This is a genomic window from uncultured Exiguobacterium sp., assembly GCF_964277885.1.
Lineage (GTDB): Bacteria > Bacillota > Bacilli > Exiguobacteriales > Exiguobacteriaceae > Exiguobacterium_A.
This window is the reverse complement of sequence record NZ_CAXYJR010000002.1, coordinates 173,015-223,209: the sequence shown is the minus strand read 5'-3', so window position 1 is coordinate 223,209 and position 50,195 is coordinate 173,015. Positions and strand designations below refer to the sequence as shown.

The window sequence follows — 50,195 nt, the reverse complement described above, 5'->3', positions numbered from 1 at the left end:
TCTCCATAAAGTGTTTGACTTGCTCGTTGTGTGACCGAAGTCACGATTGACGAAGCTTGCGCTTCATTCATGTTTGTATTCCGTAGAATACGATTTTTGCCTCATCGTTCAGTTTTCAAAGTTCGTCATGTCGTTTTCAGCGACTTTAATAAGATATCACGGAATAACTTAAGCGTCAATCCCTTTTCGAAATCTTTTTTCTTTCTCGTCACCATCCAGTGCGTGTTGCCCTGTCGACATGTATTAATATACTATCTCGATATAATACCGTCAATAGTTTTTCTAAAAAAACTTTTAAAATCTTTTTCCTTCTATATAGCGAAAACAACACATAAAAAAAATAAAGCCGATCGTCATACGACCGGCTCATACGTTACGAGTTCGACCCCTGCTCCCTTAGTTGTTTGATACGAAATCCTGATCAGACCTTTTCGCATGAAGAAGTCAATCAGACTACTTAAATCCACTTTGACTTCTTGCAGTCGCTCTTCTTCCATCAATTCATACATCGTCCAAGGACTCGTCCGCTCACGCATGATTTCAAATAAATAACGTCCTCCCGATAAGACCTTCGACTGCAGAAGATGCTCAAGTCCAATCAAGGCAAGGTGAATACGTTGATCTAAAGTCTCTTCACTCATCAATAATTGTTCATACAGTTTATAGACATCCGGATCATCGAGTCGCGCTTGTTCCCATACGACTGTCTCGGGATGCTTTCCTTTTTCCAGAACAGATAATCGCGCGAGATGATGCAATGCATGATGGACGTGTGTATAGGCATCATAATGATGTCCGCGACTGAACAAGTTCCTTCCGTCTTGGAAACGACGCAAAAGTTTAGCGAACGAAATCGTCATCTGTAAACATCTTTCCTCATCAGGAAAGTTTAATAGCTGCCGTTTTAAATCAACTAAGTAATCATTTCGTTCAAAAACGATCGTTCCTTCTGCAATCCAGTGGATCGCGCGTCGATTCGCATTTAACAAAATCCAGCGTGATAACACATCTTCATGTACGAGGTGTAACGACACCTTTAGTGTATTCAGTCGATAATGTTTAATCGTCCACTCGACTTCTGGGTCTCTCGTGATGACGACAAGAAGTGTATCAAATTGATCCGTCAGGGAATCCCGTGGTTGCCGTTTCTCAACAGCAATGATCCCTTGTGTTTCGCGATAAGCCGCGTACTCCGAATAAATCGTTCGTGTTGCTTGTTCCATGTACTTCTCACCCTTCTATACGAACTCGTCGTTACCATTTTCGACAAAAAAACAAGCTTTCCTTCTTCAGGCAATCCCACTTCTTATGCTAGACTGACAACAGGGGGAATTCACTTGAAAAAACAACGTAAAAATAAAATAAACCGCGCACGAAACTTAGCAATGTTTCTTGTCTTCGGTGGAATGCTCGTCATGTATGGCGGTCTATTACTCAAACAATTTGAAATCATCATGGTCTTACTCATGCTTCTCGGTTTCATCATGGTTCTCGCCAGTACGGCACTCTATTTCTTGATTGGTCTGACATCAACGAAGGCAGCTGTCGTCACTTGTCCGAACTGTGGAAAAGAAACAAAAGTCCTTGGTCGCGTCGACTTATGTATGCATTGCGATGAACCACTAACGATGGACCCATCTCTTGAAGGAAAAGAATTCGATGAAAAATATAATAAACACAATAAACGAGCTCCCCGCTAAGGCAGCTCGTTTTTTTATTGGACATTCGATTGACAGTCCGGACAAGTTCCGTACACTTCTAATCGATGACGATCGACTTTAAAGCCCGTTAAGTGCGCCGCAACCGTTTCGACATCATCGAGCACAGGATAGTTGAAATCCACAATCTTTCCACAATTCTCGCAAATCATGTGGTAATGGCGTGTCGTAACGAAATCGAAGCGACTTGAAGCGTCTCCGTAATTCATTTCCTCAACGATTCCCTTTTCTCGGAACACGCGTAAGTTATTATATACAGTCGCCACACTCATGTTTGGAAAACGATGTTCAAGTGCACGGTAAATCTCATCCGCTGTCGGATGCGTGTGTCCCGTCGTTAAATATTCCAAAATCGCGTGACGTTGTGGTGTCATTCGAACGCCTGATTCCCGAAGTGACTTCACGGCGTCATCCAGCATTTCGTTAGCCACGTCCATCCCCTCATTTCTATCTTTCATTGATTATCAGATTGTAATCTTTATAATTAGTCTACCTACAAATAGGCATTCCGTCAACGGCTCTGCACCGGATTTGACGTCCATGATACAATCATATCGTGATATTTTTCACGAATTATCGATTGGAGGAATCCTCATGTCTACCCACACTACACGTCCTACTTCAGAGGCGTTATATGAAATCGCACAAGAGTGTATCGTTGGTGGCGTCAACAGCCCATCCCGTTCATTCAAAGCCGTCGGTGGCGGCGCACCTGTCTATATGGAACGCGGAGAAGGTGCTTACTTTTATGATGTCGATGGCAATCGCTATATCGATTACTTAGCAGCCTACGGTCCGATCATTACAGGACACGGTCACCCTCACATTACGGAAGCGATCACACATGCTGCCCAAAATGGTCTTCTTTACGGCACACCACACCGTCTAGAAATTGACTTTGCACATAAACTACAAAAAGCGATCCCATCGCTTGAAAAAGTACGCTTTACGAACTCGGGAACCGAAGCCGTCATGACGACGATTCGTGTCGCACGAGCGTATACAGGTCGTGAGCTTGTCGTGAAGTTCAGTGGTTGTTACCACGGTCACTCGGATCTAATGCTGATTGCAGCAGGTAGCGGACCGGCGACACTTGGTTCTCCCGATTCAGCTGGTGTCACGAAAGCGACGGCAAAAGAAGTCATCACGACACCGTTCAATGATATCGAATCGTACCGTCAAATCATGGAACAATGGGGCGATCAAGTCGCTTGTGTACTCGTTGAACCGATCGTCGGAAACTTCGGTATCGTCGAACCGCAACCTGGATTCCTTGCTGCAGTCAACGAAATCACGCATGCTCACGGCGCACTCGTCATCTATGATGAAGTCATCACAGCCTTCCGCTTCACGTACGGCAGTGCACAAGAGTTACTCGATATCCGTCCCGATATGACGGCACTCGGCAAAATCATCGGTGGTGGTTTACCAATCGGTGCTTATGGTGGTCGTAAAGAAATCATGGAACACGTCGCGCCACTCGGTCCGGCTTATCAAGCGGGAACGATGGCAGGTAACCCGGCATCCATGGCTGCCGGTATCGCTTGTCTTGAATTACTTGAGCAGCCTGGTGTCTATGAAAAACTTGATCACCTCGGCGCCTTACTCGAACAAGGTGTGCTAGAAGCAGCAAAACGTCATGACGTCACGATTACGATCAACCGTCTAAAAGGTGCCATGACGGTCTACTTCACGGATGAAACAGTCATCGATTACGATGGTGCAGAACGTGCAGATAGCGAGATGTTCGGACGTTTCTTCAAGTTGATGTTAGAAGAAGGCGTCAACCTTGCCCCTTCGAAATACGAAGCGTGGTTCTTGACGACGGAACATACGGAAGCCGACATCACAGAGACGATCGCAGCAGTCGATCGTGCCTTTGCTCGACTCTAAGTCTCCCACTAAAAAAGCAGCGACCCTCATGAGGGTCGCTGCTTTTGTGTTATTCGACGAGTTCCAGATTTTGAATGGCATACAGTTCAAAGTAAGCACCCCGTTTTTGCATGAGGACTTCGTGTGTTCCGATTTCCGTAATTTGACCATTTTCGATGACGACGATCTTATCGGCATCAGTGATCGTTGATAAACGGTGCGCGACAGTAAATGTCGTCCGCCCTTTCGCGAGACGCGCTAACGAATCTTGAATCATCGCTTCACTCTCCAAATCAAGCGCACTCGTCGCTTCATCCAAGATCAGAATCGGTGGATTTTTCAAGAAGACCCGCGCAATCGCAAGACGTTGTTTTTGACCACCCGATAGCTTAACGCCGCGTTCTCCAACCGGCGTATGATAACCGTTTGGTAATCGTTCGATGAATTCATGGGCATTTGCTGCTTTTGCTGCCGCGATGACTTCCTCGTCCGTCGCCTCCGGATTCCCCATCTTGATGTTCATCTGGACCGACTCACTGAAGAGGATCGACTCCTGCATGACCATCCCGATCTGATCGCGAAGACCTCGCAACTTCAAGTCACGAATGTCAACACCGTCAAGCGTGATCCGGCCGGCAGATACATCATAGAAACGCGGAATCAAACTGACGAGCGTCGATTTCCCGCCACCTGACATCCCGACGAAAGCAATCCGTTCACCTGCCTGAACGTCAAGCGTCAATCGATCGATCGCTAGCTCGCCGCCTTCTTCATAAGCGAAACTGATGTTTTCGAATTGAACGTTTCCGCGGACATCTTTCGGTTCGCGAGCATTCGGTTTTTCCGTGATGTCATACGGCTCATCTAAAAACTCGAACATCCGGTCCATTGAAGCGATCGACTGTGTCAACGTCGTTGAGGAGTTGACGAGACGACCGAGCGGCGCATACAGACGGTCGATATAACCAATGAACGCAACCATCGTCCCGAGCGAGACTTGTCCGTTCAAGACGAAGAAGGCTGCCGTTCCGAAGATCAGAATCGGTGCGAAGTCCGTAATCGTCGAGACGACGACATACGTCCGTGCATTCCAGTTCGTTTGACGAAGCGCGGCTTTTAAGAAGCCATCATTTTGATGTTTGAACGCCTTGTTCTCATGCGGTTCGAGTGCAAAACTACGAATGACTGCCATGCCGTTGACACGTTCCGTCAAATGACCTTGTAGTTCCGCAAGCGCTGCCGAACGTTCCCGTGTCAATCCACGTAAACGACCGTAAAAGAACTTAACGGCGAGAGCATAGAATGGTAATGGGATAATCGCGACGAGCGTCAACTTCGGATCAATCGTCCACATGATCGCGATCGCGATGAAAATCGTAATCATATCAAGCCACAAGTTCATTAGTCCTGTGACGACAAAATCTTTCGTCTGCTCGACATCATTAATGATTCGCGAGATGACTTCTCCGGTTTTCGTATTCGAATAAAAACGAAGCGATAATTTCTGAACATGATCAAACAATCGATTCCGTACGTCAAATAAAATCTTCGACGCGGACCATTGCGCGAGGTACTGGCGAACGTACTCGAGCGGCGGTTTGACGATCAAGAAGATGAAGACACCTGCTCCAATCAAATACGCCAATTGTTTACTTTTTTCCGCCATCGGCATCGTGTTTCCCGTTAGGATATTGTCGATGATGTACTTATACAACAACGGAAGTCCGAGTGGGATCGAGAACTTGATGATACCGACAAAGACCGTCAGGAGAATCTGTTTTTGATACGGCTTGACGAACGCCATGTAGCGGCGGATCGAGCCTTGTTTCTTACGTTTTACTTGTGTTGCCACGTGTTTCACTTCCTTCAATTAAAAAAAGACGATGGCGAACCATCATCTCCGATATCTTGTTTCATATTCACGATACCACATATCCACGAAAGCCGGGTTAAATGGACCCTTGCGACTCCGAATCCACTGAATCAGGATTTGGACATTGTCTTTCAAAATACGATCAATCGCCTTAGGATAGTTCATCTCGCGGCGATGCTTCTCATACTCGTCCTCATCGAGGATCATGTAGGACATGTCCGGATACACTTTAATATCTAAATCGTAATCAATGTACTTGACTGCTCGATCTTTCTCATCGAACGTAGAAGGTGATCCAAGATTGCAGTAATAATAAATGCCGTCCTCCCGAATCATACAAATGACATTGAACCAGAGTTCTGTTGAAAAGTAACAGATTGCAGGCTCTCGTGTTCGCCACTGACGACCATCCGATTCACTGACCATGATGCGATCATTGAACCCAATCAATTCTTCTTCCGTCGATTTCAGCACGAGCGTTTCTTCCCAAACTCTGTGTAAGCTCCCGTTATGTTTGAAACTTTGAATCTCAATCTTGCTACTTTCTTTTGGGAATCGACTCATGTGCTACTCCTTTCTAAAGCGTTATTCTTCCATTCTGTTATACTCTCGTGCTTATTATACCCATTTTCAGAACGCATGAAAAACGAAAGGGTATTTTTTCAGAAAAATGACGGAATTTAGGCTTGAAAGTGATTCAAAATCGCATTTTTTCGTTGTTTGAACATCGGTTTCAAGATGAATGCTTCAATGACGAAGGCGGGTAAGAAGGATGCGTATGTCACTTCATCCACGAAATAGACGCCAGATTCACGTTCTTCGACTCGGTGCACATGGCACCATGCCCGGAATGGATACGGCACTTTTGTACCGACATCGACGAAGACATATTCTTCTACGAAAGGAATCCAAGACGTCCATGAGACAAATAGTGGAGGAAAACCAACGCGCAGACGAATCATATTCCCTGCGCGTGTCCGCGTATCGCCTGACGTCTTCACTTGTGGAAATACCGTCAATCGGCTTAAGGCCTTGGCGTCACTTAAAAAATCCCACGCTTGCTCCTTTGATGTATCGACACGTGTCTCAAAACGAAAAGTATGCATTAGATCTCCCCCTTTAATAGTCGATCAATCTTCATTTGCGCAACAGATACTGGATGCGTCGCATACGTTTCCTGATCGACAAGCACTGTCTGGTCCGGCTGTTCCGTCACGCGATAGACGGCAATTTCCCAAATCCGGTGCGAGAAGATATGTCGGACGTGCCCGACAAGCGTCCCATTACGATCTTCTTCTGCTTCTCGAAGTGGGTATTGCCACATTCCTGCGAGCAAACCCGTTTCTGCGCGTTGTTCGATTGCGATTTTTCCGTCTGCTTCATAAACGAGAGCATCATACGGAATAATTTGCGTCTTCCCTTTCTTCGTCTTCACAGGCAATTCTTCCTGTGCATTTCGATCATATGCGAAACAAACGTCTTGAACAGGACAAAGTCCACACATCGGAGACTTCGGCGTACAGACCATCGCACCGAGTTCCATCAAGCCTTGATTGAAACTGGACGGATCAGCTGGATCAATTAATTGATGTACCGCCGCTTCAAACAATTTCCGTGTCTTCGGTGCAGCGATATCTTCATAAATTCCAAGCACACGCGAGAGGACGCGCATCACGTTTCCGTCTACTGCTGGTTCTGCTTGTCCATAAGCAATCGATAGAACCGCTCCTGTCGTGTATGGACCAACGCCCTTCAGCTGACTGAACAATTCCTTTTCGTCCGGAACGATTCCATCATATTTTTCAACAACTTCCTGAACTGCGATTTGAAGATTCTTGACACGGGAATAGTACCCTAAGCCCTCCCAGTGCTTCAGGACTTCACTTTGATCCGCTTCTGCTAAATCATGCGGTGTCGGAAAACGTTTCGTGAAGCGTTCATAATACGGAATGACTGTATCGACGCGTGTTTGTTGAAGCATGATTTCACTAATCCAGATATGGTATGGGTTTTTAGTTCTTCGCCACGGGAGATCTCGCTGTTCACGAAGGAACCAGGCAATCAGTTCTGTGGTAAATTGTGTTTTATTAAAGTTTGTGAAATATTCTTGAACGACAGTCAAAAGGTTACCTCTTTTCTCTTGGATACGATATATTTATTAAAAATTACTCGGCAGAACCACGATGGATTCACCATCACGATTTTATAGAAGGAGCGAATTGGCATTGGATACTGGTACGCATATTGGCATGGGACTTTGTCTCGCCGCCATCTCGACGCTACACCCTGACGTCGCAGCGAGCACGACGATGTTTGCTGCCGTGACGACGACGGCGCTCGTCGGCTCACACGCCCCGGACTTCGATACTGTCTTTAAGTTTAAAGGAAACAGCGCCTACTTACGTCAACACCGTGGAAAATCACATGGGTTGATTGCCTTGCTCGCCTGGCCGTTATTACTTTCAATCGTCATCGGCACATTATTCGGTGTACCTCCGACTTCATTATGGCTGATGGCGCAGATCGCTGTCGCTCTTCATGTCTTTGTCGATCTGTTTAACGCTTACGGTACACAAGCCTTACACCCGTTCAAAAAATCCTGGATCGGTTGGGGTGTCATCAATACATTTGATCCATATCTGTTCACGATGTATTATGCCGCGTTCGGGATTTGGCTACTAACGAGAGCGACGATCGTCATCTTCCCGATTTTAATCGCCATCGTCATCATCTACTACGCTGTTCAATTCAAGTTACGAAACGATGCTCTCGCGACCGCAGCACGCTATTATCGCGGTGCGCACAAGCTTTTCATCTCACCTGGCATGAAATGGGATGAGTGGCATGTCGCGGCACGTTTACGCGATGAGTATTCCGTCGTTAAGATCAACAGTGGAACCGTCGTCGAATGCGGTAACTTCCGGATCAAGGACGAACCCCACGGTGACGACTTGTACGAAATCGTCAAGCAAAACGCGGACTTACAAGCGTTTCTTGAGTTCTCGAAGATTCATACGTATACGGTCTCACGAAAGGATGGCATTGTCGAATACCGCTTTACCAATTTGCGTTACTTCACGAAGGAAGTCTACCCATTCGTTGCCGTCGTCAGAATCGACGCTGCCACACAAGAAATCGTCAGCTCCTATACGGGTTGGGTATTTAGCGAACGAACCTTGCAGAAAAAACTGTTCATCCCTGCATTATAAAGACAAAGCTCCGCGCAACGGAAATCCCGATGTGCGGAGCTTTTTTCATTCGACGTTTCGACCTGTCATCAAATGCTTGAATTTTTCGTTCGTCGTATTAAACCGGTGTAACATCGCCCCGTGCTGTTTAATCTGCTGTTCGACGAAATGAACCGCGACGGCTTCACCTTGATATTTTTCACCCGCGCGCGCGAGCGTCGCTTCGAAATCCTCCCACAGCACTTCCACCCACGTCAGTGCTTCTTCCGGGGTTAATACTTCATTCACTTGCAATAATTCTTCAGCCAGTTGCTGAAGGGCTTGTTCTCGATTCGTCATGTCTGTTCTCCCTCTCCTGTGAATAACGCGAGTGGAATCGCAACTTCCTGAGCGGTTCCTTCAAAATGTCCCCAGCCCATGACGCCATTGACGAAGTGTAACTCAAATCGTGCCTCTTCTCCTTCGATTCGGTAAAAGGCTCCCCGTTCGAATCGTGCCGGATCGATCAAATAACTTTTCGCAATGGCGATTTTTCGCGTCACGACTTCCACTTCACTGACGTTCCCGTGCTGCTCCGCTTTTCGTTTTTGTTCACTTAATTTCGTGATCAACATCTCAAGCTCGTATTTCGATAATTGACTCATCCGTGTCTCCATTACAAAAACTCCCCCTCTTCGTTTTTCAGTATAAACGAAAAGGAGGAGAAACTGGATGGATTAGCTTGATTTCAATTCAAGATTCCGTTTACTTTGTAACGCATACATTTTCGCATAAATCCCGGACGTTGCAAGGAGCACATCATGGGATCCTCGCTCGACGATACGACCATGATCGAGAACAAGAATCTCATCCGCATCCTTGATCGTCGATAAGCGGTGGGCGATGATGAACGTCGTTCGTCCTTTCGTTAACGTTAACAAGGCATCTTGTATGACCGCTTCCGTTTCCGAGTCAACGCTCGCTGTCGCTTCGTCAAGAACTAGGATCGCAGGGTCAAACGCTAACGCCCGGGCAAAACTGATCAACTGTCGTTCCCCCGCTGATAACGTGGCACCTTTTTCGATGACTGGTTCATCGAGCCCGTTCGGTAAACGATCAATGAACCGATCCGCACCGACAGCTTCGATCGCTTGGCGAACACGTTCTTCGGAAATGTCAGGATTGCCGAGTGTGATGTTCGAGCGAATCGTTCCTGTGAAGAGGAACGGATCCTGTAGGACGATGCCCATATGCTCACGGACCGCTTGTTTCGGTAAAGTCGTCACGTCCTGTCCGTCAATCAACAACTGTCCTTTTGACGGATCATAAAAACGCATCAATAAATTCATGATTGAACTTTTCCCGCTACCCGTGTGACCGACGAGGGCAATCGTCGCGCCAGGACGAGCATCGATTTGAATCTCACGTAATACGGGATTTCCCGCTTCGTAACTGAATTCGACGTCCTTAAAGGACACCGCTCCTTTAAACCGAGCAACGCGACCTTGTTCAACCGGCTCTCCCTTTTCGTCGAGCAACTGGAACATTCGGTCCGCTGACACGAGTGCTTGTTGTAGCGGTGACAGCTGATTCATGATTTGGGTGACGGGTTCGAATAAACGGGACACGTAATCGATATACGCATATAAGATCCCGAGCGATAAAAACGAGCCGTTCGTCAGGCTTTTCCCACCGACGACCCAAATCAACAAGGCGAGCGTTAAGTTTTTCAAAAAGTAGGATAAGTTGTGTGACATCAGGGCATCAAGTCGTAACAACTTTGCCCGTGTCTGATAGTTCTCTTCGTTCTTTTGTTCGAATTCGGCAAGGACTTCCTTCTCACGTGCATAAGCCTGAATGATCGGCATCGTCTGGATGTTCTCATTCAGTTGACCATTCATGTCGGCAACGAGGGAGCGGACCTTGAAGTTATTCTTCGTCGCGAGTTTCTGGAACAGCTGAATCCAGAAATAGACGATCGGAATGATGATTAGTGAGACTAATCCTAAGCGATAATCGAGGAAGAACATCGCGACGAGAATCCCTGCCATCGTGATGATTCCTGAGAAGACTCGAGCGAGCACACCGAGATATAAATCGCGAATCGTTTCCGTATCATTCGTGACGCGACTGACGATTTTTCCGATCGGTGTCTGGTCGAAATAACGGACCGGTAATCGTTGCAGATGCGTAAAGACATCAAGCCGCATCCGTTTGATGATTTTATGAGCAGATCGCTGGAGCAAAATTTGCTGAATCCAGTTCAAACCAGCTGCTGCAAGTAGCAAAAGAACATAGATCAAGGACAACCAGCCGATTGCTTTTAAGTCCTTTGAATAAAAATCATAGACCTGTCCTTGTGTCAGTTTTTGAATATTATCATACGTGTACACATTGTCTCCACGCGTGACCGTCATCGTATTTCCACTGACTTTCCGCTCTCCCCCACTGACGACTTGTTTTGGTACGAAAAAGTAGCCGTTGGTCGTTTGGACGATTGAGACGGATTGAACGATCTGACTTTTCGAGACATCCTGTGCTTTGGCGAACTGACGACCGTCATACGTGACCGCACCGTCTGTTTTAACTTCGACCCAGTCCTTTTCAATCGCTACGATATGTTCATCGATGATGACTTTGGCGATATACGGACCTGTCAATTCCGCACCGACTGCCAGTACGAGTAGAAACAATCCTAAGAAGATCGCTTGTTTCTCATGCATCGCATAGCGGATCAACGAACGGATCGTCGTCTTACGACGTGCCGGATCGAGTTGATATAATTCCAATTCATTCATGCAAAGGCACCTCCTTACATCTCTTCACTTTGTCGCTCAAATTGTTGAGCGTACCAGCCATTTTGTGCCATCAGGCTGTCATGTGTTCCTCGTTCAGAAATCATTCCGTCTTGTAAGACGATGATTTCATCCGCATGTGCCACTGCCGATAATCGATGGGCAACAATTAATGTCGTGGATTGGTGGCGATTCGATCGAATTGAATCAATGATATGTGATTCCGTTTTCGCATCTACCGCTGATAATGAATCATCCAGCAACAGCAACTCTGGTTTTTTTAACATCGCCCGCGCGATTGACAGACGTTGCTTTTGTCCTCCCGACAACGTGACGCCACGTTCACCAACCATCGTCTCAAGTCCTTGTTCCAGCGTTTCGATATCTTTTTCGAATGATGCGAGACGAATCGCTTCCTGCAATTCTTCTTCTGTCGCTTCACCTGCACCGAATAGAATATTGTCCCGGACGGATTTTGAGAACAGTAAATGTTCTTGTGAGACGTAACCCGTCCAACCGCGAACCGTCTCTAGCGCAACATCTTCATACGGTATGCCGTTGACTGTCAACATGTCCCGTCCGATTGGATACTCACGTAAGAATTGACGCAAGAACGTCGTTTTCCCGGATCCGGTTGGTCCGACGATCCCGATCGTTGATCCTTGTTCGATCGTCATATTCAAATCTCGTAATACCGGATGCGCTGTCTCTGGATACGTAAACGTCAAACCCATCATCTCGATCCGTTCAGGGCGATCGACGTGTTCCCGTGGTGTCGAAGCAATCAACGGTTTGACACGCATCGTTGCCTCTAAGCGGTCAAGACTTGCTGTTCCGCGCTGGATGACATTGATCAATTCACCAAATGCATACATCGGCCAGATCAGCATCCCGAGATAGATGTTAAAGGCGACTAATTGTCCGAGCGTGATGTCGTTCGTAAAGACGAGATATGTCCCGAACGATAAGCCGATCAAGTAACTGAAGCCGACGAGCAGCTTGATGATCGGTTCAAATAAGACATCGATTTTTGCGACGTGCATATTTTTCTCAAAAACATCCGTCGTGACATCGTCGAACCGTTTGACATCGACTGGTTCTTGTACGAACGAACGGATGACACGCAGTCCGGAAATCGACTCGACGACCTGGTCATTCATCGTTCCGAATGAATCCTGGGCAGTGATGAAACGCCCGTGAATTTGACTTCCGAGCTTATTCATCGCGTAGGCGAGAAGCGGCATCGGTAACAAGGCAGCAAGCGTCAGCTTCCAATCGATCGCGACACCCATGACGACAAGCGTGATCGCTGTCATGTTCAGCGAATCGACGAGCGTCAAGACACCAAATCCGGCTGTCCGCTCGACCGCCTTTAAATCGTTCGTCGCGAGCGCCATCAAGTCTCCCGTCCGATTCTTTTGATAGAATGTCGGCGTCAGTTTTAATAAGTGCGTAAAGAAGCGGCTCCGCAGCGTCCGTTCTAATAAAAAGGCCGTTCCAAATAATTTCGCTAACCATTGATACGTCAAAATGAAGGACACAATGGAGATGACCGTTAATCCGCCGACATACTGCAAAAGTGTCGTCCGGTCCATCGATCCTGATCGTAAACCGTCGATGACCTTACCAATCAGCCACGGTGGCGTTAAATCGATGAAGCCGGTGATGATCAACAAGACGACTGCTACGAGGTACGATGATTTGTGTTCTTTAAGAAACCAACTCAATTGCTTAAATAAACGCATGAGGGTCCCCCCTTTACTGTAAAATGAAGTACTTTTTCCGAGCACGCAAAAAGGCATACGGATTTCCGGATGCAGTCCGAGAATCAGTATGCCTTGAAATGGGCATGATCCATTCTTGTTCGTCTGCGCGCTCGGGAGACGAATCCCCTTGCTCGCACATGAAATGAATTACTTATACGTGCTCAAGAGTCTCCGTCGTATTCAGCTGTTGGATATGAGTGAAACCAATTGGCTTTTTCATAAGACGGTTCCTCCTTTTCTTAGTCTGTGCGTAGAATAGCACAATTGTCGGATAATTGTCAATTTTTCGTCTTGCTTTTATTATTCTGCCTCTTCTTCTTTGACTTGTTCGAGGACTTGAGCCGCTAGACCGTATGGAAATCCTTTTCGGACGAGCGCTTGCTTCACTTTCTGTTCGCGTTCGAACGGTTCAAGTTGCCGGTATTTTGGATAATACTTGCGTGCTTGATAAAGGGCCGCTTGTTCTTCTTCGTCCCCTTCTTCAGCTCGGAACACCTCTTCGATACCCGCCTTGATCAAGTCGGACGAGAAACCGCGTTGCATGAGTGTCATCTGTAGCTTTTGCGTCAGTTCCCGCACGGAACGCCGTTGCAGCTCTTTTTGCTTTTGCCGCAAAAACTTCAGGACTTTTTCGTATTCTTCTTCATCCGTAAACGTCACGATCGCTTCATCAATCGCTGTCTTCGATATCTTCAATGCCTCAAGGTCGCGGCGAATCCGTCCAGGTCCTTGTGGTGTCGTCGCTTTTTTCGTTGCCGTATAAGCAAGTGCGAACTGTTGATCATCCAGATAGCGTTGCTCTGTCAAGCGCTCGATCGCATGTTTGATCGCATGCTCCGGTGTCTCTTTCTCTGTTAAATAGGCGACGACTTCACTCGTCGCCCGCATGCGGTACGATAGATGATTTAACGAGAGACGATACGCTTTTTGCTGTTCTTCAGCCGTCAACACTTCCTTGACGAAGTCGTCATCGAGTTCCTTATCGCGTTGCAGATTGTATTTAATTAAGATATCAACGTCTACGGCAAAGGCATATTCCTCTTTACCATCACGCTCAACATAGATATTGAATCGTTCGCTGTTCTTTTTCTGCGTCGAGATTCGTTTGATCTTCATGTCGTTCCCTCCCCTAACCTGATTCGGTAGTTCTACGATATCATGAACAGGCAGGTCTATGTTTGAGTGAAACCATGGAACGGGAACAAATGGAAAGAAGCTACTTTTACTTATCTCAGGGAGGATGGATTACATGAACATTGCGATTACCGGTGGAACCGGTATGATTGGTCAAGCCTTGACGAAGCGTTTGCTAGAGCAAGGACATCACATCTTTATCTTAACGCGTCATCCGAAAGCGAATGATGCGCATGTCACATATATCAAGTGGATGACTGAAGACGCAAAACCTGAACAGCACTTAGAGGGCGTTGATGCCTTCATTCATCTGGCTGGTGCTTCGATCAACGACGGACGTTGGACGGATGAACGTAAACGCGTCATTCTCGACAGTCGCGTCAGCACGACGAAGGAGCTCGTTCGGATCGTTGAAGCACTCGATCAAAAGCCAAATGTCGTATTGTCTGCTTCTGCGGTTGGCATTTACGGACAAGATCGGCATCAAACATTCTCCGAAGATCAACCACTTCCACCGACCGCTGACTTCTTAAGTCATGTCTGTGTCGCGTGGGAAGACCTTGCCCGTCCGATTGCTGACGCTGGCATTCGACTCGTCCATCCACGAATCGGTGTCGTCCTAACGAAAGCCGGTGGCGCTTACCCATTAATGCGCCTGCCCTATGTCTTGTTTGGTGGTGGAACGATGGGCGACGGAAAACAGTGGGTCTCCTGGGTCCACATCGATGATTTAGTCGATTTATTCCTATTCGCACTTGAGACCCCGACAGTCGAAGGACCGCTGAACATCACTGCTCCTCATCCGGAGACGATGCGGCGTTTCGGACAGACGATCGGAAAAGTCTTACATCGCCCACACTGGCTCCCGGCGCCACGCTTCGCGTTAGAACTCGCACTCGGTGAAAAGAGTACGATTGTACTAGAAGGAGCTCGTGTCGTTCCGAAAAAAGCGCTCGAAAACGGATACAAGTTTCGGTATGCTGAACTAAAGGATGCGCTACGAGCAATCGAGCATTCAAACTAGTACAGGGGTGGACGATACTTGGATATCTTAATTCGAAATGCACATATCTATCCGATTACTTCGGACAGTTTTTACGGGGACATCCGCATTCGTGATGGGAAAATCATTGAAGTCGGTGAATTACTGGATCATTTAGAAAGCGATCAAGTCATTGAAGCAGAAGGTCACTTTTTATTGCCTGGTTTCATCGATGCCCATACACATCTCGGATTATATGACGAAGGTACGGGAACCGTCGGAAACGATGCGAATGAAACGATTTTCGCGATGACCCCTCATCTGCGTGCCATTGATGGCGTCTATCCGCTTGATGAAGGCTTTAAGGAAGCTGTTCAACATGGTATCACGACCGTTCAAGTCATGCCAGGCAGCATGAACATCATCGGCGGCGTCACGAGTGTCATCAAGACATACGGACGGTTCATCGATGATATGATTCTTCGAAAGTATGCGGGTCTGAAGGTGGCACTCGGTGAAAACCCGAAGCGTGTCCATAGTGCTGGTCGTGCTGGTGAACTGACACGGATGGGCATCATGGGGATGTTGCGCGAAGCCTTTCTTGAAGTTCGGACGCAACCGGTTTCTGAAACCTTCGCCCACCAAATGATCAAACGGGTCCTCGATCACAAGATGCCGCTTCGTGTACACGCACATCGAGCAGATGATATCCTTTCCGCCATTCGTTTCGCGGAAGAGTTTGATCTTGATTTACGCATCGAACATTGTACGGAAGGTCATCTCGTCGCAAAAGAGATGGAACAATTACCGATCGAAAAAGTGACGGTCGGACCAACCTTTACGCGAAAGTCTAAAATCGAACTGAAGAATAAGACATGGGAAACGTACCGGATTCTTCACGAACATGGTCTTGAAATCTCGATTACGACCGATCATCCATACACGCCTGTCCAGTACTTGAACCTCTGTGCTGGTCTTGCCGCACGAGAAGGTCTACCGGTCGATGTTGCCTTACGCGCGATCACGATTCACCCAGCCCGTTCGCTCGGTGTAGACGATCGGGTCGGATCGATCGAGATCGGAAAAGATGCGGATCTCGTCCTGTGGAGTCACTTCCCACTCGACTATTTAGCGAAGCCGCTCATGACGATGATCGACGGGAAAATCATTTTTGAACACGCTCAACTGAACTTGACTTAATCTCACCCCCGCTAGGTGTTTTTTGCACCTTTCGGGGGTTTTAGACGCTTACGGAAAACATCTTGTTTTTGTATCTTTTTTCACAAAAATTATTTTCTTGCAATTTTAAAAAAAGAAGGTAATATTATCTTATCCGACAACTGAAGAAGGCATACCATGCGCGGTTCAAACGAGTCAGACAGGTAGCTTTCGACAATCATTCTTGCGGTCCTAAAAGGAGGAATGGAAGTATGCTCAAGCAACGGGAGCTGAGCGACTGCGCTGATTTGTTCGAACTGATGCAGCATCAAGACGTATATCCGTACGTCCGCCAAAAAACACGGTACTTTGATGAATTTCTGTTTACTACAAAGCAGGCAATCGAAGAGGAAGAACGTGGTGAAATCGTATCACGTACCATCCTAGATGAATTCGATCAACCGATTGGTACGATTAGTTTACTCGATATCGAAGGACAATATGGGTTTCTCGGTACATGGTTAGGTAAACCGTATCATGGTAAAGGATACAATCATTTAGCGAAAGAAGCCTTCTTCTCTGAGCTGTTCTTCGAGCTCGGATATGAGAGTGTCTTCATGAAAATTCGCAAAAGCAATATTCGGTCACAAAAAGCAGCTGAAAAATTGCCGTATGCGTTCTGTGCGGATGAGTTGCGCCCTGCGCTTCTTGAGCAATTGAATGCCGGCGAGACACAGTTCACGCTATATGAAGTCTCAAAATCTAGTTTCCACATGTACATTCATGGTCGGGAACTCGAAACACTATACGATCACCAACAACTCGAAGCATGAGGGCCTTGTCTCTCATGCTTTTTTGTGTCCACACATGCGTTTCTAAAGTTTGAAATGGTATGATAAATAAGAAAACTCATCTTTATGGAAGAAACACTTTCTTCTACAGGAAATGGAGCGAAGACTAATGCCAGAATCGTTTAACATTCTCGTAGTAGATGATGAAGCACAAATGCGTGACCTTCTCGTCTCGAATCTCGAAAAAGAACACTACACGACGATGACAGCTTCTAACGGACAAGAAGCAATCCATCTCATTCAACAAAATACATTCCATCTCGTTCTACTCGATGTCATGATGCCGGAAATGGACGGCTTAACAGCATGTATGCGTATCCGTGAGTTCTCAAACGTTCCGATCATCATGCTGACGGCACGTTCGGACGAACTCGATCGCATTCACGGTCTAAAAATCGGAGCTGATGACTATATTACAAAACCGTTCAGCCCACGCGAACTACTTGCTCGCATCGAAGCGACGCTTCGTCGTTCCCATCGCTTTACGGTTGATCAATCGGCTACCCTAACGCTTGGTATGCTCGAACTCGATACGGAAAGTCGGAGTGTCCACGTCAACGGCAAACCGGTCAGTCTGACGCGCAAGGAATTTGATTTATTGCATCTGTTCGCTCAAAACAATGATAAGGTCTTTTCCCGTGAACAGTTGCTCGATCAAATTTGGGGTGCGGATTATATCGGTAACTTACGGACGGTCGATACGCATATCAAAACACTTCGCTTAAAGCTCGGGGAAGCTGGTGGCTCGATTCAAACCGTCTGGGGCATCGGTTATAAATTCGAGGAAGTATGATTAAGCGTTATACGATCCGGCGCCGGATCTGGATCACGATTTGGTTCACGAGCGTTTTTTCTGCCATTTTGTTCGTCCTGCTGACGTTTTATCTCTACGACCGGTTCTATCTTCAGACGCAAGAAGATATCTTATTGAACCGAGGGGAAAAGCTAATCAACATTTACAAGTCCGAAGGCTTATCTGGTGCTTTTTACGATGGGATGACTTATACGAATGAATTGACGGAATCGAAAGTCTTCTTCATCGATTTTCTGAAGAAAAATCCGGCAGGACTCCGTTTTTTGACGAATGCGGACATCGAACAGCTTCGTAATGGCGAGACGGTCGTCTCGAGCCGGACCCATCCGATTGAAGGAACAGACATTCTAATGACTGGATTTCCGATCATCGAAAACAATCGACTGGTCGGTACGCTGATCTTGTACTTAGAACTTGGTCAAATCAGTGAACCATTCCGCCCACTCCGCCTGATGATCTTCTTCATGATCGGACTGATCGTCTTGAATCTCGTCATCTTCGGACGACAAATCATAGATACGATCATCCGTCCGTTGATCGACATGAAGCGCGCCTCGACTGTTTATGCACAAGGTGACTTTGATTACCGGATTCCGATTCAATCGGACGATGAAATCGGAGAACTCGCAGAAACATTGAACAAGATGGCGGAATCGCTCGGTGAGGTCGACGAGCAGCGGAAGGAGTTCCTCGCGAACGTCAGTCATGAATTGCGGACACCTCTCTCCTACATTCGTGGCTATACGGAGATGATGCAGGATGATTCGCTCGAGGAAGAAAAGCGTGCGCAGTATTACCAAATCATTGAGCGGGAAACGGAGCGTCTGCAACGTCTCGTCAATGATCTGCTCGATCTCGCTCAACTTGAACGCGATTCCTATCCGATGTCGAAACAACCACTTGTCTTCAGTCAAGTACTTGAAGATGTCATTTACCGGATGGAACCGATCGCCCAGTCAAAAGGAGTCACGTTCGTGATGAATCTCGATCCGGATCAAATTGTCTTAGGCGATACGGACCGCCTCGAGCAAGTTTTCGGCAATTTACTCGATAACGCTTTACGGTACACACCGCCTGGTAAACAGATTTTCTTATCGACTGAAACGATCGGCGACCGGACGCATTGTCTTATCCGGGACGAAGGAGAAGGCATTCCGGAAGAGCATCTTGATCGACTGACAAAACGTTTTTACCGTGTCGATAAATCACGGACGCGTAAAGATGGCGGAACCGGTCTTGGTCTTGCGATCACAAAACACATCATCGATCGTCATGATGGTACGATCCGGTTCGACTCCGTTCTTGGAGAAGGAACGACTGTCCACATCGAGTTACCGCTTCTTCCGGATGAAGAGGATGGATTCGAATAATGGAACAACATGTCATCCAAACATTTGAACTCTTCGGACCGTTCGCTCCATTCGTTAGTGTCTTGGTCGGTGTCGTCGTCAGTGTGCTTGGTGTCCTACCAAGTACGTTCGTCACCGCTGCGAATCTCGTCTATTTCGGTCTATGGATGGGCACATTGCTCTCCTTCATCGGTGAAGTCTTAGGTGCGGTTTGTGCGTTTCTACTATACCGAAAAGGACTGCGCTATGCCCTTCGTCGCCCACTTCCCGATCGATTCGCTCGTTTGCAACAAAAACTACAAGCACAACAAGGACATGAAGCGTTTTGGACGATCATATTACTACGACTGTTGCCGTTCGTCCCGTCTGGCATCGTCAACATCATCAGTGCTGCTAGTGGTATCTCCGTCCTACTTTTCCTGACTGCGAGTACGATCGGAAAAATTCCAGCCATGTTAGTCGAAGTGCTCGCCGTCCATCAGTTCATGCAATCCTCGTCCATCGTTCAATGGTCAATTGCAGGCATTGCACTCGTTGGTTATCTGATCTATCGTATTCAACAAAAACGAACATCATCAATATAAAACTACATCTGTCTGAAAGGAAGTATCGTTCATGGAGTTAAGACGTTTTGGAACATCCGACCTACTCGTATCCCCACTTGGGTTCGGAGCCGGTCATATCGGTGCAGAACAGATGACGGACCGGGAAGCAGTTTATTTACTCGAACAAGCACGTGATCTTGGCATCAACCTGATCGATACAGCACGCGGCTACGGCTTATCGGAGCAACGCGTCGGACAATTTCTAAAGAATCGTCGGCACGACGTCATTCTGTCGACGAAAGTCGGCTATGATGTTCCCGGTGCGCAGGACTGGACCTTTGAAGCCGTCCGTGGTGGCATCGATCAAGCCTTACAGACGATGCAAACGGATCATCTCGACATCGTACACTTACATTCTTGTAGTCAAGAAATCCTCGCCCAAGGAGATGTCATCGACGCGCTTGAACAAGCAAAACAAGCTGGAAAAGTCCGCGTCATCGCCTATTCAGGCGATCGGGAAGACTTAGTATATGCGATCGAAACGAACCGCTTCGACAGTTTCCAAACGTCGTTCAATCTGTTTGATCAACGTGTCGATGAAGTCCTGCCCACTCTTCTAGATCACGGAGTCATCGCCAAGCGTCCGATCGGCAACGCCCCGTGGCGCTTCACGGAGCGTCCGGTCGGACAGTATGTCGAACCATATTGGGAACGTGCGCAACAACTCGCTTATCCACTCGAGGAATCCAGTTGGCTTGAAACTGCGCTTCGTTTTACAGTCTTTGAACCAGGAATCACGACGGCCATCATTGGCACGTCTCGACCCGAACATCTCGCGTTGAATCAGCAACTGATTGAGCGCGGTCCACTCCCCGCTGACCGTGTTGCTCGGTTGAAGGAACGCTTCGCTGAATGTGACGCGACGTTCGGTTATCCTTCGCAAACATGATAAAAAGCCCGTATGTCCACTCGTTCAAGGAGTGCATACGGGCTTGTTACTTAGAACTTTTTCTTTTTCTTCTTTTCGAGCACGACGATTGCTTCAACGTGCGCTGTTTGTGGGAACATATCGTACGGTTGGATGTATGACACCTTGTATCCTGCTTTCATCAAGTGATCACAATCACGCGCAAGCGTCTGCGGGTTGCACGAGACATAGATGATTTTTTTAGCTTTAGAAGAAATCATCGCGTTCAACAATTGTGTATCGCAACCTGAACGTGGTGGGTCGACGATAAAGACATCCGGAATCCAGCCTTCCTTGACCCAACGTGGAATCCACGCTTCGGCCTTACCGACGACGTAGTGGGCATGGTCGAATCCGTATTGCTTCATGTGCGCATTGGCATCTTCGACAGCTTCTTCAATGATTTCCATACCGCGGACTTCTTTCGCTCCTTTAGCGATCCAAAGCCCGATCGAACCGACACCTGCGTATGCATCAACGACTCGTTCTTCGCCTGTCAAAGCAGCAGCACGCGCAATCTCTTCATACATCCGCTCTGCTTGTTCCGGGTTCAACTGGAAGAAGGCACGCGGGGATAATTGATACGTGAACTCGCCCATCTCTTCTTCGATCCGTTCGACACCACGCAAGACTTCCGTCTCTTCTCCAAAGACACGTGACGTCAACTTATCATTGATGTTCAATGCGACCGAGACGACCCCTGGAATGTCCATGATATCGCGCGATAAGCTCTCTAGATCACGGAAGCCGTCTTTAAAGGCAACGAGCACGACTTGAATTTCACCCGTTTTGATTCCTGTCCGGACGACGATATGGCGCATGACACCGTCTTGTTTTGCTGCATGGTAAACGGGTACTTTATAATCGTTGAGTAATTTCGTGACAGCTTGGTTGACACGAAGCGTGTCCTTATTTTGGACAACACAATCGTCGATTGCGACCAGACGATTCGAATTCGCAGAATAGAGACCGCTGACGATTTCATTCCCTTGTTTACCGACGACGAATTGTGACTTATTGCGGTATTCCCATTCTTTCGAACCAATCGTCGGACGGATATCGGCCTTCTCGATGTTCAATTTCGTTGATTTCAAGAAAGCATTACGTAGCATCTCTTCCTTATAACGCAACTGTCCGTCGTAACTCATGTGTTGTAATTGGCAGCCACCACAGACACTATAGACCGGACAAAGCGGTGTCACGCGGTCCGGTGAACGATCGTCTCGCTTTAAGATTTTCGCATTCGCATAGTTCGCATGAATTTCCGTGATCTCGATTTGTGCTGTTTCCCCGACGAGTAGTCCTGGGATGAAGACGATTTGTCGCTCGAGCGTCGCGATTCCTTCACCGTTGATTCCCATCCGTAGACACGTGACCGAACGGACCTCACCAGTCTTTAATTTGATTTTTGTTGCCATCGATTTCATCCTTTCTGTTTGTGCAAATGAAAAAGCGGTCTCAATCTACCGCTTTTTTCGTTTCTTCTTGTTCTTTCATATCCTTCGCATATCGAACGACCTTCGCCTTGAGTTGATCCAGTGATACGATCAGTCGTTCTAAATCTTCGATATCTGATGATTCATCGAGTGAATCGATTGTATGACAGAGAAGCTGCATTCTTGATTTTAGCACATTCATTTGACCAAGTTTATCAGTTCTTGCTTTTCCCATTATTCAGACTTCCTTTCTTCCGCTGGATTCCGACGTTATTTTAGCATACGATACGAGGTGGAGCACTAAAAAGGAGGAGTACCTATGCCACAATCATCACCCATCACGATCGCAAACGATCCGTGGGAAGCTTATCGTGACATTGAACAATACGGCACCGTCCGTTTGACGAACATCGAAGTCACGACGACAAAACTGTGTAACATGCGCTGTGAACATTGCGCCGTCGGTTACATGTTATCCAGTAGCGAGTCACCTGAAATCCCAGTCGAACTACTCATTCAACGTCTGGATGAAATCGAACACCTGCGTGCCTTTTCCATCACAGGCGGAGAACCGATGCTCTCGATGAAATCCGTCAAGGAATATGTCGTCCCTTTACTTAAGTATGCCCACGAACGTGGTGCTAAAACCCAAATCAACTCAAATTTAACACTTCCGTTATCTCGTTATGAATTAATCATTCCTTATCTAGATGTTTTGCATATCTCACATAACTGGGGAACAGCCGATGATTTCATCGATGGTGGTTTTGCGATGATGGAGCGAAAACCATCACGTGAAGCACGGACGAAACTATTTGAAACGATGAAAGAGAATGCTCGTGTCCTGAATGCACGAGGTGTCATCGTGTCTGCCGAGACGATGATCAATAAACGGACGTTGCCACATCTTGAAGCCATCCATAAGGAAATCGTCGATATGGGCTGCGTCCGCCATGAGGTGCATCCAATGTACCCCGCTGACTTCGCGTCAATGATCGAAGCAGCTAGCTTATCTGAAATCCGCGACGGAATCCATCGTCTGCTCGACGTTCGGGATCCAAACGTCTGGATGTTATTCGGAACACTGCCTTTTTACGCTTGTTCGATGGAAGAGACAGATTTAGAATTGCACCGTCGCTTGCGTCAGGAGAAAAACGTATCGGTCCGCAATGACCCAGATGGTCGTTCTCGTCTCAACGTCAACATCTTTGATGGTGAAATCATCGTAACGGATTTCGGTGACGAACTTGCTTCGCTCGGTACGATTCATGAGACATCCTTCAATGATGCGTATGCCGAGTGGCAAGAGACGGAACTGAATAAAAGCTTGTCGTGTCACTGTCCTGCGGTGCAATGCCTTGGACCGAACGCGCTTGTGAAGAACGCTTATTACCCTGAGATTGATTTCACAAAACAATCGAGTCGGCTTTAAGAACGGAAAATAGGTTTCAAACGAAGCCATGCCGGGAAAAATGTCACAAAGTAGACACATTCTGTTTTCTAAAAAGGGGTGACCGGGATGGAATGGCTCGTAGGTATTGTCGCAATCATCGGTACGTTCAGTATGGTCTTGTTCGTCATGATGGTTGGTATTCGCGCTTCACACAGCATCGAACATGATGAAGTCTTTGACCAGACAGACTGGGACGAACATCTGCTGCATATGCCGCGTCCGACACGTTTTGAACAAGAAAATAAATGAAGCACGCCCCGGTCTCCCTTTTCGGAGACCGGGGCGTGTTATGCTAAAAGAAAAAAGAAAGGTCGTCGTTACTTGTGTCACGTCGTTTTGCTCTTATCTTATCGATCGTCTTCATTTCCGGATTCACGCAAGGTCTGCTGATTCCACTGTTATCTATTTTACTTGAACGCCAAGGAACCCCCGCTTTCATCAACGGTCTCAGCGCTGCCGTTCTCTATATCGGTGTCATCGTCGCCGCCCCTCTCATGGAAGGTCCACTACGACGACGTGGTTATATTCCGGTCATCTCGTTTGGACTCGCTCTTGTTGCAGTAGCGGTTTTCTTATTTCCACTTCTTCCAAGCGTCATTGCTTGGATGATTTTACGGTTCCTCGTCGGATTTGGTGATCAGACGTTACACTATGGATCACAGGTTTGGGTGACGTCCATTACCCCAAATGAACGGTTAGGACGAACGATGTCACTATACGGGATGGCATTCGGTCTTGGTTTTGCTCTTGGTCCTCTTGCGGCACCTCTCGTCGATGTCATCAACTGGCTACCATTCGTGTTGACTGGTACATTGACTGTCATCGTCCTGATCTTGTTATCGCGTATGCCGAACGAAAAACCGTCATCTGTCATGCCGGAGGAGCTGCAAAGCGCCGCCTCACGGTATAAACTTGTCCTATCAACTGCTTGGTTCACGTTACTTCCTGGCTTTACATATGGTTTTCTCGAAGCCACACTGAATGCCAGTTTTCCCGTTTTTGCGACGCGTAACGGGTACGGTCTATCTGAGACGAGTACCTTGATCACGACATTCGTCGTCAGCTCATTGATCATGCAGCTTCCACTGGGACGACTTGCTGATCACTTCGGAAAACGTCGGACGTTAGTAACCGTTCTTTCGATTGGCTCCGTTGCTTTCCTTATCGCTTGCTTCGTCTTCGAACGATACGGTTGGTTATTCGCGATTTTTGCTATTAGCGGGATGGCACTTGGCTCGACGTACTCGCTCGGTGTCGCCTATATGACGGAACAGTTACCGCGACACCTTCTTCCGACGGGCAACTTGCTTGCAGGGATTGCCTTTAGTCTTGGTTCGATCCTTGGACCGATTGCTGGCAGCTTGTTCGTTCTGCTTCCAGCTATGCTTTATTTCAGTCTATTCGTTCTGGTTCTAGCGACACTTGCGTTTCTCTTACGATACGCGAAACGTCACGAATCATCCCGGATCTAAAACAAAGGATCTTGCGCTAATGATGCGCAAGATCCTTTGTTTTATTTCACGATTCCTTCTTGCCGAAAACTCCGCCAGAGCTTATCGTCGATCGCATACGGCTGTTCTTTTGCACGCTTCAGCTCTTCTGTCTCGAGCAGCACGACGACCTCTCGACCGTTGATTGACCACACTGAATCGTAACCTCTCTCCGCCTCGATGATTTCCACATCCACATCTCCATGGGTTTCCTTCAACTGCTGACTGACGCACGTTACGACGAACCGGGCAAACTCATCACGTGGACGACGAGTGGCAATGATCTTTCGAACGATCTCATTCCGTTCCATTCGTTTTCATCTCCTTCCGTTTTATAGTCGCACTAGCCTTTCAGACAAGGCCGAATCGGTCTTCACTTGACCGTACAGAAAAAAGCCGAACGGGTCGGCTTGAGCAACGAACGATTGGGAGTTACTTTGATTGAAACTATTTTTGCACGATTCTGAATCTTCGTCAACCTCGCTTTTGAAACCATACAGGAAGGTACGTCGAGACTAAGATACCACTGACGACGAAGAGTAACCCAAGCAACGCTTGCGGCGGAATTGTCTCGCCGAGAATCAAGGCCGATAAACTGACACCATAGATCGGTACGAAGAACATGAACAACGACACTTTACTGACTGGATTATATTTCATTAGTAAGTTCCAAAGTGTAAATCCAGTCGCTGATAAGAAGGCAAGATACACGAGCATCCAAGCACTTGTCGTTGAAAAGGTGAATGGTGCGACGTGACCATCGAGAATGACTCCTGCGATAAAGAGACCGATTGATCCAATGACCATCGCCCATCCAGTCATCGGTGCCACCGGATAACGTGCCGAGTATTCTTTGGCAATCAAGTTACCGAACGCCCCGGAAACCATTGCTGCGATCAATAATCCTTCTCCTACTCCAAACGAGACACCTTGCCCACCTTGTGGCCAGTTGGCCAAGATGACACCTGTGAATCCAAGGAATAAGGCGAGTCCTTTAAATCGATTCAGTCGATCGTCTTCATATCGAAAATGTGCCAGCAACATCTGGAAGAACGAAGTCGATCCAGCAATGATTGATCCTTGTACGCCGGTTGATAAAGATAGACCGATATAAAAGAAGACATACTGCAAGAACGTCAAAAAGAAGCCAAGACGACTATAGGCATAGGTCCGCTCCTTCAGTGTGATCGTTTGTTTGAAGACGAGGACACTGACGACAAGTAACAGCACACCTGCCAAGAAGAAGCGATAGCTCGCGAACAGCAGCTGTTCTCCGTATTCGGAAGATGTGATCTGTAGTAATTCGTAACTTTTTTTAATGAAGGGAAACGCACTTCCCCACAAAAAAGTCGTCAGTAATGCAAAGACGACGAGTCCAATCCGATGGGTTAAAATTTTTTGCATCTTTCTAGTTCCTTTCCTGTTCCTTTTCACTGAAGCATGGTATAGTAATCCTACAGATAATAATAATTATAATCTAGAGACAATGAAACTCATTATCAATCAGTTAAACTCATTGATACATCACATTCTCATTCTCTTTCTATAATGATTTCATTTCTCATTTACATTTTGAAAGGAGTTTTAATATGACGACTTCCACTACTACCGATGTTCAACAGCGTTCCGTATTCCGTCATGCTTGGGATGAGCATCACGAATTGATTCTAGCATTGTTTAGCGGAATATTGATTTTAGTTGCTTACGGACTCGAAAAATTCAATACGGCGTCTGCCGTTTATGTCACGTTGTACTTATCAGCATATGTCATCGGAGGATATGCGAAAGCGAAGGAAGGATTGACGGAGACGTATCAAGAAAAAACGTTGAACGTCGAATTGTTGATGATTTTAGCTGCCATCGGTGCGGCTGCCATCGGCTACTGGATGGAAGGTGCGATCCTCATCTTCATCTTTGCGTTATCCGGTGCCCTTGAAACATATACGATGAATAAGAACGAACGTGCCTTGCAAAGCTTGATGTCCTTACAACCGGAGGAAGCAACACGTTTGAATGCAAACGGTCAACTCGAAGTCGTCGGAATCGAACAATTAGCGATCGGTAACCTCGTCTATGTTCGTCCTGGTGAGCGGATTCCGGTTGATGGTGTCATCGTCCGTGGTCAAGCGGCGATCGAAGAAGCATCGATTACAGGAGAATCGATTCCGGTTGAAAAACAAACGGGCGATACCGTCTATAACTCGACCGTCAACATGAACGGTGTCTTGACGATTGAGATGACGAAAGCTGCTGACGAGTCGTTGTTCCAAAAGATCATTCATATGGTCCAAAACGCACAAAGTGAACAGTCTCCATCTGCTCAGTTCATCGAACGTTTCGAAAGCCGTTATGTCAAAATCGTATTGCTTGTCGTCGCACTGATGATGGTCCTCCCTCATTACGTCGTTGGTTGGACATTTGAGACAAGTATTTATCGCGCGATGATTCTTCTCGTCGTCGCCTCACCTTGTGCCCTTGTCGCGTCGATTACACCTGCTGCTTTGTCTGCAATTGCCGCATCTGCGAAAAATGGCGTTCTTTTTAAAGGAGGCGCCCACATCGAGACGCTCGGACAAGTCGATACGATCGTCTTCGATAAAACGGGGACGCTGACAACGGGTAAACCGGTCGTCACTGAAAGTCGGTATGCGGAAGGAATCGATGTCCGAGCCGTCGAACAAGCGGTCGCTTCCATCGAAGCACAGTCGAACCACCCGCTCGCACAAGCGATCGTCGATCACTTAAAAACCGACGTCCGCGAACCGTCAACGTTTAAAGATGTGACAGGATACGGGATTGAAGCGACCGTCGATGGTGTCACGTATCGTATCGGTAAACGGGCATTCCACGATGGTTTAGACGATCCATTCGTCGCAATCGAACAGTCATTGAAAGAACAAGGGCATACGATCGTTTATGTCAGCAATGGAACACAGATCGTAGCGCTTTATGCGTTACGTGATACGATTCGTCCGGAAGCCAAAACAGCGATTGCCGCCTTAAATGATCTCGGCATCGCAACGATCATGTTAACTGGTGATAATCCGGTCACGGCAGCTGCCATCTCACGTGAGGCGGGATTGACGGACTTCGTCGCTGAGTGCCTACCGGAAGATAAAGTACGCTACATCAAACAATACCAAACAGAAGGTCGGACCGTCGCGATGGTCGGTGACGGCATTAACGATGCCCCAGCCCTTGCATTAGCACATGTCGGGATTGCGATGGGTGAAGGAACCGATGCCGCGCTTGAGACTGCTGACGTTGTTTTGATGAAAAATGACTTAGGTCGCCTTGCCTATGCCGTGCATAAAGCCCGGAAGATGAACCGAATCGTCAAACAAAACATCACGCTGGCGATTGGTGTCATCCTCCTGTTGATCGCATCGAACTTGTCACAGTTCTTGATCATGCCGTTCGCTGTCGTCGGACACGAAGGATCAACGATTCTTGTCATCTTGAATGGTTTACGTCTTCTTCAACAGGATGCTTTACCAAGTCTTCCACAGCGTTCATCTGAAAAACGTTTAGCCGCTTAACCATCAAAAAACGTCTGACTGCCGCATGGCAATCAGACGTTTTTTCGTATCTTCATCCGAACGTGTTCGTTGGAATCGCATCGAGTTCCGCTTGTTCCTTCAAGCGTTTCTCCTCCATCTTCTTCGGATCTGCTTTTTTCATGAATCGTTCCCATGATGCGTTCAATTCAGAACCGAGTAAGATAATCAACCCTGTGAAGTAAAGCCACAATAACAAGATGACGACACTACCGAGCGAACCGTACGTTTGATTGTAGTTCGAGAAGTTCGAGACGTAAAATCCGAACCCGACCGATAACAATTGCCAGACGATAACACCAAAAACTGCTCCCGGAATTGCCTCTTTAAACGTAATCGGACGCTTTGGAGCGACGCGGTAAAAGATCGATAAGATACCAATTAACAGAATCGTCGACACGACGTATCGCAAGACGGTCAGTAAGACTTTTTGTCCCATGTCGATCGGCAGGACGAAATTCGCAAGATACGTGATGATCGGACCGCCCAGAACGTTCAGGACGATCAACAACAACATCCCGATTCCAAGAACGATTGTGAGTAACAAGGCAATCCCACGCGCTGCGACGAAACCTCGGGGCGAAAAGTCACCATAAGCGTGGTTCGCCGTCGTGATTAAACGATCGACGCCTTTCGAAGCGGACCAGATGGCAAGAATCGCACCAATCGATAATAATCCACCTTGTGGTTCCTTGATGGCTTGGAAAATCGTGTCGGTGAATGTATTGACGGCTCCACCCGGCGCTAAGTCGCGGATTTGCGACTCAAGCGTCTGACGATCAATATCAAAGAACGATAAGACGGAAATGACGAAAATGATGCCTGGGAAAATGGATAAAAACCAGTAATAAGCGAGTGTCCCTGCATAATCCGTGATGTTATGATCGGACATTCGCTGCTTTAAGTTCAGGGCAAGCCCTTTTGGGTCGCGTGAATGCGCCATCGTCATCTCTCCTTCATGAAAAAGAGGCAGTCAACGACCACCTCATTGTTTTAATATACTTTTCCCATTTTATTTCAACTAAAACCTCATTCGTTTTCAGAAAGGATCAATTCATAGAACGGTTCTGTCATTTCTGCCAGCTGTTTGGCAAGTGACGGTGGACGAATCGGTAATGAAGGCAACTCGGATCGCTTGATCCAGACCGGTGTATAACCCGATCCCTCCTCTTCGAATTCTTCACCCGTACCCGTGCCAAACCGACCGCCAATTGTTTTCGCCCAAAAATAAGGGTTATCGAATCCATTAAAACGGACGATAGCAGCGATGCCGGTCAACTCCACGTCGACACCAAGTTCTTCATGTGCTTCACGAATCGCTGTCTCTTCTAGCGATTCTCCATCATCTTTTCCACCACCCGGAAAAACATAATATGTTTCGTTCGATTTATCCCGTCGGATCAACGCAATTTCATCCTGTTCGTTTCGTAAAATGATCGCACTTCGTTGAATCGGCATGACGCCACCCCCTTTTTTTAAAATGAATTCATCGAATGGCATCCAGCATTTCCGGAACTAATCCGTTTTCTGTCGAAGCAATGACTTCTGCCGCGACCTTCATGCCAAGCTTTAATGCCTCTTCTGCTGACTTATCTTGTGTCAATTCAGATAGAACAGCAGAGAAGAAGGAATCGCCTGCTCCCGTTGAGTCGACGACTTTTACTTTTTTCGTTCCGACGTGACCTGATGTCGCCGTACGGCGATCAACGTAGACCGCACCTAGTTCACTCATCGTCACGACCGTAAATGGAGCACCTTTTTTCGCTAGCTCATTTGCTACATGAATCGCATCTTCAACCGTTACGATTGACAGATCAGACAGAATTTCCGCCTCTTCTCGGCTACAAATGAATCCAGTGAACCCTTGTAGCAGATGACGATTGCGTTCGATGACGCTCAAGTGACCGCAAACACCAAACAACGGCAACTCCATTTTGCGACATAGATGAATCAAACGTTCTAAGACCGTAACGGACAAATCAAGATCGATCGCAACAGCATCGACTCCATCGAGTGCATAGACCGATTGACGTAAAATCGCCTCTTCGAGCAACTTCGCATCCGGTTGTTTCGAGATCGATGTTTGCAAATCACCTTCGTTATCCATGACGGCTAACCACATGCCCATTCCATGATCTTCTAACATTTCGACATGATCCACGTTCGCACCGTAAGATTTCAGCTCATCGAGTACCCCAACGCCAATCTGGTCATTCGTAACCGTCGAGATAAAGCGAACTTCATTCCCGAGGACGGCTAGGTTTTGTGCTACGTTGCGTCCTGTTCCTCCATTCGAAAACGTGATGTCTCCTACGTTTTTCGCATCCTTATGCAAAGGAGCGAACGAAGTTCCTTTTATGTCGACGAATACTTTTCCGATTACCGCGATTTTATTCATTCCAGTTCCACCTCTAACCATATTTCCTGATTCCCGATCCTTAAATTGATCTTTCAGGCACATTGCTTCAATTATAGTAAAATTTTAAATCAGTGACAACCGAAGCACTTTTTTCTAATCTCTATCTTCATATGAAAAAACAGCAGGCGAATCGCCTGCTGTTTTGATTCGATTTAGATATTCGCGATCACGAGACTGATTGCGAGCAATAATCCGAAAATCGTATTTACTTTACCGGTTTGTGCCATACCAGGCATCAGTTTTTCCGGTGGCAAGTCTTCCCAGAAGAGACGAACCGCTTTAATCATGAGCGGAATACTCAACAACGCGAGTAACGCAAACCAAGAGACTTCGAATGCCAGTACAGCAATGATGAGTGACAAAATAGCTGCCGCAAAAAATCCGATCAAGACGTACACGGCACGACGATGTCCGACAAGACAGGCAATCGTTTTTCGCCCGTTGACCTTGTCATTATCCAAGTCCCGAATGTTGTTCGCAAGTAGAATTGAGCCGATCAAGATAGCGACTGGTACCGAAATCGCAACGGCTTCTGTCGGAACATAACCAATTTGCAAGTATGCGGAGATCGCGATGATGATATACCCCATGAAAAAGCCGGCAACAACTTCTCCGAACGGTGTATAAGCGATCGGTAATGGTCCTCCTGTGTAAATATATCCGACGAACATCGAGATGAGTCCTACGACAAGCAACCACCACGAAGTCTCGATGCACAGATACACACCGAGTAAGGCGGAGATGCCGTACAATGTAAGTGCGAACGCTAGAATCGTACCCGGTTTGAATCCGTCACGTACGATTGATCCACCGATTCCGACCGATTCCTCTGTATCTAAACCACGCTTGTAATCGTAGTATTCATTGAACAGATTCGTTGCAATTTGAATCAACATCGATGCGATCAACATCGCCACGAACAAATCCAAGCGTATCGATTCCACGCGTGGTGCGACAACTGCCGTACCGACGACGACCGGAACAAAACTTGCTGTCAGTGTATGCGGTCGTGTCATTCGCCAATAGACAGCGATTGATTTATTCATATAATAACCCCTTTCCTGTCTAAGTGTATCGGGTTTCGTTTTTTGCTGTCAATGTTCAATCCAAGATAGCTTATTCCTTCTTTTTTCTCCGCAAAAAGTTTACACTTAGATTAAGTGAAACATATCACAGTATCTACAGACTAGGGGGCAATGAGCGGTATGGCTTACGCTCAACAAGAGCTAAAACAGTGTATCGAACAGGCCGTCAGTCAGGCGAATGCCTCACAACGACCTATACTCGCTTCGTATTCATGGGAAATCGAAGCAACTGACATGCGTTCCCTCGAACAGGGTATCGAGGAACGATTTTATTTCGCGACACCTGATCGCTCGATGCGGGCCATCGGGTTTGGCATCGTACAACAACTTCAGGCTTCAGGAACGGATCGTTTTTTACGAATTCAATCGCAATGGGCAAACTTGAATCACGACCATGTCGGTCATGATCTATTTGCGTTCAGCGGATTCTCTTTCGCCGAACTGAACCAACCGGATTATCGCTGGTCCTCCTTTGGAGACGCTTCGATGACGATTCCGAAGTTTTTATTTTTAGAGCAAGATGGTAAGACACGCGTGACGATTTTCGCTCGTGTTGAACCGATGGATCAAGTTGATTCGATCTTAAATCAGCTCGCACTTGATTTCGCCAAAGTTAATCAACCGCAAACACCGACCTCAACAGGTGTCACGCGTTTACGGCTATCCCGGGATGGAAATGAAGCCTTCGAAGCTTCGTTTCAACAAGCGATGCACTACTTGGAGACGACACTTGAAAAAATCGTTTTGGCGCGGGAAGTCGTCTATGAACTGGACCGTCCACTTGATGTAGCCGCTGTCGTCGCTGAACTCGAAGATACGCAGCCCGGTAGCTATGTCTTCTGCTTCCAGCCGAATCCGGAAGAAGCCTTCATCGGAGCCACACCGGAACGACTCGTCTCAAAACGTGGACGTCGTCTTGAGACAGCGGCCGTCGCCGGTTCTGCACCACGCCACGCGACGGATGAGATGGATGAGGCACTCGGTCAATCGTTATTACAAGATCAAAAGAACCGGATGGAGCACGGAATCGTCGCTGATTCAATCGAACGGACGTTATCTGCTTTTTCAGAGCAACTGGATTGTCCGGATACGCCGATTCTCTTAAAGAATCGTCACATCCAACATCTCTATACACCGATTACGGCGCGTTTAAAAGCAGACGTCACGTTATTTCAACTGATTGAAAAACTGCATCCGACACCGGCACTTGGTGGCGAACCAAAGCAGTTGGCGGTTGATGCGATCCAAGAGATCGAAACGTTCGAACGGGGTTGGTACGGTTCACCCGTCGGTTGGATGAACGGACAGGATGATGGGGAATTCATCGTTGCCATTCGATCTGGATTGTTTACAGAACGGGCTGTCATTCTTTATGCCGGTTGTGGTCTTGTCGAAGGTTCTCACCTCGACAGCGAACTAGCAGAGACGGAAACTAAACTATCACCGATGGTGCAAGCACTTGGACACATCGGTTCGATTGAAAAGGATGATATTTATGTTGACTAAGTGGATGCACACGTTAATCGATACGCTCGTCGCTTCTGGTGTCCGGGACTTCGTCATCAGTCCCGGTTCCCGGTCGACACCACTCGCTATTGCAGCTTTTCTGCATCCTTCTAGCCGTACCCACGTCCTTGTTGACGAACGGTCGGCTAGTTTTTTTGCTTTAGGTCTAACACGGACGGAAGAACACGTTCGTCCCGTTGCGTTGATTTGTACAAGCGGTACCGCTGCGACGAACTATTATTCAGCAGTGACCGAAGCGAACATCTTTGAACTTCCGTTGATCGTCTTGACTGCCGATCGTCCACATGAGTTACGGAATGTCGGGGCCCCGCAAGCCATCGATCAAGTCGGACTGTACGGTAAGCAGGTTCGACATGCGTTTGATCTTCCATTAGCAGAAGAAGCAAGTCTTCCTTACGTCGCTCATGTCGCGCAACGCGCGACCTTACTCTCCCTGACGGAACCAGTAGGACCGGTTCAAATCAATGTCCCGTTACGTGAACCCCTCGTACCGGAACTCGATCTTTTACGGACAGGGCGCTCGGTCGGCGTTTTACCTGAACCGACACCGGGCGTAAACAACGCTTTAGCGACCGCACTTCAAGAAGAACGTCTTCTTTTTGTACTTGGACCTCAACTTACTGCGGCGGACAGCCAAATTGTCATCTCGTATGCAAAACAAGCCGGGATTCCAGTGTTAGCAGATCCGCTCAGTCAAGGACGACAATCGCAAGATGCTCACGTTTTTGCCTATTACGATACATGGCTCAAACATCCAGCTACCGCTCAGCACGTCCGACCGGATCGAATCGTTCGTTTCGGCGCCATGCCAACTTCAAAACCTTATCTGCTTTGGTCTCGGGATATTCCGACAACGGTCGTCGGTCATCCAGGAAATTGGCGTGACCCGCAACTCCATTCGGACTTCGTAATTGGTCACGCGCGACAACTCGAACATCATCAACCAGTTCCGCATGACCCTATGTATCTCAATCTGTTACAGCAGGCTGAGCGACTTGTCTCTGACGCCTTTACGACGATTGATCAAGAGGAGATGACGGAGTATAACGTCGTCCGCGCGTTGACGACGTTACAGGACGGAAGTCTCTTCGTTTCAAACAGCATGCCGATCCGGGATGTCGATACGTTCCTACCGACAGGCACACCGCTTCGTCTACTCGCGAACCGAGGTGCGAACGGAATTGACGGCATTCTCTCAAGCGCTCTAGGAGCAACGTTTGACGCCACACATCGCTATTTACTTGTTGGTGACTTGGCGTTCATTCACGATATTAACGGTCTGATGACAGCGCGGACACTTCCGTTAACGATCATTCTCATCAACAATGCGGGTGGCGGCATCTTTAGCTTTTTACCACAACAACAACTCGAGCAAGCAGTGTTCGAGCCACTCTTCGGTACACCACAGCATCTCGACTTCGCTTCCCTCGCTTCCGGATACGGTGTGACGTACCAGGCGATCGATTCGATTGCTGCATTACGTCAAGCACTTGCAGAAGAGACGAACGTCACTCGGATTCTTGAAGTCAAGACGACACGAACAGAGAACGTACAAATGCATCGTTCGATTTGGGACGTGACGAATCAAGCGCTAGCCGAGGTGTTCCGATGATTTTACGCGGTCATCCTTATAACGTGAAAATCGAAGGCGATGGTCCACCACTCCTACTGCTCCATGGTTTTACAGGCTCCCTCTCGACGTGGGACATGCTAAGTGAGCATTTATCGACTCACTTCACCGTCTACCGTCTTGATTTGATGGGGCATGGAAAAACGACACCGGCACCTGAGCAACGAATGCGTTTGACGCAACAGGTCAAGGATCTTGAAGCGCTGCTCGCTACCCGCTCCGAACAATGGATCATCCTCGGGTATTCGATGGGCGGACGAATCGCCTTAATGCTGAGCGTCGTCTCTGAGCAAATCGCTCGGACGATCGCTGTTAGTACGACACCCGGTATCCAGACGGCAATCGAGCGAAAAGTACGTCGTACATCCGATCGAAAGTTAGCAGAGCGACTCGAAAAGGGCGGACTCGAAGCTTTCATCGATCACTGGGAGACACTTGGACTGTTTAAACCCCAAGCCTTTCTCCCGGAATCGCAACGTACGCGACTGCGTCAGGAGCGCCTGTCCCAAACAGTTGAAGGTCTGAGCGCTTCGCTTCGAGCACAAGGTACAGGGAGCATGCCCTCTCTTTGGTCATGTCTTCCGAAAAAGATTGATTGGATCGTCGGGGAAGAGGATGAAAAATTCCGTGCCATCGCTTCACGCGCGGCGTCACCTGAAAAAATTCACGTGATTTTGCATGCTTCGCACGCCCCACATATCGACCAACCGCAAAAGTTTGTTACAATGGTAGAGAATCTACTTATTCATCACTAACATATTGGGGGAATTCACATGAAATACGCTCCGGAATGGGTATCAGCCCGTAGCTATGAAGACATCAAATATGAACAATGGAACGGGATCGCGAAAATCACGATCAACCGTCCAGAAGTTCGCAACGCGTTCCGACCACACACGGTCCACGAACTCATCGACGCATTTTCACGCGCACGTGACGATCAAAACGTTGGCGTCATCATCTTAACAGGTGAAGGCGATCTCGCATTCTGTTCTGGTGGAGACCAAAAGGTACGTGGACATGGTGGATATGTCGGCGACGACGAAATTCCACGCTTGAACGTCCTTGATCTTCAACGTTTGATTCGTGTTATCCCGAAACCAGTCATCGCAATGGTCGCAGGTTATGCGATTGGCGGCGGACATGTCCTTCACCTCGTGTGTGACTTGACAATCGCTGCGGACAACGCTCGCTTCGGACAAACAGGTCCAAAAGTCGGTTCATTCGATGCTGGATATGGTTCTGGTTACCTCGCACGCGTTGTTGGACACAAGAAAGCGCGTGAAATCTGGTACCTCTGCCGTCAATATGACGCACAGCAAGCACTTGATATGGGACTCGTCAATACGGTCGTTCCACTCGCAGATCTCGAGCAAGAAACGATTCAATGGTGTGCTGAAATCCTTCAACATTCGCCAACGGCTCTTCGTTTCCTCAAAGCGGCATTCAACGCCGATTCAGATGGTCTTGCAGGGATTCAGCAACTCGCTGGAGACGCTACGTTGCTGTACTATACAACAGACGAAGCAAAAGAAGGACGCGATGCGTTCAAAGAAAAACGCAATCCTGACTTCGGACAGTTCCCGCGTTTCCCATAATGAAAAAAAGGTTCAATCGTCTTCTGACATTGAACCTTTTTCGTATATTCATCATAAAGGAAGTGACTATTTTGTATCCTTGGATCTATACACGGGCAAAAGAGCAACCGGATGACATCGCGCTCATTACGGAAACAGAGCGCTGGTCATGGTCTGAACTATATGTACGCGCGCATCGCTTAGCAAGTACTTGGGCGACGATCGTAACACGCGGAGACCGGATCGCCCTTTACGGTCCCTCGAGTGCACAGTATATTGTTGCTCTTCACGCTGCTCAATTGCTCGAACTGACCGTCGTTCCGATCAACACACGTTTGACGCAGACAGAAGTATTACGCCAATTTAAGCAGGCGGATGTGCGACTCGTCGTAACGGACCGGACACTCGATACCACGATTCCATGTCGGGCTTTCTCTTATGAAAAAGAAGCCCCTGACCTGTTAATACGCCATATGCCCAAGCAATACGTCCAATCAATGCTCTTTACGAGTGGTACGACCGGACACCCGAAAGCTGTCGAACAGACGATGTTGAATCATTTCTCAAGTGCGACGAACGCCGCGCGTCATATCGGATCACTGCCAGAGGATCGTTTTTTGATCGTCACACCACTGTTCCATATGAGCGGATTAGCTGTCGTCTATCGGGCAGTCATCTATGGAGTACCGATCATTCTTGAGCCACATTTTTCGCCAGAACGCGCCTTGCACTGGATTACGACAGAAAAGATCACCCACGTCTCACTCGTCTCGGTCATGCTTGATCGACTGCTTGAAGCCGGACTACGTCGCCACGCACTTCGCGTCGTACTGACAGGAGGCGGTCCTGTACCATTACCGATTCTGACGCGTGCACTCGACCGCAATATCCCGGTCATGCAGACATACGGGATGACGGAAACCGCGTCACAAATTGCAACTCTCTTGCCTGAGGATGCCTTACGAAAAATCGGATCTGCCGGACAAGCAATTCATCCGACACAAATTCGCATTACTCGTCATCAAGAAATCGAAGTCAAAGGACCGACGATCATGAAAGGCTATTTTCATGAGGAAGAGAAAACGGCAGACGCCTTTACGGCAGACGGTTTTTTCAAGACTGGTGACTTAGGACGTCTGGACGCCGACGGATACCTCTATGTTCTCGATCGTCGAAGCGACCTCATCATCTCAGGTGGGGAAAACATTTATCCAGCTGAAGTCGAATCAGCACTTCTCTCGATTGATGGGATTCAGGAAGCAGGTGTCGTCGGACGATTTGATGCTAAATGGGGACAGGTTCCGGTCGCCTTCATCGTCAGTACACTCGATGAAGTCATGGTCCGCAACGAGATCAGTCAATTGCTCGCTAAATATAAATGTCCGGTTGATTATATCTATCATAGTGCGCTGCCACGCAATGCGAACGGTAAACTATTGCGGAAGCAACTAAAGGAGTCATTATGAGCATCACGCTCCGGTCTGCCGAACTGTTCGATGTTCCGCTCGTCTTTCGTCGTCCGATGCAAACCGCACTCTCGACGCTGACGGTACGCCGGACGACGATTTTGCGTCTGATTGATTCGGAAGGACGAATCGGTTACGGGGAAGGTGTCGCGTTCGATACACCGTGGTATACATCGGAAACACAGCACTCCCTCCAAGGAATTGCTCCGCTGCTGTATCGGTTACTTGAACAACCGCTCCATCATCCAGCAGACGTTACGGATCGTTTCCGCATCGTGCAAGGTAATCCGATGGCAAAGGCGATGTTCGAAGGTGCAGTCTACGAGTTATTCGCATCAGCTGCCGGGCAATCGCTCGCCACGTATCTCGGAGGTGATGAATCATCCCTCGTACCTTGCGGGAAAGCACTCGGACGGGCTTCCGCAACGCAGACCGTCGAAGCTGTCGGACAAGCGCTCGCCTCCGGCTATGGACGGATCAAGCTGAAGCTCGCCCCGACGGATACCGCTGTTCTTGAGCAGGTTCGCACCGCTTTCCCTGAGGCGCCCTTGATGTTTGACGCCAACGGTAGCTTCACTGAAGCGGACTTCCCTCTATTACAAAAGTGGGATTCATTTGGTCTCGTTATGATGGAACAACCGCTCGCAGCGTCGGATTGGTCCGGGCATCAACGACTTGCTAGACTCTTGCAGACACCGATTTGTCTCGATGAATCCATCGTCGCTCCAGCGGATGCCCAGTTGATGAAGACGCTGCACGCCGGTCAGATTCTGAACATCAAGCCGGCACGCGTCGGTGGACTGACGAATGCCCTATCCCTTCGACAAAAAGCGCCTTACTGGCTCGGGGGGATGTTCGAGAGCGGAATCGGGCGTCGCCAGACCCTTGCTTTCGCAACACTTCCGGGACTCGCTTATCCGATCGATATGGCAAGTACTGCCGATTATTTCGAAGAAGATTTGCTTGAGACCCCGTATCATGTCGAACAAGGACACATACGGTATTCTGCTCCAGCCGTATCCAAATCACAGTTGAACAAATTGGCAACGTCCCGGATTACTTTGTAACAAGGACACCACGACGAAAAAGAAGCAATGGATTGACTTCCATTGCCTCTTCTCGTGTTTTATGACGTTCGCTTTTCTTAGAACGATTCTTTGCCTTCAACTTTTGTCAAAATCTCATACCCGTCCTTCAAGACGACGACGGTGTGCTCGAATTGTGAGACAAGGCTCCGGTTTGGTGTGTACAACGTCCAACCGTCCCGCTCATCTTCGATACAGAACTCATCTCCTGTTGAAATAAACGTCTCGACAGCGATGACTTGTCCTTCTTTCAACAGATCGTTTTCTTCACGGTTGAAGTAGTTCGAGATGGATTCTGGCTCACCATGAAGTGTCTTACCGAGACCATGTCCCGCTAAGTTACGGATGACCGTGAAACCGCTCTTACGTGTTTCGGCATAGATTGCTTTTCCAATCTGGTTGACCTTCGTTCCGGCTTTGACTTTTTCAAGACCTTTCTCAAGCGCCGTCAATGACACTTCAACGAGTCGGACATCTTCCGGACGTTTTGCTTCTCCTGCGATGACCGTCTTCCCTGTGTCCGAGTAGTAACCGTTCTTCACAGCCGAGACATCGACATTGACGATATCACCTTCTTGAATGACATACTTCCCTGGGATACCGTGTGCGGCGATATCATTGACACTGATACATGTCGCTCCTGGGAAATCGTACATGACGATTGGAGCAGACTCTGCTCCCTGTTCCTTCAGGATGCGTGCTCCGATGTCATCGAGTTCCTTCGTCGTGATTCCCGGTTTGACAGCATCTGCCATCTCATCGCGTGCCATGGCGACGATTCGTCCAATTTCTCGTAATGCCTCGTAATCATAATCTAACACTTTCATTTCCTCCTCATTCACTCAATCGTTCTTGATATAGATAATCTGCAGAGATATCCGCAAATAAGAACATCCCATTACTGAGCGGCATACTAAATGTCCGCGTTTGTTCACTCGAGCTGAAGTCGACGTACCGTTCAGACAAATATCCACTATGTCGTCGCTCCATCGCTACCGTCGTCCGAATGAAATAAGGACGGAAACTCCAGTTGTATCCTTTGTAGAAGGAATACAGTTTCCACTCCCCACTCTTTTTACTGACGTTTGAAGACTGTTGGAAGCCATTCGCGTCCGTGATATAAAACCGGATGAACTCCGGCTCCATCTTCCGGGCGAGCGTCAACAACCATTGATCGAGATCTTGCTCCGGCTTCAAGGACTGACAATCTTCATTAAATCGAACCGTCCAGTCTTGCTCTAGCTGAAACAAGCGATTCATCTGCTCGCGATCATATTTATAAAACATCGGGACTTCATGGATCAACACTTCCATACCAGGACAGGTCATGACCCATTCAGGTGATGCTTCTCCAAGTAGATTCCCCATGTAGTAACGTCCTCCGTGTTGCCACGCATACCGAAGTTGACCGAGATGACTGATATTCTTATACAAAAGTGGCGCTCCAAGCTGGTCGCAAAGATGCTCCATCGTCTGTAAGAGATGTGGATACGACGCTGAGACGGTCTTTTTTTCAATCATGGAGGATAAATCGACGATCAACATATCCGGCGACATCGAAAAGACACGTTCAAGACTCGTTGCTTCCGCACGGTCCAGCGCTACCTTCAGTCCAGAGTTCTGGTAATACGCGACGATCCGACCCAGACGGTCAAAATCATCGACTTGGACATCCGTCAAAGTAACGTACATCCGCTCTTTTGGAAACGACGAGTCGACCGTCCGTAAGACATGCAAGAAGTCCTCCCCACCGTTTTCAAACAGCCAAGCTGGACGACAACGGATCAGAATAAACGCTTGTGCATCGGAGGGTACTTTTTGGAATGCTTGACGGACGACATGCCCCATGACTTCGAGTTGATACTCGATTGGAACATCGTCTTCCTGAAAAAATGGTTTTAACGGTTCTCCACGAAAATGGGACTGGATTTCATACCCTTCCACCTTAAAAGGGGCAGCGCCTACGATCGGTTGAAACCATGCCTCTATCTCTTCGGGATGAACGATGACATCTAATGCATCCATTCTATTCCCCCCTTGTACTCTTGTTCTATCTTAACAAAAAAAGAGCCTCTCTGTAACGAGAGAGCCCCTGTTTTACGATAACGTCGTATCTTTCCGCAATGCGATATACAAGTACACACCGAATGTCGCCGTCAAGTAGATGATACTCAGGACACCGTATTGGATTCCGACGGCTCCTCCCTTACCGATGGCTAGCACAAGAAAGATGATGCCGCCAAATAATAAGGTCGCCAACGGAATATAACGAAAATGTCCTTTTGTCGTCCGCTCACAAATCTTTTTCGTCGCGACGATCAGTGCAACGAGACAGACGGATGCTGCTACATAAATGGTATACACGAATGATTCAGCCCTCTCCCTATCGTTCATGGCTCATTTTATCATGACCGCTCAGATAAATCATAAAAAAGAACCGACTTGTCTGTGACAAATCGGTTCGAATCGTTTACTTTTCAAAACGTGGTTTACGTCCACCACGGTTACGATCGCTTTCGCTACGGTTGCTACGTCCAGCATAACCGCCTTCACGACGATCTGATGAAGAAGATGAACGACCACCTTCACGACGCTCGCCACCGCGTGGGTTGTTTCCACGGTATCCGCCACTGCGGTTGCCGCTTCCACTTCCACCTTTGTTTCCGTAAGGACGACGGTTTCCACCACCGTTGCTACCGAAACGTTTCACGCGGATTGGTTCGATTGAAGAGATTTGGACTGGTGTTGCATCCGGCTCTTTCGTCAATCCTTTAAGTGCTGCTGAAAGAAGTTCCACTGCTTCGTACTCTTCTAAGAGTTCTTGTGCAAGTGTCGTATATTCTTTTGAGTCTTTTGCTTCAACGCGTTTGATGAGTTCTTGTGCAGCAAGCTTCAAGTTGCCTTCTAAGATTTCATCAAGTGTTGGTGCATGACGACGTGACATTTTTTTGTTCGTGACACGTTCGATTGTTTTGATTTGACCGAATTCACGTGGTGTAACGAATGTGACAGCCGATCCTGTTTTACCAGCACGACCCGTACGACCGATCCGGTGAACATAGCTCTCTGGATCTTGTGGGACGTCGAAGTTGTAGACGTGTGTGACACCAGAGATGTCAAGACCACGTGCTGCAACGTCTGTCGCGACGAGGATATCAATCGTTCCTTTTTTGAAACGACGGATGACTTGGTCACGTTTTGCTTGTGTTAAGTCACCGTGTAAACCGTCAGCTGTGTATCCACGTTGGATCAAACCTTCAGTCATTTCGTCAACACGTTTTTTCGTACGACCGAAGATGATTGAGAGTTCCGGAGAATCCGTGTCGATCAAACGGCAAAGAACGTCGAATTTTTGGCTTTCTTTCAATTCGATGAATGACTGGTCGATGTTTTCAACTGTCATTTCTTTTGCTTTGACTTTGATGTGTGTCGGAGTCGTCATGAAACGATCTGCGATTTTACGAATTTGTGGTGGCATCGTTGCTGAGAATAAGAGTGTTTGACGTGTTTCAGGAAGTGCACCGAGGATTTTCTCGATGTCTTCGACGAATCCCATGTTCAACATCTCATCTGCTTCGTCAAGGATGACCGTTTGAACGTGATCGAGGTTCAACGTCTTACGGTTCATGTGGTCCATCAAACGTCCTGGTGTCGCAACGACGATTTGTGGATTTTTGCGAAGTGCGCGGATTTGACGATCGATTTGTTGACCGCCGTAAACAGGAAGTGCATGAACGCGTTTTACTTCACCGATCCGGTTCAATTCTTCTGCTACCTGGATTGCAAGTTCACGTGTTGGAGCAAGAATCAACGCTTGGATGTTGCGTGATTTTGCGTCAAGACGCTCGATTGTCGGGATACCGAATGCTGCAGTTTTACCAGTACCTGTTTGTGCTTGACCGATTAAGTCAACGCCGCTGAGTCCGACTGGAATTGTTTCTGCTTGGATTGGTGTTGCTTCTTCAAAGCCCATTTTTAGGACACCTTTGATAAGTGCCTCACTAAGATTTAATTCACGAAATGTTGTCAATGCTAAATACTCTCCTTTGTCATATGAAAAGCGTCTGCCACTAAACAGACGCTACCGTAACGAATACAATCGACTACCTATTATAACAGAATCTATCACATAAAGATAGAGTGGTTTCTCTTATAATAATGTTTAGGGAAGTCACCATCATAATCGTTGCCATAAGGGCGAGGGAAAGGCGTAATGCCCGGACCGTGCGATGAACATCATCGCGTGCCCCACTAGTGATGGGGTATATTCAGTAAATGGTCGCCGGTAATCAAACCAGCCGCAACCACCAAAATGATGAATTCCTTACTATCTATTCGAAACGCAGGCTTACTCGGTCCGATTATTTCGTCAACCGAATACCCGTTTCATTTTTTTCTATTTTTTTATCTTTCAACAGGCGACCAAGCGCTCGTTTGAATGCTGCCTTACTGAGACCGAATACTTCATCGATCGTCTCGGGAGCTGTCTTATCACCATACGGCATCTGACCATCATGTTCAAGTAGATGGTTCAGAATCAACTCCGCGTCTGTATCAATGGCTTCAAAGGCACGTGGTCGTGCTGAAAGTAATACTGTACCATCTGGTTTTACATTTGTCACTCGTAATTTCAAGACTTCTCCAAGACGCGGCCAACGTTCCATCTCACGTTCATGCAAGAATCCAATCGACTGATCGTTGACCCAGACATTGACGCCTGGTTCGCGTTGTGAGAAGACGAGACCTTCGACGTCCATGTTGTTCCATTCCTCTGGTGCCGGCTTCGCCCGCAAGTTGAAATAAGCATATGGTGCAGGGTCTCCGAGTAACCGAAGCTTTTGATCATGTTTTAGACGAATGAAGAGTTGATCGCCTTCTTCCGGCCAGAACATCCGACGTTGTGGCAAATCGTCAAGCGAAACGAGAACATCTTTTTGAATGCCGATGTTCGCAAACACTCCTGTGTTATAGCGTGTCCCATTGATTGTCGTCTTGACATAATCTTCAAATGAAGCTTCTGGAATCGTCATCGATGATGCCATGCGCCCTTCATTATCTTGATACAAGAAGACTTCTACTTCATCATCAAGGGCTACTTTTTGTGTCTGCTCATTGTTATGCAACAACACATCTTCATTTCCATCTGTTAGAAACACTCCGAATTCTGCTTCGCGTTCTACTTTTAATGTGACAACCTGTCCTGCGCGTAATCCCATTTCGGGTCATCTCCTCTCTCTATTTGAATCGATTCAAGTTCTTTCGAATCATCCTTCTGTTCTTTCCCTACCATACTATACTCTTTTTCTGTTCACCTCTGATATCGACACAGTGATGACAGTTGTGACATCTTTGTGAACGAAACACATTTGCGTGATTTTTTTGAAAAAAAGATATATGATTAAATAACAGGAAAAAGAAGGTTTAGTTTAGGTAAATATGGGGGATAAAAATGTTTCATAATATTCAATCGCGTTCGTTCGCTCGACGCTTCACGAAAACATTGGTTTTTGCATTTTTTGCTTTCCTTGCTACGATTGGAATTGTCTTTGCAGAAGGATCAAACAGTACGGATATGACACCGAAGACACCAGCGCTTCAGCAAATCGATCGCCCTTAAAATCTACACCTTCCGTGTGGATTTTTTATTTTTTCCGGACATTTACAGGACGATAAAGGAAAATCATGTTTAACCTCGAATTAAATGAACATGTCATCATTTTAATTTCTGAGGAGGAAACGGACGTGCTCTTTTACTTATTCACGACGGTTGCGGGTCTCATTACTACATATTTAAGCTTTGTTACTGGCTATTACACGAGTTCAATCGGTGTATTCGTCTTTACATTAGCGATTTGCCTATCATTATCATCGATCCGACAGTTGATCCGTACGTCCTATCTGACTTACATCGAATATATTCAACACCGACGTGTCAAAAAACAGTACGAGCGGATGAAAAAACGAGAACAATCTTATCAAATCGCTTATCCTGTTCGAGATTCGAGTACACCACTTGCATTCTCCGCGACAGACCAGCATGATAAGTAAAGAACACGATTTCATCACCTAGGAGGAACAGATTCATTATGAACGAAATCCCTTTATCAAACGGTTGGACACTTCGCTACTCCCCTGTCATCGATTTATGGTTGAAGGAAGATGGCGTACTGCTCGTAGATCACGAAGATAAGGTCCGCTTGACTCTCATTTTGGATGAGGAGACGATGGAAATCAAACAGATCGACAATACGAACGCCACGTTCTCTGTTGATCCGACGACACGTCGTCTCACTTTCGAACTTGGAGAAAGCGAAGAGGAATCTGAGCCTCGTTACTGGGAATAATCACGGAGACCGGGTGCGATGCCCGGTCTTTTTTTGTACAATAACATCAGCAATGAAAAAAGGAGCTGTCACTTCATCATGATCCGTACTGTCATTTGGTTCATTTATTTTGGACTTGTCTTACCCTGTACCTTACCGTTTTTACCGAGCGCAAAACGTCGAACGCATCTCGCACGCTATGCATTCGTTCAGCGTGTAGCGAGCGTCTGGGCGAACTCACTCCTCCGACTCGCTGGCGTTCGTGTCAACGTGACAGGGCGTGAGCACATCCCTGCAAATGAGCCTGTCGTCTTCATCTCGAATCACCAAGGGAACTTCGATGTTCCGATTCTACTTGGAAAAATCGATAAACCAAAAGCATTCATCTCAAAAATCGAAGTGAATAAAATTCCAATCGTCAATGTCTGGATGAATCTGATGGGGTGTGTCATGATTGATCGAAAGGACCGACGCCAATCACTAAAAGCAATCCGTTCTGGTGTCGACACGATCAAAGACGGACAATCGATGATCATCTTCCCGGAAGGAACACGCTCTAAAGGCGGACCGATGGCAGAATTCAAAGCAGGAAGCTTTACCCTTGCGACATCAAGTGGCGCACGCGTCGTACCCGTCGCGATTTCAGGTAGTTACCGTGTCATGGAGGAAACGGGCAAGATTCGTCCGGCTACAGTTGAAGTCACGATCTTACCATCGATTGATCCGAGCACGATGACACAGAAAGAACTTGTCCAAACGGTCGAACAGCAAATCAAACAGATTATAGAAGGTGCCTAATATGTTAATGAAAGTAGAAAATCTCAAAAAAGAATTCGCTGATAAAGTCGTCTTCGAAGATGTCACGTTCTCCGTCTCCCCTGGTGACCGGATCGGTATCATCGGCGTCAACGGTACCGGTAAATCGACCCTCCTGCACATTCTAGCTGGCAAAGAAACAGCAGACGCTGGTACGATGCATCATCCGAATGATTATCGGATCCGTCTGCTATCGCAAACGACCGATTATCCGGAAGACCAAACTGTTATGGAAGTATTGCTGTCTGGTGATACACCAACGATTAACGCGTTACGTCACTACGAAACGGCGCGTCTAGCACTCGAACAAGATCCGACGAGTGAGACGTTACTCAATCGCTTCATCACAGCTCAGACAGAAGTCGATGCTGCACAAGCTTGGGACACGGAATCGCGCTTAAAAATGATCTTAAACAAACTCGGTATCCTCGACTTGAACGCGTTGATCGGCTCTCTTTCTGGAGGACAACGCAAGCGTGTCGGACTCGCTGAAGCTTTACTCGATGAAGCCGATCTTCTCCTGCTCGATGAGCCGACGAACGAACTGGATGCCGAAACGATTAGCTGGCTCGAGACTCAAATCAAAGAATATCGTGGTGCAATTCTACTGATCACCCACGATCGCTATTTCTTGAATCGTGTCACGAATCATATGATGGAGATCGCGAACGGTACGGCCTATTTCTATGTCGGAAACTATGAATCGTTTCTTGAGAAACGTGCCGAACGTCGTGAACGGACGGCTTCTATGGAAGAAAAACGTCAAAACATCTTACGTCGCGAACTCGCCTGGCTGCGTCGTGGCGCAAAGGCGCGGACGACGAAACAAAAAGCTAGGATCCAGCGCGTGGATGCTTTACAAGACCTCTCGTACGAGGAAGAAGAATCGACACTCGAAGTACAAGTTGGTTCGACCCGCCTCGGCAAGAAAGTCATTGAAGCACATGACGTCTCGCATCGATTTGGCGAACGGACCCTTTTCGAATCATTTAACGCTCTGATCGGACGCAAAGAACGGTATGGTATTGTTGGGCGAAACGGGAGCGGAAAATCAACACTTCTTTCAATTCTTGCGCAACGCTTAGAGCCAACAACCGGTGAAATCATTCATGGCGAAACGGTGAAAATCGGCTTTTACGGTCAATTCGCCGAATTCACGCATCCCGAACGTCGCGTCATCGATGAGGTCGAACGGATTGCAAAAGTCATCACGACACTCGCTGGTGAGGAAATCACGGCAAGTCAGATGCTCGAACAGTTTCTCTTTAAACCGGAAGCCCAATACAAACAAATCGGCAAGCTTTCCGGCGGCGAAAAACGACGTCTGAAATTGTTGACGATTTTAATGGAAGAACCGAACGTCCTCTTCCTTGATGAGCCGACGAACGACTTGGATACCGAGACCTTATCCGTACTAGAAGACTATTTGGAATCATTCCCCGGCACCGTCATCACGGTCAGCCACGATCGCTACTTCCTCGACCGGGTCGTCGATCGCTTGATTGCATTTGAAGACGGGAATATCGTCTTTTATTACGGACAATATACAGACTATCTTGAGCAAATGGTAGCACCTGTCCCCTCAGTCGTCGTTGAAAAGACAGCAGAGATTGCTACAGCACCAAAGACGGAGACGCCAAAGAAACTAAGCTATCAGGAACAACAAGATTGGGCAATCATTGAGCAACAAATCGAAGAGAGTGAAGTTGAATTAGAGCAATTAGAAGCTGATCTCGCTTCAGCAGGAAGTGATCTCGGAAAGGTCAATGAATTGTATCAAGCCATCGAAAAGACCAAAGCAACGCTTGACGAGCGAATGGAATATTGGACATATCTTTCTGAAAAAATCGAGGCATTTGAAAACTATCGTCAATCCAATCAATAATTTCTACAAGCGGAGTTCTTCCTTTAGAAGAGCACCGCTTTTTTCATGAAATGGAAAACATCTCTTACTTTCGTTTTTAATATGAAAATAAATGTGAATTCATACTAGATATCGGGTAATGTTATAGCATATTTCGTTTTTTAGGAAGGCTTGCGAAAGGAGGAGTTCCGGTGAAACGGATGGTTCAAAACATCTACCCTACCGTCGCATTCTACTTAGCCATTACGTACATGATACTCTGGCTATTGCCACAAGACCGCTCGTTACAACTCTCAGCAGTCATTAGTTTGACCGGTTCTTTTATGATTTTCTTACTTAGTAGATCGAAGGCTTTCAAACAACCTTCCCTTCCGTACAAATGGTTATCTATCGCCTTCTTCTCGTATTTTTTGGGCGATTTCCTGAATATGATGGGACGTTTCTTTCAATGGAACGATGTCAATCTGAACGTTTTGCTGGATTTACCTTATACGATTCATTTAACGATGATGGTCGTTTTCTTTTTCAGACAATTGGATTTAACATTATTCAAAAAACAAAAGTTATTGATTCTTGATTCCTTGACCTTGTTCACCGTTTCAATGATTGCTGGATATATCGCCATTTTTCGCTTTGTTCCCTCTTATACACGAACGCTACTCGAGCAAATCAGCTGGACATTTTATGCTTTCTTGACAATTTTATTGACGCTTTTCTTTTTTTTACTCTATGCGTCTGGTTTAAGACGGAACGTATCAAGATCAGGATTCATTTTTCTCGTACTCGGAACGTTCATTCTCGGCATGACGAACTTCGTGTTTTATACGTTGCTATTAAACGGTGAACCACGAATAGCGGGTCACTTGCTTCCGTTATATCCGCTCAGCGGACTCTTCATCCTTGCCTTCATGAACACGCGCGCCCTTCCTATTAGTCGTGAGCAGCAAGCGAATCTTATTCGGGTCGAGACGCTTACGCGTTCTTTAATGGCTTACATCTTATTATCTGCGCTGATTCTTTACATTACATTCTTCCCAGTCTCTCGAACCTTCTTCTTATTATCTGTCGGAATTACATTTTTATTATTTTTAACACGACAGCTTTTTTCATACCGGGAGAATCTTCGGTTGTTACAGGAAACAACGACATTACAAACGAATCTAGAAGATATCGTCCATCAAAAAACAGATTTGCTACAGTTGCGCGAAAAAGAACTGACATCACTTTTTTTGTCTTACCCAGAAATCGTTCTTGAAATCGATGACATGCATCAGATTCGATCCGTCAATCCAGCCGCTGCAGCAGCAGGATGGAATGATCTACCGCTCGGACCGAGTCAACGCCTACAACTTGATCGACTCATTCCGTTGCTTCAACAAAAACAGTTGACCTATCCCGCTCACCTCCTACATGTACCTGCTACGGAGGAACATCCAGAAATCTTTTTAAATACGACAGTCATCGATATTGCAGATC

The 50,195-nt window shown here is 47.2% G+C and carries 49 protein-coding genes and 1 pseudogene (1 of these 50 cut by a window edge); 26 read left to right on the top strand and 24 right to left on the bottom strand.

Annotated features, from left to right (window positions below; all coding sequences use genetic code 11):
* Window positions 1–353: 353 nt before the first annotated feature.
* On the bottom strand, window positions 354–1,223 hold the full coding sequence (locus ACHWTJ_RS01325; protein ID WP_035398755.1) for a nucleotidyltransferase-like protein: 870 nt from the start codon (window positions 1,221–1,223) through the stop codon (window positions 354–356).
* A gap of 114 nt (window positions 1,224–1,337) precedes the next feature.
* Here ACHWTJ_RS01325 and ACHWTJ_RS01320 point away from each other — a divergent pair, with 114 nt between their 5' ends.
* Window positions 1,338–1,700, top strand: a complete 363-nt coding sequence (locus ACHWTJ_RS01320) for a DUF2614 family zinc ribbon-containing protein (protein ID WP_294743746.1) — start codon at window positions 1,338–1,340, stop codon at window positions 1,698–1,700.
* Window positions 1,701–1,714: 14 nt separating this feature from the next.
* Here the strand turns inward: ACHWTJ_RS01320 and perR are convergent, their stop codons facing one another.
* On the bottom strand, window positions 1,715–2,137 hold the full coding sequence (perR, locus tag ACHWTJ_RS01315) for a peroxide-responsive transcriptional repressor PerR (protein WP_369792039.1): 423 nt from the start codon (window positions 2,135–2,137) through the stop codon (window positions 1,715–1,717).
* A gap of 175 nt (window positions 2,138–2,312) precedes the next feature.
* Between perR and ACHWTJ_RS01310 the strand changes: the two genes are divergently transcribed.
* Window positions 2,313–3,611 (top strand): glutamate-1-semialdehyde 2,1-aminomutase, encoded by a 1,299-nt coding sequence (locus ACHWTJ_RS01310; RefSeq protein WP_294743745.1) that lies wholly within the window; start codon window positions 2,313–2,315, stop codon window positions 3,609–3,611.
* Between the two features lie 49 nt (window positions 3,612–3,660).
* Here ACHWTJ_RS01310 and ACHWTJ_RS01305 read toward each other — a convergent pair whose 3' ends face one another.
* The 4 genes from ACHWTJ_RS01305 to mutY all read right to left on the bottom strand — a co-directional run bounded on the left by ACHWTJ_RS01305 (window position 3,661) and on the right by mutY (window position 7,585).
* A complete protein-coding gene (locus tag ACHWTJ_RS01305) occupies window positions 3,661–5,394 on the bottom strand; it encodes an ABC transporter ATP-binding protein (protein WP_214725381.1) in 1,734 nt (577 codons plus the stop codon).
* A gap of 90 nt (window positions 5,395–5,484) precedes the next feature.
* A complete protein-coding gene (locus ACHWTJ_RS01300; RefSeq protein WP_023467311.1) occupies window positions 5,485–6,027 on the bottom strand; it encodes a DUF402 domain-containing protein in 543 nt (180 codons plus the stop codon).
* Window positions 6,028–6,143: 116 nt separating this feature from the next.
* Window positions 6,144–6,569, bottom strand: a complete 426-nt coding sequence (locus tag ACHWTJ_RS01295) for a hypothetical protein (protein WP_294743742.1) — start codon at window positions 6,567–6,569, stop codon at window positions 6,144–6,146.
* The gene (gene mutY / locus ACHWTJ_RS01290; RefSeq protein ID WP_294744490.1) at window positions 6,569–7,585 is read right to left on the bottom strand and encodes an A/G-specific adenine glycosylase; all 1,017 of its coding nucleotides are present in this window, start codon (window positions 7,583–7,585) and stop codon (window positions 6,569–6,571) included. Before mutY ends, ACHWTJ_RS01295 begins: the two co-directional genes overlap by 1 nt.
* Window positions 7,586–7,688: 103 nt before the next feature.
* On the opposite strand from mutY, the gene ACHWTJ_RS01285 reads away from it, so the two are divergent.
* Window positions 7,689–8,672, top strand: a complete 984-nt coding sequence (locus ACHWTJ_RS01285; RefSeq protein WP_394678974.1) for a metal-dependent hydrolase — start codon at window positions 7,689–7,691, stop codon at window positions 8,670–8,672.
* A gap of 45 nt (window positions 8,673–8,717) precedes the next feature.
* Here the strand turns inward: ACHWTJ_RS01285 and ACHWTJ_RS01280 are convergent, their stop codons facing one another.
* The 5 genes from ACHWTJ_RS01280 to ACHWTJ_RS01260 form a co-directional block, all read right to left on the bottom strand.
* Complete coding sequence (locus tag ACHWTJ_RS01280; RefSeq protein WP_023467307.1) at window positions 8,718–8,990, bottom strand: YfhJ family protein; 273 nt, start codon at window positions 8,988–8,990, stop codon at window positions 8,718–8,720.
* Entirely contained in the window at window positions 8,987–9,307 is a 321-nt protein-coding gene (locus tag ACHWTJ_RS01275; RefSeq protein ID WP_023467306.1) for a DUF1811 family protein, read from the bottom strand. The genes ACHWTJ_RS01280 and ACHWTJ_RS01275 overlap by 4 nt, the downstream gene beginning before the upstream one ends.
* 60 nt (window positions 9,308–9,367) lie before the next feature.
* Window positions 9,368–11,428 carry an ABC transporter ATP-binding protein gene (locus tag ACHWTJ_RS01270; protein WP_294751209.1) on the bottom strand — a complete coding sequence of 687 codons (2,061 nt, stop codon included), beginning with the start codon at window positions 11,426–11,428 and terminating at the stop codon, window positions 9,368–9,370.
* 14 nt (window positions 11,429–11,442) lie between these two features.
* Window positions 11,443–13,170, bottom strand: a complete 1,728-nt coding sequence (locus ACHWTJ_RS01265) for an ABC transporter ATP-binding protein (RefSeq protein ID WP_394678973.1) — start codon at window positions 13,168–13,170, stop codon at window positions 11,443–11,445.
* Window positions 13,171–13,491: 321 nt separating this feature from the next.
* Window positions 13,492–14,307: a RecX family transcriptional regulator gene (locus tag ACHWTJ_RS01260; protein WP_394678972.1), complete on the bottom strand. Its 816-nt coding sequence runs from the start codon at window positions 14,305–14,307 to the stop codon at window positions 13,492–13,494.
* Between the two features lie 133 nt (window positions 14,308–14,440).
* On the opposite strand from ACHWTJ_RS01260, the gene ACHWTJ_RS01255 reads away from it, so the two are divergent.
* The 7 genes from ACHWTJ_RS01255 (at window position 14,441) to ACHWTJ_RS01225 (ending at window position 20,973) form a co-directional block, all read left to right on the top strand.
* Entirely contained in the window at window positions 14,441–15,349 is a 909-nt protein-coding gene (locus tag ACHWTJ_RS01255) for a TIGR01777 family oxidoreductase (RefSeq protein ID WP_214861216.1), read from the top strand.
* Between the two features lie 18 nt (window positions 15,350–15,367).
* Window positions 15,368–16,507 carry an amidohydrolase gene (locus ACHWTJ_RS01250; RefSeq protein ID WP_294743727.1) on the top strand — a complete coding sequence of 380 codons (1,140 nt, stop codon included), beginning with the start codon at window positions 15,368–15,370 and terminating at the stop codon, window positions 16,505–16,507.
* A 230-nt stretch (window positions 16,508–16,737) separates the two neighbouring features.
* Window positions 16,738–17,298 carry a GNAT family N-acetyltransferase gene (locus tag ACHWTJ_RS01245; protein ID WP_023467300.1) on the top strand — a complete coding sequence of 187 codons (561 nt, stop codon included), beginning with the start codon at window positions 16,738–16,740 and terminating at the stop codon, window positions 17,296–17,298.
* A 127-nt stretch (window positions 17,299–17,425) separates the two neighbouring features.
* Window positions 17,426–18,109, top strand: coding sequence for a response regulator transcription factor (locus ACHWTJ_RS01240; protein ID WP_023467299.1), 684 nt, complete (start codon window positions 17,426–17,428; stop codon window positions 18,107–18,109).
* Window positions 18,106–19,500 (top strand): cell wall metabolism sensor histidine kinase WalK, encoded by a 1,395-nt coding sequence (locus ACHWTJ_RS01235; RefSeq protein WP_294743725.1) that lies wholly within the window; start codon window positions 18,106–18,108, stop codon window positions 19,498–19,500. The genes ACHWTJ_RS01240 and ACHWTJ_RS01235 overlap by 4 nt, the downstream gene beginning before the upstream one ends.
* Window positions 19,500–20,063, top strand: coding sequence for a TVP38/TMEM64 family protein (locus tag ACHWTJ_RS01230; protein WP_294743723.1), 564 nt, complete (start codon window positions 19,500–19,502; stop codon window positions 20,061–20,063). Before ACHWTJ_RS01235 ends, ACHWTJ_RS01230 begins: the two co-directional genes overlap by 1 nt.
* Window positions 20,064–20,094: 31 nt before the next feature.
* A complete protein-coding gene (locus ACHWTJ_RS01225) occupies window positions 20,095–20,973 on the top strand; it encodes an aldo/keto reductase (protein ID WP_294743721.1) in 879 nt (292 codons plus the stop codon).
* Between the two features lie 50 nt (window positions 20,974–21,023).
* Here the strand turns inward: ACHWTJ_RS01225 and rlmD are convergent, their stop codons facing one another.
* Window positions 21,024–22,409, bottom strand: coding sequence for a 23S rRNA (uracil(1939)-C(5))-methyltransferase RlmD (gene rlmD / locus ACHWTJ_RS01220; protein WP_394678971.1), 1,386 nt, complete (start codon window positions 22,407–22,409; stop codon window positions 21,024–21,026).
* A 40-nt stretch (window positions 22,410–22,449) separates the two neighbouring features.
* Window positions 22,450–22,662, bottom strand: a complete 213-nt coding sequence (locus ACHWTJ_RS01215) for an SE1561 family protein (protein WP_023467294.1) — start codon at window positions 22,660–22,662, stop codon at window positions 22,450–22,452.
* A gap of 84 nt (window positions 22,663–22,746) precedes the next feature.
* Between ACHWTJ_RS01215 and yfkAB the strand changes: the two genes are divergently transcribed.
* The 3 genes and pseudogenes from yfkAB to ACHWTJ_RS01200 form a co-directional block, all read left to right on the top strand.
* Window positions 22,747–23,859, top strand: coding sequence for a radical SAM/CxCxxxxC motif protein YfkAB (gene yfkAB, locus ACHWTJ_RS01210; protein ID WP_394678970.1), 1,113 nt, complete (start codon window positions 22,747–22,749; stop codon window positions 23,857–23,859).
* 87 nt (window positions 23,860–23,946) lie between these two features.
* Complete coding sequence (locus ACHWTJ_RS01205) at window positions 23,947–24,129, top strand: hypothetical protein (RefSeq protein WP_023467292.1); 183 nt, start codon at window positions 23,947–23,949, stop codon at window positions 24,127–24,129.
* 71 nt (window positions 24,130–24,200) lie between these two features.
* Window positions 24,201–25,352 (top strand): annotated as a pseudogene (locus ACHWTJ_RS01200) (MFS transporter); the annotation flags it as partial.
* Window positions 25,353–25,393: 41 nt separating this feature from the next.
* Here the strand turns inward: ACHWTJ_RS01200 and ACHWTJ_RS01195 are convergent.
* Together ACHWTJ_RS01195 and ACHWTJ_RS01190 are read right to left on the bottom strand one after the other, a co-directional pair.
* A complete protein-coding gene (locus ACHWTJ_RS01195) occupies window positions 25,394–25,681 on the bottom strand; it encodes a hypothetical protein (RefSeq protein ID WP_023467290.1) in 288 nt (95 codons plus the stop codon).
* A 163-nt stretch (window positions 25,682–25,844) separates the two neighbouring features.
* Window positions 25,845–26,774: a DMT family transporter gene (locus ACHWTJ_RS01190; RefSeq protein ID WP_290787886.1), complete on the bottom strand. Its 930-nt coding sequence runs from the start codon at window positions 26,772–26,774 to the stop codon at window positions 25,845–25,847.
* Between the two features lie 185 nt (window positions 26,775–26,959).
* Here ACHWTJ_RS01190 and ACHWTJ_RS01185 point away from each other — a divergent pair, with 185 nt between their 5' ends.
* Window positions 26,960–28,909, top strand: coding sequence for a heavy metal translocating P-type ATPase (locus tag ACHWTJ_RS01185; protein WP_223041390.1), 1,950 nt, complete (start codon window positions 26,960–26,962; stop codon window positions 28,907–28,909).
* Between the two features lie 52 nt (window positions 28,910–28,961).
* Here the strand turns inward: ACHWTJ_RS01185 and ACHWTJ_RS01180 are convergent, their stop codons facing one another.
* From ACHWTJ_RS01180 to ACHWTJ_RS01165, 4 genes are all read right to left on the bottom strand, one after another.
* The gene (locus tag ACHWTJ_RS01180) at window positions 28,962–29,870 is read right to left on the bottom strand and encodes a YihY/virulence factor BrkB family protein (protein ID WP_394678969.1); all 909 of its coding nucleotides are present in this window, start codon (window positions 29,868–29,870) and stop codon (window positions 28,962–28,964) included.
* Window positions 29,871–29,956: 86 nt separating this feature from the next.
* Window positions 29,957–30,385 (bottom strand): NUDIX domain-containing protein, encoded by a 429-nt coding sequence (locus ACHWTJ_RS01175; RefSeq protein ID WP_394678968.1) that lies wholly within the window; start codon window positions 30,383–30,385, stop codon window positions 29,957–29,959.
* 28 nt (window positions 30,386–30,413) lie between these two features.
* Entirely contained in the window at window positions 30,414–31,325 is a 912-nt protein-coding gene (locus ACHWTJ_RS01170; protein ID WP_294749740.1) for a PfkB family carbohydrate kinase, read from the bottom strand.
* A 173-nt stretch (window positions 31,326–31,498) separates the two neighbouring features.
* A complete protein-coding gene (locus tag ACHWTJ_RS01165) occupies window positions 31,499–32,392 on the bottom strand; it encodes a 1,4-dihydroxy-2-naphthoate polyprenyltransferase (protein WP_294743702.1) in 894 nt (297 codons plus the stop codon).
* Between the two features lie 159 nt (window positions 32,393–32,551).
* On the opposite strand from ACHWTJ_RS01165, the gene ACHWTJ_RS01160 reads away from it, so the two are divergent.
* From ACHWTJ_RS01160 to menC, 6 genes are all read left to right on the top strand, one after another.
* On the top strand, window positions 32,552–33,937 hold the full coding sequence (locus ACHWTJ_RS01160) for an isochorismate synthase MenF (protein WP_394678967.1): 1,386 nt from the start codon (window positions 32,552–32,554) through the stop codon (window positions 33,935–33,937).
* Window positions 33,927–35,570: a 2-succinyl-5-enolpyruvyl-6-hydroxy-3-cyclohexene-1-carboxylic-acid synthase gene (menD, locus tag ACHWTJ_RS01155; RefSeq protein WP_294749738.1), complete on the top strand. Its 1,644-nt coding sequence runs from the start codon at window positions 33,927–33,929 to the stop codon at window positions 35,568–35,570. Before ACHWTJ_RS01160 ends, menD begins: the two co-directional genes overlap by 11 nt.
* Window positions 35,567–36,343: a 2-succinyl-6-hydroxy-2,4-cyclohexadiene-1-carboxylate synthase gene (menH, locus tag ACHWTJ_RS01150; protein ID WP_294743695.1), complete on the top strand. Its 777-nt coding sequence runs from the start codon at window positions 35,567–35,569 to the stop codon at window positions 36,341–36,343. The genes menD and menH overlap by 4 nt, the downstream gene beginning before the upstream one ends.
* A gap of 18 nt (window positions 36,344–36,361) precedes the next feature.
* Window positions 36,362–37,186 carry a 1,4-dihydroxy-2-naphthoyl-CoA synthase gene (menB, locus tag ACHWTJ_RS01145; protein ID WP_023469886.1) on the top strand — a complete coding sequence of 275 codons (825 nt, stop codon included), beginning with the start codon at window positions 36,362–36,364 and terminating at the stop codon, window positions 37,184–37,186.
* Window positions 37,187–37,257: 71 nt separating this feature from the next.
* Complete coding sequence (gene menE, locus ACHWTJ_RS01140; RefSeq protein WP_394678966.1) at window positions 37,258–38,631, top strand: o-succinylbenzoate--CoA ligase; 1,374 nt, start codon at window positions 37,258–37,260, stop codon at window positions 38,629–38,631.
* The gene (gene menC / locus ACHWTJ_RS01135) at window positions 38,628–39,698 is read left to right on the top strand and encodes an o-succinylbenzoate synthase (protein WP_294743689.1); all 1,071 of its coding nucleotides are present in this window, start codon (window positions 38,628–38,630) and stop codon (window positions 39,696–39,698) included. The genes menE and menC overlap by 4 nt, the downstream gene beginning before the upstream one ends.
* 77 nt (window positions 39,699–39,775) lie before the next feature.
* Here menC and map read toward each other — a convergent pair whose 3' ends face one another.
* From map to ACHWTJ_RS01110, 5 genes are all read right to left on the bottom strand, one after another.
* Complete coding sequence (map, locus tag ACHWTJ_RS01130; RefSeq protein WP_023467279.1) at window positions 39,776–40,537, bottom strand: type I methionyl aminopeptidase; 762 nt, start codon at window positions 40,535–40,537, stop codon at window positions 39,776–39,778.
* A gap of 13 nt (window positions 40,538–40,550) precedes the next feature.
* Complete coding sequence (locus ACHWTJ_RS01125; protein WP_023467278.1) at window positions 40,551–41,741, bottom strand: EAL-associated domain-containing protein; 1,191 nt, start codon at window positions 41,739–41,741, stop codon at window positions 40,551–40,553.
* 72 nt (window positions 41,742–41,813) lie between these two features.
* Window positions 41,814–42,080, bottom strand: coding sequence for a hypothetical protein (locus ACHWTJ_RS01120; RefSeq protein ID WP_023467277.1), 267 nt, complete (start codon window positions 42,078–42,080; stop codon window positions 41,814–41,816).
* 106 nt (window positions 42,081–42,186) lie between these two features.
* Window positions 42,187–43,746, bottom strand: coding sequence for a DEAD/DEAH box helicase (locus tag ACHWTJ_RS01115; protein ID WP_035398788.1), 1,560 nt, complete (start codon window positions 43,744–43,746; stop codon window positions 42,187–42,189).
* A gap of 331 nt (window positions 43,747–44,077) precedes the next feature.
* A complete protein-coding gene (locus ACHWTJ_RS01110; RefSeq protein ID WP_294743683.1) occupies window positions 44,078–44,932 on the bottom strand; it encodes a S1 RNA-binding domain-containing protein in 855 nt (284 codons plus the stop codon).
* A 233-nt stretch (window positions 44,933–45,165) separates the two neighbouring features.
* Between ACHWTJ_RS01110 and ACHWTJ_RS01105 the strand changes: the two genes are divergently transcribed.
* From ACHWTJ_RS01105 to ACHWTJ_RS01080, 6 genes are all read left to right on the top strand, one after another.
* Complete coding sequence (locus ACHWTJ_RS01105; RefSeq protein ID WP_023467274.1) at window positions 45,166–45,333, top strand: hypothetical protein; 168 nt, start codon at window positions 45,166–45,168, stop codon at window positions 45,331–45,333.
* Window positions 45,334–45,458: 125 nt separating this feature from the next.
* Window positions 45,459–45,764, top strand: a complete 306-nt coding sequence (locus tag ACHWTJ_RS01100; RefSeq protein WP_294743681.1) for a hypothetical protein — start codon at window positions 45,459–45,461, stop codon at window positions 45,762–45,764.
* Between the two features lie 38 nt (window positions 45,765–45,802).
* Entirely contained in the window at window positions 45,803–46,060 is a 258-nt protein-coding gene (locus ACHWTJ_RS01095; protein ID WP_023467272.1) for a hypothetical protein, read from the top strand.
* Window positions 46,061–46,138: 78 nt separating this feature from the next.
* Window positions 46,139–46,837 (top strand): 1-acyl-sn-glycerol-3-phosphate acyltransferase, encoded by a 699-nt coding sequence (locus ACHWTJ_RS01090; protein ID WP_294744458.1) that lies wholly within the window; start codon window positions 46,139–46,141, stop codon window positions 46,835–46,837.
* Window position 46,838: 1 nt separating this feature from the next.
* Window positions 46,839–48,740: an ABC-F family ATP-binding cassette domain-containing protein gene (locus ACHWTJ_RS01085; RefSeq protein ID WP_294743676.1), complete on the top strand. Its 1,902-nt coding sequence runs from the start codon at window positions 46,839–46,841 to the stop codon at window positions 48,738–48,740.
* A gap of 179 nt (window positions 48,741–48,919) precedes the next feature.
* Window positions 48,920–50,195, top strand: partial view of a GGDEF domain-containing protein gene (locus ACHWTJ_RS01080; RefSeq protein ID WP_294743752.1) — the 5' portion only. It continues 557 nt past the right edge of the window; only the first 1,276 of its 1,833 coding nucleotides appear in the window; its start codon is at window positions 48,920–48,922; its stop codon lies beyond the right edge, outside the window.

Bases quoted from the DNA above. Each gene is read 5' to 3' on its own strand.
- ACHWTJ_RS01310 (WP_294743745.1), top strand. From the start codon at position 2,313: ATGTCTACCCACACTACACGTCCTACTTCAGAGGCGTTATATGAAATC.
- menH (WP_294743695.1), top strand. From the start codon at position 35,567: ATGATTTTACGCGGTCATCCTTATAACGTGAAAATCGAAGGCGATGGT.
- ACHWTJ_RS01270 (WP_294751209.1), bottom strand. From the start codon at position 11,428: ATGAATGAATTGGAATTATATCAACTCGATCCGGCACGTCGTAAGACG.
- ACHWTJ_RS01160 (WP_394678967.1), top strand. From the start codon at position 32,552: ATGGCTTACGCTCAACAAGAGCTAAAACAGTGTATCGAACAGGCCGTC.
- rlmD (WP_394678971.1), bottom strand. From the start codon at position 22,409: ATGGCAACAAAAATCAAATTAAAGACTGGTGAGGTCCGTTCGGTCACG.
- ACHWTJ_RS01165 (WP_294743702.1), bottom strand. From the start codon at position 32,392: ATGAATAAATCAATCGCTGTCTATTGGCGAATGACACGACCGCATACA.
- ACHWTJ_RS01085 (WP_294743676.1), top strand. From the start codon at position 46,839: ATGTTAATGAAAGTAGAAAATCTCAAAAAAGAATTCGCTGATAAAGTC.
- ACHWTJ_RS01205 (WP_023467292.1), top strand. From the start codon at position 23,947: ATGGAATGGCTCGTAGGTATTGTCGCAATCATCGGTACGTTCAGTATG.
- yfkAB (WP_394678970.1), top strand. From the start codon at position 22,747: ATGCCACAATCATCACCCATCACGATCGCAAACGATCCGTGGGAAGCT.
- ACHWTJ_RS01260 (WP_394678972.1), bottom strand. From the start codon at position 14,307: ATGAAGATCAAACGAATCTCGACGCAGAAAAAGAACAGCGAACGATTC.
- ACHWTJ_RS01280 (WP_023467307.1), bottom strand. From the start codon at position 8,990: ATGACGAATCGAGAACAAGCCCTTCAGCAACTGGCTGAAGAATTATTG.
- ACHWTJ_RS01180 (WP_394678969.1), bottom strand. From the start codon at position 29,870: ATGGCGCATTCACGCGACCCAAAAGGGCTTGCCCTGAACTTAAAGCAG.
- ACHWTJ_RS01305 (WP_214725381.1), bottom strand. From the start codon at position 5,394: ATGGCGTTCGTCAAGCCGTATCAAAAACAGATTCTCCTGACGGTCTTT.
- ACHWTJ_RS01235 (WP_294743725.1), top strand. From the start codon at position 18,106: ATGATTAAGCGTTATACGATCCGGCGCCGGATCTGGATCACGATTTGG.
- ACHWTJ_RS01105 (WP_023467274.1), top strand. From the start codon at position 45,166: ATGTTTCATAATATTCAATCGCGTTCGTTCGCTCGACGCTTCACGAAA.
- ACHWTJ_RS01245 (WP_023467300.1), top strand. From the start codon at position 16,738: ATGCTCAAGCAACGGGAGCTGAGCGACTGCGCTGATTTGTTCGAACTG.
- ACHWTJ_RS01325 (WP_035398755.1), bottom strand. From the start codon at position 1,223: ATGGAACAAGCAACACGAACGATTTATTCGGAGTACGCGGCTTATCGC.
- ACHWTJ_RS01175 (WP_394678968.1), bottom strand. From the start codon at position 30,385: ATGCCGATTCAACGAAGTGCGATCATTTTACGAAACGAACAGGATGAA.
- menC (WP_294743689.1), top strand. From the start codon at position 38,628: ATGAGCATCACGCTCCGGTCTGCCGAACTGTTCGATGTTCCGCTCGTC.
- ACHWTJ_RS01170 (WP_294749740.1), bottom strand. From the start codon at position 31,325: ATGAATAAAATCGCGGTAATCGGAAAAGTATTCGTCGACATAAAAGGA.
- ACHWTJ_RS01295 (WP_294743742.1), bottom strand. From the start codon at position 6,569: ATGCATACTTTTCGTTTTGAGACACGTGTCGATACATCAAAGGAGCAA.
- ACHWTJ_RS01300 (WP_023467311.1), bottom strand. From the start codon at position 6,027: ATGAGTCGATTCCCAAAAGAAAGTAGCAAGATTGAGATTCAAAGTTTC.
- ACHWTJ_RS01265 (WP_394678973.1), bottom strand. From the start codon at position 13,170: ATGCGTTTATTTAAGCAATTGAGTTGGTTTCTTAAAGAACACAAATCA.
- ACHWTJ_RS01090 (WP_294744458.1), top strand. From the start codon at position 46,139: ATGATCCGTACTGTCATTTGGTTCATTTATTTTGGACTTGTCTTACCC.
- menD (WP_294749738.1), top strand. From the start codon at position 33,927: ATGTTGACTAAGTGGATGCACACGTTAATCGATACGCTCGTCGCTTCT.
- ACHWTJ_RS01195 (WP_023467290.1), bottom strand. From the start codon at position 25,681: ATGGAACGGAATGAGATCGTTCGAAAGATCATTGCCACTCGTCGTCCA.
- ACHWTJ_RS01185 (WP_223041390.1), top strand. From the start codon at position 26,960: ATGACGACTTCCACTACTACCGATGTTCAACAGCGTTCCGTATTCCGT.
- ACHWTJ_RS01255 (WP_214861216.1), top strand. From the start codon at position 14,441: ATGAACATTGCGATTACCGGTGGAACCGGTATGATTGGTCAAGCCTTG.
- ACHWTJ_RS01230 (WP_294743723.1), top strand. From the start codon at position 19,500: ATGGAACAACATGTCATCCAAACATTTGAACTCTTCGGACCGTTCGCT.
- ACHWTJ_RS01095 (WP_023467272.1), top strand. From the start codon at position 45,803: ATGAACGAAATCCCTTTATCAAACGGTTGGACACTTCGCTACTCCCCT.
- ACHWTJ_RS01240 (WP_023467299.1), top strand. From the start codon at position 17,426: ATGCCAGAATCGTTTAACATTCTCGTAGTAGATGATGAAGCACAAATG.
- ACHWTJ_RS01125 (WP_023467278.1), bottom strand. From the start codon at position 41,741: ATGGATGCATTAGATGTCATCGTTCATCCCGAAGAGATAGAGGCATGG.
- menB (WP_023469886.1), top strand. From the start codon at position 36,362: ATGAAATACGCTCCGGAATGGGTATCAGCCCGTAGCTATGAAGACATC.
- ACHWTJ_RS01190 (WP_290787886.1), bottom strand. From the start codon at position 26,774: ATGCAAAAAATTTTAACCCATCGGATTGGACTCGTCGTCTTTGCATTA.
- ACHWTJ_RS01225 (WP_294743721.1), top strand. From the start codon at position 20,095: ATGGAGTTAAGACGTTTTGGAACATCCGACCTACTCGTATCCCCACTT.
- perR (WP_369792039.1), bottom strand. From the start codon at position 2,137: ATGCTGGATGACGCCGTGAAGTCACTTCGGGAATCAGGCGTTCGAATG.
- ACHWTJ_RS01215 (WP_023467294.1), bottom strand. From the start codon at position 22,662: ATGGGAAAAGCAAGAACTGATAAACTTGGTCAAATGAATGTGCTAAAA.
- ACHWTJ_RS01275 (WP_023467306.1), bottom strand. From the start codon at position 9,307: ATGGAGACACGGATGAGTCAATTATCGAAATACGAGCTTGAGATGTTG.
- ACHWTJ_RS01110 (WP_294743683.1), bottom strand. From the start codon at position 44,932: ATGGGATTACGCGCAGGACAGGTTGTCACATTAAAAGTAGAACGCGAA.